The 42,870-nt window shown below is 71.6% G+C and carries 31 protein-coding genes and 2 rRNA genes (1 of these 33 only partly in view); 17 read left to right on the top strand and 16 right to left on the bottom strand.

All coding sequences use genetic code 11. The features are described 5' to 3' along the window. A protein-coding gene (locus tag ABEA82_RS04690) for an arabinofuranosyltransferase AftB family protein (protein ID WP_345660060.1) crosses the window boundary here: on the top strand, positions 1-321 show its 3' end. Its footprint begins 1,482 nt before the window's first position; only the last 321 of its 1,803 coding nucleotides appear in the window; its start codon lies beyond the left edge, outside the window; it ends in the stop codon at positions 319-321. A gap of 113 nt (positions 322-434) precedes the next feature. After that, a complete protein-coding gene (locus ABEA82_RS04695) occupies positions 435-1,994 on the top strand; it encodes a hypothetical protein (protein WP_345660061.1) in 1,560 nt (519 codons plus the stop codon). 18 nt (positions 1,995-2,012) lie between these two features. Here the strand turns inward: ABEA82_RS04695 and ABEA82_RS04700 are convergent, their stop codons facing one another. Further along, positions 2,013-2,426 (bottom strand): organic hydroperoxide resistance protein, encoded by a 414-nt coding sequence (locus ABEA82_RS04700; protein ID WP_345660062.1) that lies wholly within the window; start codon positions 2,424-2,426, stop codon positions 2,013-2,015. 122 nt (positions 2,427-2,548) lie between these two features. Here ABEA82_RS04700 and ABEA82_RS04705 point away from each other — a divergent pair, with 122 nt between their 5' ends. Next, entirely contained in the window at positions 2,549-3,037 is a 489-nt protein-coding gene (locus ABEA82_RS04705; RefSeq protein ID WP_345660063.1) for a MarR family winged helix-turn-helix transcriptional regulator, read from the top strand. Between the two features lie 69 nt (positions 3,038-3,106). Here the strand turns inward: ABEA82_RS04705 and ABEA82_RS04710 are convergent, their stop codons facing one another. Further along, the gene (locus ABEA82_RS04710; protein ID WP_425588478.1) at positions 3,107-4,702 is read right to left on the bottom strand and encodes a glycosyltransferase family 39 protein; all 1,596 of its coding nucleotides are present in this window, start codon (positions 4,700-4,702) and stop codon (positions 3,107-3,109) included. A 157-nt stretch (positions 4,703-4,859) separates the two neighbouring features. On the opposite strand from ABEA82_RS04710, the gene ABEA82_RS04715 reads away from it, so the two are divergent. Together ABEA82_RS04715 and galE are read left to right on the top strand one after the other, a co-directional pair. Beyond that, complete coding sequence (locus tag ABEA82_RS04715) at positions 4,860-6,527, top strand: glycosyltransferase family 2 protein (protein WP_345660066.1); 1,668 nt, start codon at positions 4,860-4,862, stop codon at positions 6,525-6,527. An 84-nt stretch (positions 6,528-6,611) separates the two neighbouring features. Beyond that, positions 6,612-7,592 carry a UDP-glucose 4-epimerase GalE gene (gene galE / locus ABEA82_RS04720; protein WP_345660067.1) on the top strand — a complete coding sequence of 327 codons (981 nt, stop codon included), beginning with the start codon at positions 6,612-6,614 and terminating at the stop codon, positions 7,590-7,592. A gap of 27 nt (positions 7,593-7,619) precedes the next feature. Here the strand turns inward: galE and ABEA82_RS04725 are convergent, their stop codons facing one another. Further along, entirely contained in the window at positions 7,620-8,246 is a 627-nt protein-coding gene (locus tag ABEA82_RS04725) for a TetR/AcrR family transcriptional regulator (RefSeq protein WP_345660068.1), read from the bottom strand. Between the two features lie 199 nt (positions 8,247-8,445). On the opposite strand from ABEA82_RS04725, the gene ABEA82_RS04730 reads away from it, so the two are divergent. The 4 genes from ABEA82_RS04730 to ABEA82_RS04745 all read left to right on the top strand — a co-directional run bounded on the left by ABEA82_RS04730 (position 8,446) and on the right by ABEA82_RS04745 (position 14,179). Beyond that, positions 8,446-9,360, top strand: a complete 915-nt coding sequence (locus ABEA82_RS04730) for an ABC transporter permease (protein WP_345660069.1) — start codon at positions 8,446-8,448, stop codon at positions 9,358-9,360. Then, positions 9,353-10,189 (top strand): ABC transporter ATP-binding protein, encoded by an 837-nt coding sequence (locus tag ABEA82_RS04735; protein ID WP_345660070.1) that lies wholly within the window; start codon positions 9,353-9,355, stop codon positions 10,187-10,189. The genes ABEA82_RS04730 and ABEA82_RS04735 overlap by 8 nt, the downstream gene beginning before the upstream one ends. 142 nt (positions 10,190-10,331) lie before the next feature. Beyond that, entirely contained in the window at positions 10,332-12,536 is a 2,205-nt protein-coding gene (locus ABEA82_RS04740; protein WP_345660071.1) for a CDP-glycerol glycerophosphotransferase family protein, read from the top strand. Beyond that, positions 12,533-14,179 (top strand): glycosyltransferase family 2 protein, encoded by a 1,647-nt coding sequence (locus ABEA82_RS04745; protein ID WP_345660072.1) that lies wholly within the window; start codon positions 12,533-12,535, stop codon positions 14,177-14,179. The genes ABEA82_RS04740 and ABEA82_RS04745 overlap by 4 nt, the downstream gene beginning before the upstream one ends. 142 nt (positions 14,180-14,321) lie before the next feature. Here ABEA82_RS04745 and ABEA82_RS04750 read toward each other — a convergent pair whose 3' ends face one another. The 3 genes from ABEA82_RS04750 to ABEA82_RS04760 form a co-directional block, all read right to left on the bottom strand. Continuing rightward, entirely contained in the window at positions 14,322-19,274 is a 4,953-nt protein-coding gene (locus ABEA82_RS04750) for an NAD-glutamate dehydrogenase (protein WP_345660073.1), read from the bottom strand. Between the two features lie 623 nt (positions 19,275-19,897). Next, positions 19,898-20,563: an HAD family hydrolase gene (locus ABEA82_RS04755; protein ID WP_345660074.1), complete on the bottom strand. Its 666-nt coding sequence runs from the start codon at positions 20,561-20,563 to the stop codon at positions 19,898-19,900. Positions 20,564-20,636: 73 nt separating this feature from the next. Further along, positions 20,637-21,152: a DUF6912 family protein gene (locus tag ABEA82_RS04760; RefSeq protein ID WP_345660075.1), complete on the bottom strand. Its 516-nt coding sequence runs from the start codon at positions 21,150-21,152 to the stop codon at positions 20,637-20,639. A 296-nt stretch (positions 21,153-21,448) separates the two neighbouring features. Here ABEA82_RS04760 and ABEA82_RS04765 point away from each other — a divergent pair, with 296 nt between their 5' ends. After that, the gene (locus ABEA82_RS04765; RefSeq protein WP_345660076.1) at positions 21,449-22,213 is read left to right on the top strand and encodes an Rv3235 family protein; all 765 of its coding nucleotides are present in this window, start codon (positions 21,449-21,451) and stop codon (positions 22,211-22,213) included. A 118-nt stretch (positions 22,214-22,331) separates the two neighbouring features. Here ABEA82_RS04765 and secA read toward each other — a convergent pair whose 3' ends face one another. After that, entirely contained in the window at positions 22,332-25,178 is a 2,847-nt protein-coding gene (gene secA / locus ABEA82_RS04770; protein ID WP_345660077.1) for a preprotein translocase subunit SecA, read from the bottom strand. A 280-nt stretch (positions 25,179-25,458) separates the two neighbouring features. Here secA and ABEA82_RS04775 point away from each other — a divergent pair, with 280 nt between their 5' ends. Both ABEA82_RS04775 and ABEA82_RS04780 read left to right on the top strand, forming a co-directional pair. Continuing rightward, positions 25,459-26,028 (top strand): GNAT family N-acetyltransferase, encoded by a 570-nt coding sequence (locus ABEA82_RS04775; protein ID WP_345660078.1) that lies wholly within the window; start codon positions 25,459-25,461, stop codon positions 26,026-26,028. Positions 26,029-26,291: 263 nt separating this feature from the next. Then, on the top strand, positions 26,292-27,476 hold the full coding sequence (locus ABEA82_RS04780) for a winged helix-turn-helix domain-containing protein (protein ID WP_345660079.1): 1,185 nt from the start codon (positions 26,292-26,294) through the stop codon (positions 27,474-27,476). Positions 27,477-27,532: 56 nt separating this feature from the next. Here the strand turns inward: ABEA82_RS04780 and ABEA82_RS04785 are convergent, their stop codons facing one another. The 7 genes from ABEA82_RS04785 to mtnA all read right to left on the bottom strand — a co-directional run bounded on the left by ABEA82_RS04785 (position 27,533) and on the right by mtnA (position 36,682). Further along, on the bottom strand, positions 27,533-28,279 hold the full coding sequence (locus tag ABEA82_RS04785) for a response regulator (protein ID WP_345660080.1): 747 nt from the start codon (positions 28,277-28,279) through the stop codon (positions 27,533-27,535). Between the two features lie 205 nt (positions 28,280-28,484). Continuing rightward, complete coding sequence (hpf, locus tag ABEA82_RS04790; protein ID WP_345660081.1) at positions 28,485-29,186, bottom strand: ribosome hibernation-promoting factor, HPF/YfiA family; 702 nt, start codon at positions 29,184-29,186, stop codon at positions 28,485-28,487. A 311-nt stretch (positions 29,187-29,497) separates the two neighbouring features. Further along, entirely contained in the window at positions 29,498-30,394 is an 897-nt protein-coding gene (locus ABEA82_RS04795; RefSeq protein ID WP_345660082.1) for a ComF family protein, read from the bottom strand. Positions 30,395-30,538: 144 nt separating this feature from the next. Next, positions 30,539-32,365 carry an LpqB family beta-propeller domain-containing protein gene (locus ABEA82_RS04800; protein ID WP_345660083.1) on the bottom strand — a complete coding sequence of 609 codons (1,827 nt, stop codon included), beginning with the start codon at positions 32,363-32,365 and terminating at the stop codon, positions 30,539-30,541. Further along, complete coding sequence (gene mtrB, locus ABEA82_RS04805; RefSeq protein ID WP_345660084.1) at positions 32,355-34,655, bottom strand: MtrAB system histidine kinase MtrB; 2,301 nt, start codon at positions 34,653-34,655, stop codon at positions 32,355-32,357. Before mtrB ends, ABEA82_RS04800 begins: the two co-directional genes overlap by 11 nt. A 1-nt stretch (position 34,656) precedes the next feature. Beyond that, positions 34,657-35,346 carry a two-component system response regulator MtrA gene (gene mtrA, locus ABEA82_RS04810; protein ID WP_003990656.1) on the bottom strand — a complete coding sequence of 230 codons (690 nt, stop codon included), beginning with the start codon at positions 35,344-35,346 and terminating at the stop codon, positions 34,657-34,659. A 187-nt stretch (positions 35,347-35,533) separates the two neighbouring features. Continuing rightward, positions 35,534-36,682, bottom strand: coding sequence for an S-methyl-5-thioribose-1-phosphate isomerase (mtnA, locus tag ABEA82_RS04815; RefSeq protein WP_345660085.1), 1,149 nt, complete (start codon positions 36,680-36,682; stop codon positions 35,534-35,536). Between the two features lie 140 nt (positions 36,683-36,822). On the opposite strand from mtnA, the gene ABEA82_RS04820 reads away from it, so the two are divergent. From ABEA82_RS04820 to ABEA82_RS04840, 5 genes are read left to right on the top strand one after another with little or no spacing between them, the layout of a single operon-like run. Further along, a complete protein-coding gene (locus tag ABEA82_RS04820; protein WP_345660086.1) occupies positions 36,823-38,196 on the top strand; it encodes a DUF7847 domain-containing protein in 1,374 nt (457 codons plus the stop codon). 37 nt (positions 38,197-38,233) lie between these two features. Continuing rightward, the gene (locus tag ABEA82_RS04825; protein WP_345660126.1) at positions 38,234-38,971 is read left to right on the top strand and encodes a DUF4129 domain-containing protein; all 738 of its coding nucleotides are present in this window, start codon (positions 38,234-38,236) and stop codon (positions 38,969-38,971) included. Then, positions 38,968-40,164: a DUF4350 domain-containing protein gene (locus tag ABEA82_RS04830; protein WP_345660087.1), complete on the top strand. Its 1,197-nt coding sequence runs from the start codon at positions 38,968-38,970 to the stop codon at positions 40,162-40,164. The genes ABEA82_RS04825 and ABEA82_RS04830 overlap by 4 nt, the downstream gene beginning before the upstream one ends. Continuing rightward, entirely contained in the window at positions 40,164-41,153 is a 990-nt protein-coding gene (locus ABEA82_RS04835; RefSeq protein ID WP_345660127.1) for an AAA family ATPase, read from the top strand. Before ABEA82_RS04830 ends, ABEA82_RS04835 begins: the two co-directional genes overlap by 1 nt. Next, positions 41,153-42,463 (top strand): DUF58 domain-containing protein, encoded by a 1,311-nt coding sequence (locus tag ABEA82_RS04840; RefSeq protein ID WP_345660088.1) that lies wholly within the window; start codon positions 41,153-41,155, stop codon positions 42,461-42,463. Before ABEA82_RS04835 ends, ABEA82_RS04840 begins: the two co-directional genes overlap by 1 nt. 99 nt (positions 42,464-42,562) lie before the next feature. Here the strand turns inward: ABEA82_RS04840 and rrf are convergent. Both rrf and ABEA82_RS04850 read right to left on the bottom strand, forming a co-directional pair. Further along, positions 42,563-42,679, bottom strand: a 5S ribosomal RNA gene (gene rrf, locus ABEA82_RS04845). 86 nt (positions 42,680-42,765) lie between these two features. Beyond that, a 23S ribosomal RNA gene (locus ABEA82_RS04850) occupies positions 42,766-42,870 on the bottom strand; the annotation flags it as partial.

Genomic DNA, 42,870 nt, shown 5'->3' on the forward strand with positions numbered 1-42,870 from the left:
AGCCCCGTCGGCGCGCATCTCGCGCTGGAGCGGTGGAGCTGGCCCGGGCACGAGAAGTTCCTGCGCAACCACTGGGTCTTCGCGGAGTGGGCGGTCGCGTCTCCGCCGCGGCAGGACCTGGTGCGGGCAGGGACGTCACGGGAGGCGGTCGAGGCGGCCCGGGCCGCGCTGGGCTGCGGTGAGCTGGCCGAGCTGACGGAGTCGGCACGTGCGCCGCTCACCGCCGGGCGGTTCTGGGACAACCTCACGGGGGCCTTCGAGCGGACCCGGTTCCGGTTCGCGCGCTGGCCGGCCGCGGCGGAGCGGGCGCTGTGCGACTGACGGCTGGCAGGTGGGCGTAACCGCCTCACCCGATGAAGTGACCCGGGGTCAGCTTCCGGCGGGGGCGGGAACATTCGGCGCATGCCCGAGTCCCTCCCCCTTCCCGCCGACCTGTGAGCGGCGGCCTCCTCGTCCGGCGGACCGTGCGCGGCGCGACGGCGCTGCGCGGCGGCCGTACCGGGCGGCCGACTCCGTACCAGTTCTTCGGCGCCCTGTTCTGGCTGGTGATGACGCTGGCGTACTGGCGGATCCCGCTGTGCTGCGACGCCGGACAGCACGCGGCGGTCGTCGAGCGTCTCAAGGCCGACCTGCTCCACCCGGCGCACTCCATGGCGGACCTGCCGGGCGCGGGCAGCCCGTACTACGGCCCGTACGCCGTCGTCCAGGGTCTGCTGGCGCGGCTGACGGGCCTGTCCGGCTGGGAGGTCGTCAAGCTCGCCGGGCCGGTGCACCTGCTGGTGCTGCTGACGGGGATCGGCCGCTTCGTCAGGACGCTGACCGCGCGCGCCTGGGCACCGGTCCTGGCCGTGCTGTTCATGACGCTGCTGTGGGGCACCGCGCGGATCCGGTGGAGCGGCTACCTCGGACTGCTGCCGATGACGACGAACCTGGGGTATCCGTCCGCGCTCGCGATCGGCCTCACGTTCTGGGCGTGGGCCTGGACGGGCACGCGGGCGCGTGCGGACGCTCCCGCCGTGCGGTTCGTCGGCCCGAGCGGGCTCGGCGGTTGGTGGGGGTACGCCGGGACCGGCGCCCTGTACGGCCTGATCCTGCTGACCCACCCCGTCACGGCGGCCTCGGCGCTCATCGGGGCGGTGGCGATCGTGGCGTCACGTCAGCGGGGGTGGCGCCGGCCGGTCGTGGCGCGCTGGACGCTCGCCGTGGCCGTCTGTGCGGCGGTCGGCGTGTGGTGGCCGTACTACGACGTGCTGTCGCTGGTGGGCGACACCGGCATGGACGCGATGCACCGGCAGCTGTACGAGGGGATGCTCGCCAACTCGTGGCTGGCGCTGCCCGGGCTGCCCGCCCTGTGGGCGCGGGTCCGCCGGTCGGTGCGCGACCCGCTGGTGCTGATGTTCCTGCTGGAGGGGCTGCTGGTGGCGTACGGCTGGGTGAGCGGGCACTACACGTACGCCAGGGCCCTGTGGGCGGTGCTGGTGCCGCCGCAGTTCGCGCTCGCGGTGGAGCTGGCGGCGCCCCGGCCGTGGCAGTGGGGCAGGAGGGTGCTGGGCGGGGCGGCGGTGGCCGGGGTGTGCCTCGGGTTCGTCACCGTGCACGCCGGGGCGGTGGTGCCGCGTGCGATCGACCCGGTGGGGTTCCCGCAGGCGACGCGCTGGCCGGCCTACGACTGGGCGGCGCGGCACATCGGGCCGGGCGAGGTGGTGATCACCGACGGGTACTTCGCCAGTCACTCCATCGCGGGGTACGGGCCCAACCTGGCCGCGCCCATCTGGCCCGACCCGGCCCTGGACGAGGGCGAGCGCAGACGCCGGGCGGCCGACGTCCGCGCCTATCTGGCCCCCGGCTCGACCCGCGCCGTGCGTGCCGCCGTCGTCCGCCGCTACCACGTGCGCTGGCTGCTGCTGACGCGCTGGCACCCGGTGCCCGAGGAGGCCGTGGTGGTGGCGTGGAGCAGGCGGACGGGGGAGGTGCTGGCGCGGGTCGGGGGGTGACCTCGTGACCCTTCGGGGTTACTCGATGACGAGGTCGACCTCGATGTTGCCGCGGGTGGCGTTGGAGTACGGGCAGACCTGGTGGGCCTGCTCGACCAGCTTGCGGCCGGTCGCCTCGTCCACGCTGTCGGGGAGCTCGACGCGCAGCGTGACGGCGAGGCCGAAGCCCTCGCCCTGCTTGCCTATCGAGACCTCGGCGGTCACGGCGGCGTCGCTGACGTCGACCTTGGCCTGGCGGCCGACGAGGCCGAGGGCGCTGCCGAAGCAGGCGGCGTAGCCGGCGGCGAAGAGCTGCTCGGGGTTGGTGCCCTGGCCGTTGCCGCCCAGTGCCTCGGGCATGCCCAGGGCGAGGTCCAGCACGCCGTCGGAGCTGACGGTCCGGCCCTCGCGGCCGTGGGTGGCGGTGGCGACAGCGGTGTAGAGCGCGTCCATGGAAAACCTTCCCTCTCACGTCAACGTTCGGCGGCCCGCTTCCGGGCCGCCTGACAGCCATGATTACAGCACACAATTAAGTTGTGCGCAATTGAATGGCGGACACGAGCTACTCTGGAGGCATGAACACGCCGGACGACGACTGGCTCCGCCTGGACCAGCAGATCTGTTTCTCCCTGCACGCGGCTTCCCGCGCCTTCAACGGTGTCTACCGGGTGATCCTCAAGGACCTCGGGCTCACCTACCCGCAGTACCTGGTGATGCTGGTGCTGTGGGAGCACGACGAGCTGCCCGTGAAGAAGCTCGGGGAACACCTGCGTCTCGACTCCGGCACGCTGTCGCCGCTGCTCAAGCGGCTGGAGGCGGCCGGTCTGGTGCGCCGGGAGCGCAGCGCCCGTGACGAGCGGTCGGTGGAGGTGCGGCTGACCGAGCAGGGCACCGCGCTGCGGCAGCGGGCCCTTCAGGTGCCGCGCCGGATCGCCGCCTCGACCGGCTTCGGCCCCGACGAGGTCCGCAGGCTGCGGGCCCACCTCGACGAGCTCACCACCGCGCTGGACGCGGCCGCGCTCGCGGAGCCGCCTAGCGGCTCGCCCGCGGGCGAGCGGTCGTAACGGTTCGGGCACCGGGCGGATCGCCTGCGGCAGGCCGTCGGGGGCGGCTTGCCCGACGGGGGGGGCTGGTCAGCGAACGGGGCGTCGGGCGGACAGCTCACCCACGGGGGGCTCGTCGGCGGGCGGCTCGCCGGCTGACAGCTCGTCCACGGCGGACTCGTCGGCGGGCGGCTCGTCGGCGGGCCGTCGCCGGACGTGGAGGCGGAGGACCACTCCGTCCCGCACGTGCTCCTCCCGGACGGTGAACTGCTCCCGCAGCACGGCGAGCTTCGTCCGCTCGACCGGGTCGGACGGAGACCAGCCCGGGGCCAGCGCGTACGCCTCGGCGACGACCCAGACCCGGTCCACCGGGGCGAGCCGGCGCCGCAGCTCCCCCGGGGTCGCCTCGCGGCCCCACAGCGTCCCCGACCCGGGCGCCGACTCCCGCAGCGCGATGTCCCTGACCTGCCGGAACCCCTTCGGGTAGGCCAGCGCGGCGAGCCTGCCGACGGACGGCACGAAGAGCACCGGGTCGCCCGGGCGCATCTGCCGGACGGCGAGCGCGGAGACGGCGGCGAGGTTGTCGGGGCGGTGGGCGGCGGAACGGTCCCGGCGGTGCACGGGGAGTTCGTGGACGAACGCGGCGACGAGGACGAGGACACCGGCGACGCCCAGCAGTGCGCGCACCTGCCGGTCGCCGACCCGGACCCGCAGCCCGCTCCACCGCAGGCGCCCCACGCGCCCCATGCGCCCCACGCGCCCCAGCGCACCGGCCACCCGCCCCGCCCCGGCGGCCACCAGCAGGGGCGCCCCCGCCAGCGCGTAGAGCACGTACCGGTCGTGGAACAACGGCCGGACCTGGGACACGGTCAGCAGGATCCCCGGCGGCACGAGCAGCAGCGGGAGGGCGACCGCAGCCGTCCTCCGCTCGCTGAGCCCTGCCCCGAGCAGCAGCAGGGCTCCCCAGAACACCACCCCGGCCCGGCCGGGCGAGAAGTGCCGCACCAACCGCCCGACCTCGTCCCAGCCGGGCGTCACCAGCCACGCGACCTGCCCGTCCTGCCCCTGCGACACCCACACCAGCGGCAGCACGAACAGCAGCACCGTCCCCGCCGCACGGCCCCATCCGGCCCACACCCTGCCCGGCACCCGCAGCAGCCCCAGCGTCACCGCGTGCGCGCAGAGCACCAGCACGGCCAGCTCGTGCAGCAGACAGGTCGGTGCGAGGACGGCCCCGTACGGCCACCAGGCCCGCGCGGTGGCCCCCTCCACAGCCCTCAGGAGCAGCAGCGTCGCCCCCGCCACGCCCGCCGCGACGAGCGCGTAGGACCGGCCTTCCTGGGCGTAGTGGCCGGTCATCGGTGTGATCGCGTAGAGGAGACCGGCCCCCAGGCCGACCCGCGGCCCGGCCAGCCGCACTCCGAGGGCCGCGACCAGGCCCGCGGTGACCGTGGCCGCGCACACCGACGGCAGGCGCAGGACGACCTCGCCCGGGTGGACGGCGAGGACGACGTGCATGAACAGGTAGTACAGGCCGTGCACCGCGTCCACGTCGTGCAGCAGCCGCCAGATCTGCGGAACCGTGCGCTGTGCGACCAGGAAGGTGACGCTCTCGTCGCCCCACATGCCGCCGCGGTCCACGCCCCACAGCCCGATCGCGAGCATCACCGCCATGGGAACCGCCATCGGAACCGCCACGGGCACCGTGCCCGTGCCGGACCGGCCGCTCCCCGTCGACTGTCCGATCGTCACGGCCCGATTCTGTGCCGTTTCGCTGATATAGGCGGCGTTTGATGGTGTGTTACCACTTTCATGTCATTCACCCGGCTTACGATCCGCCGTGATGAATGTCGCCGTCGATGTCGCTGTGGATGCCGTCGTGGATGCCTCCGTGGATGCCGTGTCGCGTGCCGAGAGGCCGGTCCCCCGGGTCGCCGTCGTGGTCATCGGGTACGACGACGCCGCGCATGTGACGGACGCCGTGCGCTCGGCGCTGGCCCAGGGCCCGGCCGTGCGCGAGGTCGTGGCCGTCGACGACTGCTCGACGGACGGCAGCGCCACCCTGCTCGAACGGCTCGCCGCGTCCGAGCCCCGTCTGAAGGTGATCCGCCGCCGGGTCAACAGCGGCGGCTGCGGCACCCCGCGCAACACCGGGCTCGACGCGGTGACGTCGCCGTACGTGATGTTCCTGGACAGCGACGACGTCCTGCCGCCCGGCGCGGTCGACGCGCTGCTGGAGGCGGCGACGGGCGCGCACGCGGAGGTGGTGAGCGGCCTGTGCGTGCGCCGGGAACTGCCGTCGGGGCGCGAAGTGCCCTGGCAGCCGCGCCTGTACGCGCTCCACGCCGTGGTCCCGCACCCCGCGCAGCGCCCGCGCCTGGTCCACGACACGCTCTGCGTCAACAAGCTCTACCGCACCGGCTTCCTGCGCGAGCACCGCATCCGCTTCCCCGAGGGCCGCTTCGCCTACGAGGACGTCGTCTTCACCGCACGTGTGCTGGCCGCGGCCCCGCGCATCGCCCTGGTCCCGGACCGGGTGTACGTCTGGCACGTGCGCAGGTCCGCCGAGCGGCTGTCGATCTCGCTGAACCGGGCCGGCGTCGAGAACTGGCGGGCCCGCACGCAGGCGTGCCGGCAGGCGTACGAGGTCCTGCTGGGCGCCGGGCAGAAGGAGCTCGCCCGGGTGGCGCGCGCCAAGTTCCTCGATCACGACCTGCGGATGTACCTGCGCGAACTGGGGTTGCGCGACGCCTCCTACCGGCGCGCGTGGTGGGAACTCACGCGGGCGCATCTCGCGGAGTACGACGCGGACGACTGGGCCCGCAACCCGGCCGCTCCGGGCCGCCTGGCCGGGCGGGTCGTCCTGGCCTCCCCGGAGCCGCGCGACCTTGCCCGGCTGCGGGAACTCGCGGCACGCCCGGCCCGGCTGACCCCGCCGTACGCCCGCGCCCCCGACGGCACGCCCGTCTGGTCGGAGGAACTCCCGCAGGTCTCCCTGGAACCCCTGCTGACCCGCCCGGTGGGCGCCCTGCCCCTCGCCGTCGACGCGGAATTACGACCACGCGCCCACGGCACCCGGCTGCTGCTGCGCCTGCACGAGCTGTACGGCCGGCTGGCGCAGGCGGGCCCGGAGGCGGTGGAGGTGGAGTGGCGGCACCGGGACACCCGGGGCCTGGTCGTGCGCACCACGGCGGAGCTGGCGGAGGCGGCCGCCGGGACCTGGTCGGCGGAGACGGCCGTCGGCCTCGCCGCCCCGGCCGGACTCGGTGCGGGCACCTGGGACCTGCGGCTTCGTGTCCGGTTCCGTGAGGGCGTGAGCCGCGAGGTCACGGCGCACGCCCTCGCGGGCGCCGGTCTGCTGCGCCGACGAGCCGTGCCCAGCGCACGGCACGGCGTGGTACTCGTACAGCCGTACCGCACCCACTCCGGTGCGCTGGCGCTGCGTGTGGCGCCCGGCGTACGCGGCGTGGTCACCGTCGCACACGGAAGGCTGCGCCGCCTGCTTCACTGAGTGCAGCACGACCACACCGAGAGCAGCACGACGACCGCGAGCGCGCGACACCGGCACGGGCCACATGACGAGGGGACAGCCGCAATGACCTGGTTGATCACCGGCGGCGCCGGCTACATCGGGGCGCATGTCGTACGGGCGATGACCGCGGCGGGTGAGCGGGCGGTGGTGTACGACGATCTGTCCACCGGCATCGAAGAGCGCGTGCCCGACGGTGTGCCGCTGGTGGTGGGCTCGACGCTGGACGCCGAGCGGCTCGCGCGTGTCCTGGCGGACCACTCGGTCACCGGCGTCGTGCACCTGGCGGCGAAGAAGCAGGTGGGAGAGTCGGTCGAGCGCCCGCTGCACTACTACCGGGAGAACGTGGAGGGCCTGCGGACCCTGCTGGACGTCGTGACGGCGGCGCGGGTGCCGTCCTTGGTCTTCTCCTCCTCGGCCGCGGTGTACGGCATGCCGGACGTGGAGCTGGTCACGGAGGAGACGCCGTGCCTGCCGATGTCCCCGTACGGCGAGACGAAGCTGGCCGGTGAGTGGCTGATGCGCGCGACGGGCCGGGCGACGGGGCTGTCCACGGCGTGCCTGCGCTACTTCAACGTGGCGGGCGCGGTGAGTCCCGAGCTCGCGGACACCGGCGTGTTCAACCTCGTCCCGATGGTCTTCGAGAAGCTCACCGAGGGCGCGCCGCCGCGCGTCTTCGGCGACGACTACCCGACCCCGGACGGCACCTGCGTACGCGACTACATCCATGTCGTGGACGTGGCCGAGGCGCATGTCGCTGCGGCCCGCGCCCTGCGTTCCTCCCCGGGCCGGCAGCTCACGCTCAACATCGGCCGGGGCGAGGGCGTCTCCGTGCGCGAGATGATCGACCGCATCAACGCGGTCACCGGCTGCCACCTGGCGCCCACGGTGGCACCCCGCCGCCCGGGCGACCCCGCGCGTGTCGTCGCCTCCGCCGACCGGGCCGCCACCGAGCTGGGCTGGAAGGCGCGGCACGACGTCCAGGACATGATCACGTCGGCGTGGGCGGGCTGGGTGCGACTGCATCCGGAGGCGGGCCGGAGCTGACGGAGGCTCCTTCAGCGCCTACAGCGCCTACAGCGCCTTCAACGCCTGGGCCGTGGCCCGGGCCAGCGATCCCAGGTACCCCTTGGGCAGCTTGGGGCTGCGGATGACCACCGAGCGCCAGTACAGGGGCCCGGAGATCAGGTCGAGGGCCAGGTCGCGGTCGATGTCCGGGCGGAGTTCGCCGCGCCCCGCCGCCGCCGTGACGATGCCGGTGGCGACGCCGTCCTGGCCCTCGCGCAGGGCCTTCTGGAGGGCGTCGGCGATCTCGGGGTTGCGGGCCGCCTCGGCCTGGAGGTCGGGGATGATCTGCGAGGCGACGGGGTGGCGCAGGGCGCGGGACGTCACCTCGTAGAGCAGCCGCAGGTCGCCCTCCAGGGAGCCGGTGTCCGGCGCGGGCAGCCCCTGCACGGCGAGCGCCGAGACGATGTCGAGGACCAGGTGGAGTTTCGAGCGCCAGCGGCGGTACACCGCCGTCTTCCCGACGCCCGCCCGGCGCGCGATCCCCTCGATGGACATCCGCGCGTAGCCGACGGCCGCGAGCTCCTCGAAGACGGCCGCCCGGATGGCTTCCGTCACGTCCTGTCGCAGTACGGCCGCCCCCGCGGGGGCCCGGCGGCGCGCGGGCTGCTGGGGCTCGTCGGGCTTCGTCGTCATTCCGACAGCATAGGGCGTCACGACGAAACGGTTGCGTTCCGACGTAGCTCCGTCGTACGCTCGCGTTACGACGATACGGTCCCGTCCCGACGTAAGAAACCGTGAAGAGTCCGGTAAACACCACCCCCCTTCCCGGCTCTCTTCACGCCCCATAGGTCCCATGGGCCCCACCCCCTCCCCCCGAGCGAAAGCAGCGGATGTGAGCCAGGTCCTCGACACACCGCCCCAGACACCACCCCCGGCCGCCGAGAACCTCGCGGCCCTGGCCGCCCGCCACGGCCTCTCCGTCAGCGGCGCCCGTCCCTCGCTGCCCGAGTACGTCCGGCAGCTGTGGGCCCGCCGCCACTTCATCACCGCGTTCGCCACCGCCAAGCTCACCGCCCAGTACAGCCAGGCGAAGCTCGGCCAGGTCTGGCAGGTGATGACGCCGCTGCTGAACGCGGCGGTCTACTACTTCATCTTCGGCGTCCTGCTCGGCACCAAGCACGGCGTACCGGACTACATCCCGTTCCTGGTCACGGGCGTGTTCATCTGGACGTTCACGCAGAGCTCGATCATGGCGGGCACCCGCGCCATCTCCGGCAACCTCGGCCTGGTCCGCGCCCTGCACTTCCCGCGCGCCGCGCTGCCCCTGTCGTTCTGCCTCCAGCAGCTCCAGCAACTGCTGTTCTCGATGGCCGCCCTGGTCGTCATCCTGCTCTGCTTCGGCGTGCCGGTCGGCGTGTCCTGGCTGCTGGCGCTGCCGGCGCTGGCCCTGCAGTTCACGTTCAACGCGGGCGTCTCCATGGTCATGGCCCGGATGGGCGCCAAGACGCCGGACATCGCCCAGCTGATGCCGTTCGTGCTGCGCACCTGGATGTACGTCTCGGGCGTCATGTGGAGCATCGACAAGCTGGCGGACAAGGACAGCCTGCCCCACGCGGTGACGCTCGCGCTGGCGGCCAACCCGGCCGCCGTCTACATCGACCTGATGCGCTTCGCCCTGATCGACAGCTTCCACGCGAGCCAGCTCCCCGCCCACGTCTGGGCGATCGCGGCCGGCTGGGCGCTGGTCGCCGGGATCGGCGGCTTCATCTACTTCTGGAAGGCTGAGGAGACCTACGGCCGTGGCTGACCACACCAACGACAGGATCCCCACCGTCGTCGCCGACGGCGTCGACATCGTCTACCGGGTCAACGGCACCGGCGCCGGACGCGGCTCCGCCACCGCCGCCCTCAACCGCATCCTGCGCCGCAAGCAGGCCGAGAAGGCGGCGGGCGTACGCCGGGTGCACGCCGTGCGGGACGTGTCCTTCGTCGCCTACAAGGGCGAGGCGATCGGCCTGATCGGCACCAACGGCTCCGGCAAGTCCACCCTGCTGAAGGCCGTCGCCGGGCTGCTCCCCGTGGAGAACGGCCGTATCTTCACCCACGGCCAGCCCTCCCTGCTCGGCGTCAACGCGGCCCTGATGAACGACCTGACCGGCGAACGCAACGTGCACCTCGGCGGCCTGGCCATGGGCATGTCCCGCGAGCAGGTCCGGGACCGCTACCAGGAGATCGTCGACTTCTCGGGCATCAACGAGAAGGGCGACTTCATCACGCTGCCGATGCGCACGTACTCCTCCGGCATGGCCGCCCGGCTGCGGTTCTCCATCGCCGCCGCCAAGGACCACGACGTGCTGCTGATCGACGAGGCCCTGGCCACCGGCGACCGCTCCTTCCAGAAGCGCTCCGAGGAGCGCATCCGCGAGCTGCGCAAGCACGCCGGAACGGTGTTCCTGGTCAGCCACAACAACAAGTCCATCCGCGACACCTGCGACCGGGTGCTGTGGCTGGAGCGCGGCGAGCTGCTCATGGACGGGCCGACGGAGGACGTCCTCAAGGAGTACGAGGCGTTCACGGGGGACAAGTCCGCGAAGCCGAAGCCGAAGGCGGCGCCCAAGGTCCCCGTTCCCTCGTGAGGCGCGTCCCGGTCGGCTGTTTTGTCGCATTGATGGCACCATGACCGAATACGGCGCACCCCGCACGGCGCGAGGTGCGTCCGGCACGGCGTGAGGGCGCCCGGCACGGCGTGAAGTGCGACGAGACGAAGGAGTCCCCGTGATGGCCGAGCTCAGCGTCATCGTCCACGGGCCCAACGTTCAGGACCATCTGACGGAAGTCCTCGACTCCCTCGCCGCCCACCCCTTTCCGGACGCCGAGCTGATCGTGGCCGCGGTCGGCGACTGGGCCCGCGAGACGGCCGAGCGGCACACCCCGGACATCCCCGGCCTGCACGTCCTGCCGCTCCCGGAGCACACGGGCGACGCCGCGGCCCGGGCCGCGGGTGCGGCGCGGGCGTCCGGCCGCTGGCTGCACTTCGTGCACGCCAAGGACGGTCTGCCCGCCGGCGCCCCGCGCACGGTCGCCGAGCGGCTGGCCGAGCTGCCCGCCGAGGTGGACGTCCTGCTCCTCGACCACGTCCGCAGCACCTGGCGCACCTCCGGTATGCCGTCCCCGGACGGTTCCCTGCTCGCCCGGACGGGCCGTGCCGACGTCCTCCTGGACAACTGCTCGCACCTGCTGCGACTCACCCCCATGCTCGGCACCCGTGTCCTGCGCGCCGACTTCTGGCGGGCGCACGAACAGCGGCTCACCACCGACGACGAGCCGTACGCCGCGCTGGCCGCCCTGCTGCTCGCCGACCGCGTCGCCTGTCTGCCGCACGTCGCCTACGAGGACCGCAGGCTGCGTCCGGCGAGCCTGCCCCCGCCCACGCCCGAACAGCGCTACGGCCTCGTGGAGCGCTACGAGTCGCTCCTCGACCTCACCCGGGACCGCCGCGCCGCCCACGCCGCGCTCTACGACGTGATGGTCCGTGACTGCCTGCGCACCTTCGCCCGCGGCGGCATGGAGGAGGCGGTCGCGCGGGAGTTCTTCCGACGGGCGTCCCTTGCCGCGCTGCGCCGCCGCCCCGAGGGCTACCGGCGCCCCGCCGGCCTCGAAGGCGTCCGCCGCTCCCTGCTCGAAGAGGACGCCTACGCCAAGTACCGGGCCTTCCAGACCGTCAACCGCACCCGCCGCTCCGCCCAGTCGGCCGTGCGGGCCCGAAAGCGGCAGGCCGGCACCAGGCTCCGCGACCACCAGTACCGCAGGGCGCTCGGCCGCCCGGTCGACCCCGACCTGGCGGTGTTCTCGGCGTACTGGAACCGCGGCGTCGCCTGCAACCCCGCCGCGATCGCCGCCGAGCTCGCCGAACTCGCCCCGCAGATCCACCCGGTGTGGGTGGTGACCCGGGAGAACGCGGCCCTCCTCCCGCCCGGCACCGACCACGTCGTCCCCGGCACCCGCCGCTACTGGGAGGTGCTGGCGACCGCCAGGTACCTCGTCAACAACGTCAACTTCCCCAACGCGGTCGTCAAACGCCCGGACGCGATCCACGTCCAGACCCACCACGGCACGCCCCTCAAGCGCATGGGCCTGGACCAGATGGCGTACCCGGCGGCCGCGCAGGGCCTGGACTTCCGCGCCCTGCTGGAACGCGTCGACAAGTGGGACTACAGCGTCTCCGCCAACAGCCACACCACCCGCATGTGGGAGCGCGCGTACCCCTCGCGCTACGTCAGCCTCGACCACGGCTACCCGCGCAACGACGTCTACTACCGGGCCGGCGCGCGGGACATCCGCACGATCCGCGACCGGCTCGGCATCGCGCCGGGCCGCCGTGCCGTCCTCTACGCGCCCACCCACCGCGACTACGAGGCCGGCTGGACCCCGCGCCTGGACCTGGCCGCGCTCGCCGACCGCCTCGGCGACGACACGGTCCTCCTCGTCCGCGGCCACTACTTCTACGGCGGCGCGGCCTCCCCGCTCACCCACCTGCGCCGCACGGGCCGGATCGTGGACGTCTCCTCCTACGACCCGGTGGAGGAGCTGTGCCTGGCGGCGGACTCCCTGGTCACGGACTACTCCTCGATCATGTTCGACTACGCCAACCTCGACCGCCCGATCGTGATCCACGCCGACGACTGGGAGACGTACCGCACCACCCGCGGCGTCTACTTCGACCTGATGGCCGAGGCCCCGGGCCCGGTGGCCCGCACCCAGCAGGAGCTGACGGAGATCCTCACCACCGAGGCCTGGCACGACGAGAGCGCGGCGAAGAACCGGGCCGTCTTCCGGCGCCGGTTCTGCGAGTACGACGACGGACGCGCCGCCGAACGCGTGGTGCGCCGGGTCTTTCTCGGCCAGGACGAACGGTCCCTGCCGCCGGTGCTGCCGATCGAGGACCGCACCCCCGCCCCGACCCCGCAGGAGGCGACCGCATGAGCACCCCCGACGTCACCGTGACGGTCATCGTCTACAACGACGCCGAACGCCTCGTCCGCGCGGTCGACTCGGTCCGCCGGCAGACCCACGCGAACCTGGAGATCGTCATCAGCGACGACCACTCCACGGACAGCACCCCGGAGGTCGCCCGGCGCCTGGCGGCCCGGGATCCCCGCGTGCGCCATCTCCGCCTGGAGCACAACAGCGGCGGATGCGGCGCTCCGCGCAACCGGGCGCTGGAGATAGCCAGGGCTCCCTATCTGATGTTCCTCGACAGCGACGACGAACTCCCCGGCAACGCCGTCGAACTGCTGCTCCGCGCGCACCGCGCACGTGACATCGACTTCGCGATGGGCGCGGTGCAGCGCATCCGGGTGGACAACGGCCGCCGCTCCACCTGGATGCCGCACCTGGTCGCCGAGCACCGCACCCTCGACGGCATCGAGGCCGACCCGCGGCTGTTCTTCGAGCACCTCTCCACCAGCAAGATGTACGCGCGGGCCTTCCTCGACCGGCACGACCTGCGCTTCCCCGAGGGCATCCACTACGAGGACCAGCTGTTCTCGGCACAGGCGTACTGCCTGGCCAAGAGCTTCACGATCATCCCGGAACCGGTCTACCGCTGGTACGTGGCGCCCTTCGCGGCGTCGGAGTCGGCGTCCCTGTCGAATCAGCGGCACAAGCTCGCCAACGTCCGCGACCGCATCCACGTCCAGCACCTCATCGACGCGTTCCTCGCCGAGAGCGGGCACGAGTCGCTGCGGGAGGACAAGGACCACAAGTTCCTCAAGCACGACTTCCGGATGTACGCCGGCGACCTGCCCTACCGGGACGAGGAGTGGCTGTCGTCGTTCGCGGACCTGGTCACGCCGTACCTCGACACCCTCGCACCCGGCGCGTTCACCCGTCTCCCGCGCGCCGAACGCGTCGTCGTCCAGCTGATCCGCGACCGCCGCCTGGCGGACGCGCGGCTGGCGGCGCGCGGCCTGGGGCACGGCGTGGCCCCCAGGCAGGTGACGACGGACGGGGACGGCCGCACCTACTGGGGCGCCGAGGTCCCCGAGTCGGACCGGTCCCGCCGCGAACTGGACCTCTCGGAGCTGGAGCTCGACACCTGCCCCTTCCCGGGCGCCCAGTTCCGCCACGAGATCACAGAGCTCACCCGGGGTCCGGGCGCCTGCGTCGACCTCACCGTCCGCACCTACGACCCGGCCCTGCGCCTCCCGGTGGGCCCCCACCGCGCGACCCTCCTCATCACCCCCGGCAGGCGCCGGCTCCAGGTGCCCTTCCGTCTCTCCCCCGTCCGCCCCGGCGTCTTCGAGGGCCACGTCCGCCTGGACCTGGCGGCGGCCCGCCTCCCCGTCCAGGGCTTCGCCGGAATCCGCCACCCGGTGCTCCGCCTGGAACACCAGGGCCTGTCCCACACGGGCCTGCTGCTGGCCCCCCTGACCTTCCCTACGTCGACGACCCACGTCCCCCACCACCGCCTGACCCTGGAACCCGAGGGCCACGGCCCCGGCCGCCTACAGATCCGCTGGCACCCGGTCGGACCGACGGCCAGAATCATCCGGCCCCTGGCCCACCACCTGGCGAACCCCAGGGTGAAGAACGCGGCACGGTTGCTGGCAAGCGCCCTGAAGTAACTACTGGCCGCTGCGGGCAGTCGTGCCGCTGGGCGGCACGGGTGGGCGCAGCGGCACCCCGCACCGCCGGGCTGCGCAACACCCGCCCCCAGCAGAAACGCCCCGGACCATCACCGGCCCGGGGCATCCCCACTCGTACCCGCTACGAATGCTGCCGCAGCAACGTCCGCATCGTCCGCATAGCCACCGACAGATTCGCCAGATCGAACGCCTCAGACCCCTGAATCTCCTCCAACGTGGTCCGAGCCCGCCCGAGAATCGCCGCGTTCTTCTGCTCCCACGCCTTGTACCGCTGCTCAGGAGTAGAACTCCCATTCCCCACCGCCAGCACATCAGCGGTCAGCGCCGCATGCGCCGCGTACAGATCCTCACGGATCGCCGCCCGGGCCATGGACTGCCACCGGTCGGCACGCGGCAGCTCGATGATGCGGTCCATCAGCTGGGTGATGCGCAGCCGGTCGGCGAGGTCGTAGTAGACGTCGGCGACGTCCAGCGGCTCCCGGCCCATGCGGTCGGCGATCGAGACGATGTCGAGCGTCGGGAAGGCGGAGGAGAACCCGGCCACGCGGGTGGCGAGTTCGTCCGGGACACCGGCTCCCGTCAGCTCGTCGTAGATCTTGCTGTACCACTCCAGGTCCGCACCCCGCAGCAGCTTCGGCAGCTGCGCCCAGACCTGCTCCACGCGCTCGGCGAAGAAGTCGACGGTGTCGGCCAGTTGCAGCGGCTGCGGCCGGTTGTTGAGCAGCCAGCGCGTGCCCCGCTCCACCAGGCGCCGCGCGTGCAGCCGGATGCGGGTCTGGACCTCGGCCTCGACCTTGTTGTCGAGCGCCTCCACCCCGTCCCACACCGGGGACTGGCGGAAGATCGCCCGGGCCGCGGTCTGCGCCCGCACGATCTCCTCCAGCGACGCCCCGGTCTCCTCGCGCAACCGGTGCAGATACGTCGTACCGCCCGTGTTCACCGTGTCGTTGACCAGCACCGTCGTGGTGATCTCACGGCGCAGCGGGTGGCTGACCAGGTGCTCGGGGAACTGCTCGCGCAGCTCGGTCGGGAAGTACGCGTGCAGCAGGGTGCTCAGGTACGGATCGTCGGGCAGCGAGGTGTGCAGCAGCTCCTCGGCGACCGTGATCTTCGTGTACGCCAGCAGCACGGCCGTCTCCGGGCCCGTCAGACCCTGGCCCTGCGCGAGCCGTTCGCGGATCTGCCGGTCGGTGGGCAGGAACTCCAGCGCCCGGTCGAGGTGGCCCTCCCTGACCAGGTGCTTCATGAAGCGCTGCTGGGCGTGGAGCATGGCGCTGGACTGGGCGAGGGCGTTGGCGATCGCCGTGTTCTGCGCGTAGTTGTTGCGCAGCACCAGACGGCCGACCTCGTCGGTCATGTCGGCGAGCAGCTTGTTGCGCTGCTTGAGGGTCATGTCGCCGTCCGCGACCAGGCCGTTGAGCAGGATCTTGATGTTCACCTCGTGGTCGGAGGTGTCCACGCCCGCGCTGTTGTCGATGGCGTCGGTGTTGATCCGGCCGCCCTGGAGCGCGAACTCGATCCGGCCGAGCTGGGTCAGGCCCAGGTTGCCGCCCTCGCCGACGACCTTGACGCGCAGGTCCCGGCCGTCGACGCGGATGGCGTCGTTGGCCTTGTCGCCGACGTCCGCGTTCGACTCGGTCGAGGCCTTGACGTACGTGCCGATGCCGCCGTTCCACAGCAGGTCCACCGGGGCCTGGAGGATCGCCTTCATCAGGTCGGCCGGGGTCAGCTTGGTGACCTTGGCCTCGATGCCGAGGGCCTCGCGGATGTGCGCGTTGACCGGGATCGCCTTGGCCGTGCGCGGGAAGATGCCGCCGCCGGGCGACAGCAGCTCCTTGTCGTAGTCCTCCCAGCTGGAGCGGGGCAGCTCGAACAGGCGGCGGCGCTCGGCGTAGGAGGTGGCGGCGTCCGGGTTCGGGTCGATGAAGATGTGCCGGTGGTCGAAGGCGGCGACCAGGCGGATGTGCTCGGAGAGCAGCATGCCGTTGCCGAACACGTCACCGGACATGTCGCCGATGCCGACGACCGTGAAGTCCTCGGTCTGGGTGTCCACGCCCATGTCGCGGAAGTGCCGCTTGACGGACTCCCAGGCGCCGCGGGCGGTGATGCCCATGCCCTTGTGGTCGTAGCCGGCCGAGCCGCCGGAGGCGAAGGCGTCGCCGAGCCAGAAGTTGTACTTCTCGGCGACTCCGTTGGCGATGTCGGAGAAGGTCGCGGTGCCCTTGTCGGCGGCGACGACCAGGTAGGTGTCGTCCCCGTCGTGCCGGACGACGTCCGCCGGGGGCACGACCTCGCCGGCCACCATGTTGTCGGTGATGTCGAGCAGCGCCGAGATGAACGTCTTGTACGAGGCCACGCCCTCGGCCAGCCACGCGTCGCGGTCGACGCTCGGGTCGGGCAGCTGCTTGGCGACGAAGCCGCCCTTGGCGCCGACCGGCACGATGACGGTGTTCTTCACCATCTGCGCCTTGACCAGGCCGAGGATCTCGGTGCGGAAGTCCTCACGCCGGTCGGACCAGCGCAGACCACCGCGCGCGACCTTGCCGAAGCGCAGGTGCACGCCCTCGACGCGCGGCGAGTACACCCAGATCTCGTACGCGGGGCGCGGTGCGGGCAGGTCCGGGATGGCCTGCGGGTCGAACTTCATGGAGACGTACGCGTGCGGCTTGCCGCCCGCGGCCTCCTGGAAGAAGTTCGTCCGCAGCGTCGCCTTGATGACCGTGAGGAAGGACCTGAGGATCCGGTCCTCGTCCAGGCTCGCGACCTGGTCGAGGGCCGCGTCGACCTCTTCGAGGAGGGCGTCCACGATCTCGTGCCCCGCGCGCTGCCGGTCCGGCGACATCCGCGCCTCGAACAGGGAGACGAGCAGCCGGGTGGTGTGGACGTTGTTGCGGAGGGTGTCCTCCATGTAGTCCTGGCTGAACGTCGACGCCGCCTGGCGCAGGTACTTCGCGTACGCCCGCAGCACCATCGCCTGGCGCCAGGAGAGACCCGCGCTCAGCACCAGGGCGTTGAAGCCGTCGTTCTCCGCCTCGCCCGTCCAGGTGGCCGCGAAGGCGTCCTGAAACCGCTCGCGGGCATCGTCGCCGAAGTAGTCCGCGCCGCCGTTCGCGCGGGGCATGCGCAGCCCGAAGTCGTAGATCCACGCCACACTGCGGTCCGAGCAGCGCAGCTCGTACGGCCGCTCGTCGACGACCTCGACTCCGAGCCGGTTGAGGACCGGCAGCACCGCCGACAGGGAGATCGCGTCGCCTGTGCGGTAGATCTTGAAGCGGCGCTCCTCGGGGGCGGCGCCCACCGGCTCATACAGGCTGAGCGCGAAGTCCTCACCCTCCTCGGCGTTCAGCTGTTCGAGGTGGACGAGGTCGGCGACCGCGGCACGCGGGTTGTGGTCGGCCTTGTAGCCCTCCGGGAAGGCGTGCGCGTACCGGCGCATCAGTTCCGCCGCGTGCTCCTCGCCGAGCTCGGCGTTGAGCGCCTCGGCGAAGGCGTCCTCCCAGGAGCGGGCGGCCTCCACCAGCCGGGCCTCGATGCGCTCCTTGTCGGCGTCGGACAGCTCCGGCAGCTCGGTGCCCTGCGGGACCCGGACCACGAAGTGCAGCCGGGACAGGATCGACTCGGTGTTCCAGGCCGTGAAGTCGACGCTGATGCCGCCGAGCTCCTCCTTCAGGATCTCGATGATCCGCAGGCGGACGGCCGTGGTGTAGCGGTCGCGGGGGAGGTAGACGAGGGCGGAGTAGTAGCGCCCGTACTCGTCCTGGCGCAGGTAGAGCCTCAGGCGCCTGCGTTCCTGGAGGTAGAGCACGGAGGTGACGATGGACCGCAGCTCGTCGACCGGGGTCTGGAAGAGCTCGTCGCGCGGGTACGTCTCCAGGATCTGGAGCAGATCGCGCCCGTCGTGGCTGTTGGGCGAGAACCCGGCCTTCTCCAGGACCTCCTCGACCTTGCGCCGGATGACCGGCACCCGGCGCACGGACTCGGTGTAGGCGGCGGAGGAGAACAGTCCGAGGAAACGCCGCTCACCGACGACATTGCCGTCGGCGTCGAACTTCTTCACCCCGATGTAGTCCAGGTACGACGGCCGGTGCACGGTCGACCGGCTGTTCGCCTTGGTCAGCACGAGCAGCTTGTGCTCGCGCGCCTTGGCCCGGGCGTCGGCGGGCAGCCGCTCGAAGGACGGGCTGACCGGGTGGCTCTCCTCGTCGGCGTGGTGCGGGTCCGCGCGCAGTATGCCGAGGCCGGTGCCGGGCACGGCGGCCAGCGAGTCGTCCTCGCGCAGCTGGTACTCGCGGTAGCCGAGGAAGGTGAAGTGGTCGTCGGCCAGCCAGCGCAGCAGCTCGCGGGCCTCCTCGACCTGGGGTCCGGGCAGGTCACCGGGGATGGGCTCGTCCGGCAGCCCCTCCGCCAGCCGGATCGCCGACTCCCGCATCTTGGTCCAGTCCTCGACGGCCTCACGGGCGTCGGAGAGCACGCGCAGCAGGTCGGCGGTGATCTGCTTCAGATCGGCCCGGTCGGTCTCGCGGTCGATCTCGACGTGGATCCAGGACTCGACGTGCGCGTCGTGCGGGAGGTCGCCGTTCGCCGGGGTCGACAGGACCTCGATGAGCTTGCCGGTGACATCGCGCCGCACGACGAACTGCGGATGGATGACGACGTGGATCCCGCGCCCCTGCCGGGTCAGCTCGTTCGTCACGGAGTCGACGAGGAAGGGCATGTCGTCGGTGACGACCTCGACGACGGAGTGGCTGCAGGTCCACCCGTTCTCTTCCACCGTGGGAGTGTGCACCCGCACGTTGGCCGTGCCCTGCGGGCGGTTCTCGGCCAGCCGGTAGTGCGAGACGGCGGCTCCGAAGACGTCGACCGGGTCGCGGTCGGTGAGGTCCTCCGGGGCCGTGTGCAGGTAGTAACGCTGGAGGAACGAGAGCAGGGTCTCGCGATCCGGGGCTTCCTGGGCGTCTGGGGTCTCCTCGCCCGTCGACCCGGTCGGTAGGTGCCCCCCGACCGGGCTGTTCTCAGCTACCCGGGCGGCCCTCTCGAGCAACTCGGCCTTGGCTTCGTCCAGCTTGGTCTGCATTGTCCTCTGGCTCCTGTCGCGCGCCGTTGCGTGACGTAGAAAGAAGTACGGCCTCTGCGCTTACGACGTCACGCCGTGACACGGGGTATCCGGTCTGTTCCGACGCTATGCCGCAAGGTGAGATGAGCGGGGGTGTCTGAGCCAATTTTGAGCTGACCCACGGGTGTGAGGCTGCTCTCTGCGACGCCTCGAACCGGGTGGTGCTCGGCGTCCCGGGAGTCCTCGATGCCCCGTCCCGCCCGCGAAGACCAGCGACCGCCGCCCGGACACGGATGTGGTCCGTGCTCTCCGGGCGCAGGGCAGGGACGACGACGTCCCCGCGAACTATCGCGCTGATCACGCCACTAAGGCTATCGCTCCTTACAGGGCCCCCGTCATGAGCCGTATGTGTACAAAACCAGGCCCAGAAGTTTGACGTTCTGCACAGTGCGACGCGCCTAGCTGCGGGCAGTCGTGCCGCTGGGGCGATGGGGGTCCCCCCTGCTCGAGCGAAGCCGAGAGCTTGGGGGAGGGTGGGCGATGGGGGTACCCCCTGCTCGAGCGAAGCCGAGAGCTTGGGGGAGGCACCCCGCATCGCCGGGTTGCGCAACGCCCCGCCACCAGCACCGACACCCAGCACCTGGCTACGCAGCGATCCGCTCCGCCTCCGCAACAGCCTCCTCCAACGTGTCCACGACCGGCACCCCCACCGCCTCCAGACTCGCCCGCCCGTGCGACCCCCCGGTGTACAGCACAGCCCGGGCCCCCACATGCAACGCGGCCACCGCATCATCCGCCGCGTCCCCGATCACCACGGTCCGCCCCGGCTCCACCCCCGTCAGCGACGCCAGATGCCGCACCATGTGCTCGGCCTTACTTCCCCCCGACGGCCCGGTCCGCCCGTCCACCCGTACGAAGTGCGGCTCGATCCCGAACCCGCGCACCAACGGCACGAGCTCCTCATGCACGTACATGCTCAGGATCGACTGGCTGTGTCCCGCCGTCCGCCACCCCGACAGCAGCTCCACCGCCCCCGCCGTGAGCCCACAGGTCCCCCGGTGCTCCGCGTAGTACCGGTGGAAGATGTCGTCCATGGCCTCCCACTCGGCTTCCGTCGGCAGCCGCCCCATCAGCCGCTCGTAGAACTTCGGCACCGGCACGCAGTACAGCTCCCGGTACTTCTCCAGCGTCAGCGGCTCCAGCCCCAGCTCGGCGAACGCCGCGTTCGTCGCCCCGATGATCGCGTCATTGTCATGGAACAGCGTCCCGTTCCAGTCCCAGACAATGTGCGCAGCCGTCTTCGTCCCCATGCCAGAAAACGTACCCGCCCCCACTGACAATCAAGAGAACGGCGCCTCAACGCGCCCCCCGGCAGGAGGTGGCTCAGCCCTCGCGCCCCACCAGGTTCGGGATCTCCTGCGTGGCGAACCACAGCAGCTCGTGGTCCTCGGCCCCGTCCACGACGAACTGCGCGTCGTCGTCCCCGCCGTCCGCCGCCGGCAGCGCCTCGGCCGCCGCCCTCACGTCGGCTTCCGCGTCGTCCGCGTCGACGTGCACCGACGCCGCCTTGGCCAGCGCGACGGCACCGGAGACCCGCACCTCCCCCAGCGCCGCGGGATCGAGCCCCCGGTCGGGGTCCGCGCTCGCGTCCCGGTCGGGCACATCGACCGCGACCACGACCCGGCGCCGCGGCGCCTCCGGCTCGGCCGCCAGCAGCCGCAGCGAGGCCAGCGCGGCCCGGTTCAGCGCCGCGTACTCCAGCTCCTCGATGTCGTCGGACAGGTACCACTCGCGCAGCGCGGGCGTCACCGCGTACGCGACGAACGGCCCGGCTCCCAGCTCACCCGTCTTGTACGCCTCGGCGAGACCGGGGAGGGTCAGGGGGACGTAGACGCGCATGGCTGGCCGCTTTCGTGGTCGGAAGGATCCTGAAGGGCCTTCAGGATACGTGCGGGGCGTCCCCTTTCGAGTTCCGGCCCGTGACGCCGGACGCGTCCACACCGGTCCCGGGATTCACCCGGTGCTCCCGCCCGGTGATGGGCTTCTGCACCCCGGAACCACCCGGATAGGTGAACATCTCGGCGCCCGCCGCCCTCGGGTCCTCTTCCTTGCTCCTCCCCCCGTCGACCCCGTACAAGATCACCAACCCGAAGTTACTCCCCGGTACCAACCGGGCCCACGAACGGGGACCCCCCATGAACAAGGTCATGACCAGAGCACACCGCCTTCAGACCACCGCGCCCGCCCGCCCAGAGACCACCACACCACGCATCCCCGACGACACCACCCCACAAGATGCCCCCGACGCCCCCGCTCCCCGCACACCGGGCGGCACCGCCCCTCCTCGCACCCCCAGCGGAGGCGCCCCGCGCACCTCTGCGGGCGGCGGCCGCCCCCCGGCCTCCCCACGCGCCAGGACCCTCCGTACCCGCCCCGCGGACACCCGCCCGCCGACGCCCTCGGGCATCCGCCCAACTCCACGCACCCGCACAAGCCCGTCGGCGCCCGCCCGCACAAAGCCCTCGCCCCATGCCCGCACCGCCCCCTCGACGCCCTCCGGCACGCCCTCACGGACCCCCGGCGTCCCGCCCCAGTCCCCCCGACGCCCGGTGGCCCTCCACCCCCTCCCCACCGACCTCTTCGCCGACCTCCTCGTCGCCGTCCTGAGCGGCCACCGCCCCGTCCACTCAATGCTTCGCCACACCCGGGGCCGTGCCTACGACGAACTCGCCTGGCTGGCCGAGCGCGGCCCCCTGCGCACCCGCGGCGCGCGCCCCGTCGTCCGTGACATCGGCTGGTTCGAACCTCGCCCGGGCGCCATCGAGGCCTTCGCCCGTATCGGGGCCGGCGACCGGCTGCGCGCCATGGCCTTCCGTCTGGAGCTCGGCCAGGATCTCCGCTGGCGCTGCACGGCCGTGGAACTCGGCGGCCCCCGCCCGCCCCGCGCAGAGGCGGACTGAACGGCGCCCGCCCCGCGCAGAGGCGGACTGAACGGATTGAGGCGGGCCCTGGCAGGCCGAAGGGCCGGGCACCCGAGGTGCCCGGCCCTTCGAAGCCGCTACCGTGCCGCGACCACCGTCACTTCTTGCGGCGGCCCCGGCCCCGCGCCTGCTTCCGGCGCTCAGCGCGCGTGAGGCCATCGGCCTCGGAACGCACCGGCTCGCCGTCCTCGTTGAAGTCACCCTCGATGGTGCCGCCCTCACCGTCGACGGTCGGCGCGGAGAAGTGGAGGTTGCGCCGCTGCGGGACGTCGAGGCCCTTGGCGCGGATCTCCGGGCGGGCACCGGCCTGCGCCGGCACCGCGTCGTGCTTCTCCAGGTCGGCCACCGGCTTGGTGTCCTCGACCGGGACCTCCTCGACCTGCTGCTCGACCTGGACCTCCAGGTTGAACAGGTAGCCGACGGACTCCTCCTTGATGCCCTCCATCATCGCGGTGAACATGTCGAAGCCCTCGCGCTGGTACTCGACCAGCGGGTCCTTCTGCGCCATCGCGCGCAGGCCGATGCCCTCCTGGAGGTAGTCCATCTCGTAGAGGTGCTCGCGCCACTTGCGGTCGAGGACCGACAGCACGACCCGGCGCTCCAGCTCACGCATGATCTCGGAGCCGAGCTGCGCCTCGCGCGCCTCGTACTGCTCGTGGATGTCGTCCTTGATGGAGTCGCCGATGAACTCGGCGGTCAGCCCGGCCCGGTCGCCGGCCGCCTCCTCCAGCTCCTCGATCGAGACATTGCACGGGTAGAGCTGCTTGAACGCGCCCCACAGCCGGTCGAGGTCCCAGTCCTCGGGGAAGCCCTCGGCGGTCTCGGCCTGGACGTAGGCGTCGATCGTGTCGTCCATGAAGTGCTGCACCTGCTCGTGCAGGTCCTCGCCCTCCAGGACGCGGCGCCGCTCGCCGTAGATGACCTCACGCTGGCGGTTGAGGACCTCGTCGTACTTCAGGACGTTCTTACGGGTCTCGAAGTTCTGCTGCTCGACCTGCGACTGGGCGGAGGCGATCGCGCGCGTGACCATCTTGTTCTCGATCGGCACGTCGTCCGGGACGTTCGCCATCGACATCACGCGCTCGACCATCTGCGCCTTGAACAGCCGCATCAGGTCGTCGCCGAGGGAGAGGTAGAAGCGGGACTCGCCGGGGTCGCCCTGACGGCCGGAACGGCCGCGCAGCTGGTTGTCGATCCGCCGCGACTCGTGCCGCTCGGTGCCCAGCACGTAGAGCCCGCCGAGCTTCTCGACCTCGTCCTTCTCGGCCTGGACGGCCTTCTCGGCCCGCTTGAGCGCCTCGGGCAGGGCGTGCGCCCACTCCTCGATGTGCTCCTCGGGGTCGAGGCCGCGCTGGCGCAGCTCCGCCTCGGCGAGGTCCTCGGGGTTGCCGCCGAGCTTGATGTCCGTACCACGGCCGGCCATGTTCGTGGCCACGGTGACGGCGCCCTTGCGGCCGGCCTGGGCGACGATCGTCGCCTCACGGTCGTGCTGCTTGGCGTTGAGCACCTCGTGCTGGATACCGCGCTTGCTGAGCTGCTGCGAGAGGTACTCGGACTTCTCGACGGAGGTGGTGCCGACGAGGATCGGCTGCCCCTTGCGGTGCTTCTCCTCGATGTCGTCGACGACCGCCTCGAACTTGGCGACCTCGGTCCGGTAGATCAGGTCCGACTGGTCCTTGCGGACCATCGGCCGGTTGGTCGGGATCGGCACCACGCCGAGCTTGTAGATCTGGTGGAACTCGGCGGCCTCGGTCATGGCCGTACCGGTCATGCCGGCCAGGCCGGGCTGTTCCTTGCCGTTGTGGTCGTGGCGCTTGTACAGGCGGAAGAAGTTCTGGAGCGTGATCGTGGCGAGCGTCTGGTTCTCGTCCTTGATCGGCACCCCTTCCTTCGCCTCGATCGCCTGGTGCATGCCCTCGTTGTAGCGACGGCCGGCGAGGATACGTCCGGTGTGCTCGTCGACGATCATGATCTCGTCGTCGATGATGACGTAGTCCTTGTCCTTCTTGAAGAGCTCCTTGGCCTTGATGGCGTTGTTCAGGTAGCCCACCAGAGGGGTGTTCACCGACTCGTACAGGTTGTCGATGCCCAGCCAGTCCTCGACCTTGCTGACGCCGGACTCGTGGATGGCGACCGTGCGCTTCTTCTCGTCGACGTCGTAGTCGCCGGTCTCCTCGAGGCCCTTGAGGGGGTTGCCGGGCTCGCCGCGCTTGAGGCGCGTCACCAGCTTGGCGAAGTCGCCGTACCACTTGGTGGCCTGGTCGGCCGGGCCGGAGATGATCAGCGGCGTACGGGCCTCGTCGATGAGGATGGAGTCGACCTCGTCGACGATGGCGTAGTTGTGGCCGCGCTGGACGAGCTCGTCCTGGGACCACGCCATGTTGTCGCGCAGGTAGTCGAAGCCGAACTCGTTGTTCGTGCCGTACGTGATGTCGCAGGCGTACTGCTCACGGCGCTGAGCCGGCGTCATGTTGGCGAGGATGCAGCCGACCTCCAGCCCCAGGAACCGGTGGACGCGGCCCATCATCTCGGAGTCGCGCTCGGCCAGGTAGTCGTTGACCGTGATGATGTGGACGCCCTTGCCGGACAGGGCGTTCAGATACGCCGGCAGGGTACCGACGAGGGTCTTGCCCTCACCGGTCTTCATCTCCGCGACGTAACCCATGTGCAGGGCGGCACCGCCCATCATCTGCACGTCGTAGTGCCGCTGGCCGAGGACGCGCTTGGCTGCCTCACGGACGGTGGCGAACGCCTCGGGCAGCAGGTCGTCCAGGGTCTCGCCGTCGGCGTAGCGCTGCTTGTACTCATCGGTGAGGGCGCGCAGCTCGGCGTCGGAGAGGTCGACGAAGTCCTCTTCGATGGAGTTGACCTGGTCCGCGATGCGGTGCAGCTTGCGCAGGATCTTGCCTTCGCCTGCACGCATGATCTTCGAGAGGACGGACACGGGGGTTGGTCTCCTTGCCGGTCGGGCCTGGGACGGTCGGTTACCACTTGACTTACTGAGCAACGGCCATCGTATGCGAGGACCCCACCGCGCCGGGAGGGCCTGCCGTGACGGCGACCGTCCGCTGCTTCATTTCTCTTTCACTCTGCTTCAAAGGGGACAACGTCCGGGCCCCTCGGATAGTGCCGCATCACCGAATGGATTTACGCGAAGCGTGACCATCTCCTCACCCACGGCAAACAGATGGCGGGTCAGCGGGGCCCCCGAGCACAATCGGCCGATGGACCCCGTAACACTGACCACGGACCGCCTCCTGCTGCGCACGGTCGGCCCCCAGGACACCGACGCGGTCTACGACGCCTGCCAGGACCCCGACATCCAGCGCTGGACCACGATCCCCTCGCCGTACCTCCGTGAGCACGCCGAGGCCTTCACGGAACAGATGACCCCTGACGGCTGGACCGACGGGTCCATGTTCACCTTCGGCGTCTTCCTCCACTCCGGGGAACTCGCCGGCATGCTCGGCATCACCATGCGCGCCCTGGGCATGGGCGAGATCGGCTTCTGGGCCACGAAGCGGCACCGCTCCCACGGCTACATCACGGAAGCCGCCCTCGCCGCCTGCCGCTGGGCCTTCACCCACGCCGCGATCGACCGCATCGAATGGCGCGCCGAGGTGGGAAACCGGGCTTCCCGCGCGGTAGCGGAACGAGCGGGCTTCACCATCGAGGGCACCCTCCGCTCGGCGACGAACAACAAAGGAGTCCGCCGCGACGCCTGGGTGGGTTCACTCCTCCCCTCAGACCTGGCCCTCCCCTCAACGGCCCCATACCTCCCGGCCCCGACCTAGAACTACGGGCAGTCGTGCCGCTGGGGCGACACGGGCGGACGCAGCGCCATCCCGCACCGTCCCCGCTGCGGGCAGTCGTGCCGCTGGGGAGATGGGGGTCCCCCCTGCTCGAGCGAAGCCGAGAGCTTGGGGGAGGGTGGGCGCAGCCGCACCCCGCACCGCCGGGCTGCGCAGCACCCCGCCCCCAGCGACAACGCCCAGCACGAATCAGCAATCCCCCAGCTCACACCCCGTTGTCAGACCCACCCCCTATCGTGCCGCCCATGACCACCCCGCCCCCCACCGCAGACCTCTCCGCCGACGAGGCCCGCAAGATCGCGCTCCGCGCCCAGGGCTTCCTGGGCGCCCCACCCCGCCGCGCCGGCGTCCGCGGCATCCTCCGCCACCTGGGCGCGATACAGCTCGACACGATCTCGGTCCTGGCCCGCTCCCACGAGCTCGTCCCGTACGCCCGCCTGGGCGCGGTAGGCCGCAAGACGGTCGAGAACGCCTACTGGAAGGACACCCACGCCTTCGAGTACTGGTCGCACGCCGCCTGCATCCTCCCCGTCGAGGAGTGGCCCCACTTCGCGTTCCGCCGCCGCGCCTACCGTAACCGCCCGCACTGGAACCACGAGCTCCCCGACGGCACCTACGACCAGGTCATCAAACAACTCCGCGCCGAAGGCCCCCTGACCGCCACGGAGTTGGGTGGCGCGAAGAAGACCAGCGACTGGTGGGACTGGTCCGGCTCGAAGGTCGCCGTGGAACGCGCCCTGATGTACGGCGAGGTGGTCTGCGTGGAGCGCCGCGGCTGGAAGCGCGTCTACGACCTCGCGGAACGCGCGATCCCGGACGCGCTGCTGCACGAGGAGCTGGACGACACCGAGTGCCTGCGCCGCCTCGTCCGCCTCGCGGGCCGGTCCCTCGGTGTCGGCACCCGCGCGGACATCGCCGACTACCACCGCCTCAAGGGCGAGCAGGTCGACGCGGTGATCGCCGACTCCGGGCTCGTCCCGGTCACGGTCGAGGGCTGGGGCAAGCCCGCCTGGGCCGACCCCGCGGCCCTGGAGACACCCCCGCGCGGCCGCCACCGGACCACGCTCCTGTCGCCCTTCGACTCCCTGATCTGGGAGCGGGCGCGCACGGAGCGGATCTTCGGCTTCACACACCGCCTGGAGGCCTACGTCCCCAAACAGAAGCGGATCCACGGCTACTTCGCGATGCCGGTCCTGGCCGGTGGCCGGCTCGTCGGCCGCGTGGACCCGGCGCGCGAGGGCCGCACGCTGGTGGCCAAGCAGGTCACGCTCGACGGCCCGAAGGCGGTCCCGGCCGTAGCCCAGGCCCTGGCCGAGGCGGCGACCTGGGTGGACTGCACGGACGTCCGGGTGGAACGAGTCGACACACAGGCCGACGCACCGGACCTGCGCGAGCCCCTCACGCTGGAACTCGCCCGCATCCTCGGCTGAGCCCTACCGGCTCACCGGCTCACCGGCTCACGTCACCGGATCACCGAATCACCCGATCACCGGATCTCGAGAATCTTCTCCCGCATCGCGTACACCACCGCTTCCATCCTGGAGTGCAGCTGGAGCTTCTCCAGGATGTTGCGCACGTGGTTCTTCACGGTGTTCTCGGAGATGAACAACTCCTTGGCGATGTCACGGTTGTTCATACCCGTCGCGACGAGTTTGAGGACTTCGAGTTCGCGATCCGTCAGCCGCGGCGCGGGCACCAGCCGGCGCTCGTCCGTGCGCTGGATCATCGACTTGAACTCGGTGAGCAGCTTCGACGCCATGGACGGGCTGATCTGCGACTGCCCGTCTGCGACCGCGCGAATGGCGGTGGCCACCTCGTCCGTGGAGATCTCCTTGAGGAGATAGCCGGTCGCGCCCGCCTTGATGGCGTCGTAGAGGTCGGCTTCCTCGTCGCTGATCGTCAGCATGATGATCTTGGCGCTGGGGGCGACCTCCTTGATGGAGGTGCAGGCCTCGATGCCGCCGCGCTTGGGCATCCGCACGTCCATCAGGACGATGTCGGGCAGCAGGTCAGCGGCCTTCTCGACGGCCTCGGCGCCGTCCCCTGCCTCGCCGACGACCTGGATGTCCTCCTCGGCGGCGAGCACGATCTCCAGACCACGGCGGAACAGGGCATGGTCGTCCACGACAAGGACTCTGATCGGTTCCTTGCGTGGAGAGTCCGTGTCCGGGCCCATGCCGACGACGCCGTCGTGGGCATCCCCGTCACGCATCGGTCCGAAGCTGTCCGCCATCGTTCCTCCCCCTGAAGGCTGTGGCCTGTGGTCCTGAGCCATCGCCAACCCAGAGCAACGACCCACCGGTTGGGTCGTTGCCACCATGATTTCATGCCCGGACGGCACCGGGGTGACAGAGCGGGGCGCGTAGTGGTCGCACAGGGGTGCCCCTGGGGGCGCACACGCGCTCCAGGGGCACCTTCTCCGCTGTCACCCGGCACGGTCAGCCGCCGAGCGCACCGCCCGCCTCGGGAGCGTGCGTCTGGGTGACCATCGTGTCCGTCCTGAGGTGGATCACGCCGTAGTCGTAGGCGTGCCGTCGGTAGACGACACTCGGTTCCTTGGTCTCGGAGTCGACGAACAGATAGAAGTCGTGCCCGACCAGCTCCATCTCATAGAGAGCCTGGTCGAGGGTCATGGGTGCTGCGACGTGGGTCTTCTCACGGACGACGATGGGGCCGTCACCCTGTACTTCCAGAGAGCCGATCTTCTTGGTGGGGACGGCTGCTTCGGGCTCCTCCTCCGGGGGAGCCGCCGCCAGGCCGTTCCCGTTGAGCGTCGCCACGCCCGGGACGTGGTCGGCGACCTCAGCGGCCGAGATCCGGCGCGAGCCACGGCGCGAGAACCGCTTGTCGTGTTGCCTGCGCAGCCGGGCTTCCAGCTTTTCCGCCGCCAGGTCGAGCGCCGCGTACGGATCGCTCGCCGCTGCCTCCGCCCGGATCACCGGACCGCGGGAGCGGAGCGTGATCTCCACTCGGTCACAGCGGTCGGCCTGTCGAGGGTTCGGCTCCTTGGACACCTCGACGTCGAGGCTCATCACCTTGCCGTCGAGCTTCTGGATCTTCTCCAGCTTCAGCTTCTCGGCCACGTGCTTCCGGAACCGCTCGGGCACCTCGGTCTTGCGGCCCTTGACGACGATGTCCACGCAGAACTCCGTTCCCGGATCGCTCCGCTTCGGTGCGGAGCGTCTCCCTTTTGCACCAGGTTCCGGTGAGTCCCGGAACCTCGGACTCGGTGACTCCCACCTCCTCCCCCATGGGCGAGATCTCCACTCCACCGTCGCGAGTGATGAAGAAAAACCCGCAGTACGGCAGTCGGATTTGAGAGGCGTGGCCTGCGGCTTTCCCTCTCAACCGAACATATCTCGCCCGGACGGATGTCGTCACCCTCTACTGCGGCGTACCTCCGTTCAGGTGAATAGGCCCTCTCGTAACCTGCAACGACGCAAGATCTCGGTCAGTTCCGGTTTATTTCAAAAGAGTCCGGTGGTGCCGCGACCACAGCCGCGCACACCACGTCGACGTCTGCGCCGGCGCCACCCGGGCCCGTCATCACCTGCCGACCGGGTCGCCGGCCCGTCCTCTCTCGCGTCGGTCCGACGTTCTGTTCTTCTCTGCTTTCCCACGTCTCTCCCCCGTACACGACCCCAGTTCCCGCAGCGTTCGAAACCGGCCCCGTCTCCGCCCGCACGGCTCGCACGGCCCTCGCCGCCTCCGCCAGGGACGCCCCCGTGGTCATCACGTCGTCGACGAGGACGACCGGCCCCTCGGCGAGCAGCCCGGCACCACCGGGCGCCACCGCCAGCGCGCCCGCGAGATTGTCCAGCCGCTGTTGGGAGTTGAGTTCCGCCTGGTCGGCCACGGTCCGCCGCTGCCGCAGCACACCGAGCACCCGGGCCGGAATCCCGCCCCGCCGCAGCTCGCCCGCGGCCGCGAGCGCGATCCGCCGCACGGGATCATGCCCCCGGGCCCGCACGGCACGCCGCCCGGACGGCACGGGCACGAGCAGCACAGGAGCCCCGCCGCCCCTGATCCAGGCACCTTCGCCCCCGGCCCGGGCCCTCTCCAGCCCCGACCGCACCGCTCCCGCCAGAGCCACCCCGAGCGGACCGGCGAGTGCCAGTGCGCCCCGTTCCTTGTGGGCCAGCAGCGTCGCCCGCACCTCGTCCGCGTACCGAGCCGCCGCGTGCACCACGGGCAGCCCGGGCGGCTCCGGCACCGGCCGCACCGAGCGTGCCGCGGCTCCGCTCAGCGCCGCGCGGCACTTCGCGCAGAGCACCGTACGAGGCCTCCCGCAGCCCCCGCACTCAGCCGGCAGCACCAGGTCGGTGAGGTCCTGCCACCACCCCTGCATGGCCACCACTCTGCCAACAGCGACCGCACCCGGCCACCCCTGTGGACAACGGCCTGTGGACAACTCCCGGCGATCGTTCCCGGCGGACACTCCCAGCGGCCGCTCCCACGAGCGTGCGGCGGCACCGCCCCGGGGCGCGACACCTCACCCCGGATAGATCGGCGCCGTCCCCTCCGTCACCTTCTGCCACTGCGCGCCCGAGGGCAGCCGGACGATCCCGTCCACCGAGTACGCCACCAGCGGCAGCTGGTCGTCCTCGGCGGCGGTGACGTCCTTCACGCCGGTCAGGGCCGCGGGCGCCGGAACGTCCGGCGTGGAACCGTCCACCTGGACGTACCGCATCTGCTCCACACCACCGTGCTCGCGCCCGACCACCACGAGCCGGCTGTCCCCGGCCCACGACATCGCGGTGACCTCCTCCAACTCAGGCGTCGCGGAGCGCAGTTCCACCACCCTGACGGCCTGCTTGCCCGGCTTCCCCTCCCGCTCGATCAGCCCGATGAGCAGGGTCTTCTTGCCGCCCTTCTCCACGACGAGCGCGATCCGCACCCCGTCGGCGGCCACCCGCACGGCCTGGATCCGCCCGTCCAGATGCGGTGTGCGCACCTCCAGCGGATCGCCCTTGCCCTCCTCGAACAGGAGCAGCCGGGAATGGTCCGGATCACGGTCGGCGACCCACAGGCCGTCGTGCGCGTCCCAGCTCGGCGTCGTCAGCCGGTCCTGCTCCGTGCGGCCCTGGCTGCGCAGCAGCGGCTCCCCCAGCGAACCGCCCGAGACCAGTGACCCCACGTACAGCGACCGGCCGTCGAGGCCGACACCGGCCGCGGCGTGCTCGTCACGCGACACCGCCACCGACCGCAGCGCCGTGTCGCCCTCACCGAGCGCCCCCGGCGCCTGGTCCGGCTCGGGGTCGGCGCTGCCCGCGGGGATCCGTACCAGCCGGTCCTTGGCGTCGACGAAGTACAGGTAGTCCGGGCGGCGCACCGAGCTGCGGAAGGCCGCGGCATCGGCCGCCTCCTGCGTGAGCGAGCACAGCTCCGCCCCGTCGGCCCGCAGCTCGACCTCGTCCACCGCGGGGCTGAGGTTCTGCAGCGTGAACAGCAACTGGGCCGCCATCTCCTGACACCGGTTGGTGCCGATGCCCGCGGCCTTGTCGTTGAGGGGGACCGTCAGTTTGTTGCGGTCGTCGGGCGTGAGCGCGCCGGCGCCCTTCGCCAGCGCCGTCCCGGTCGGGAAGCTCGACCTGACCACCGGCCCGAGCCACCGCGTCGGCCCGGTCAGCAGGGAGCGCACCGTCTGCGTCATGGGCTCCACCCGCCGGCGCACGTAGACGGGGTCGGCGACCGCGGTGGGCTGCGAGTCCCCGGCCTCCACCGCGTTCGAGGCGAAGTAGTACTTGTTGACGGACATGTAGTTGCGCTGGAAGTCCGACTCGCCCATCACGACGCCCTGCGGCAGCGCGTCGATCCGCCACTGCTCGGTCTTCGCGTCCTGCGTCAGGTGCACGGTCCTGCCGTACGCCCCGGTCGCCGGCGCGTACGCCTGCTGCGCGTCGACGGTCGCCATCTTGGCGCCGGTCAGCCGGTACGTGATCTCACCGGTGTCCTCCAGGCCGCCCGGGCCCTCGGCCTTGGCACCCGGCCCGTCCGTCAGCACCGTCGTGGACACCTCAGGCCGCCAGGTCTTCGCGGCCTCAGCGGTCAGGTACTGGCGCGCCGTCCTGTAGTGCGGATCGTCGCTGGTGAGCGCCTCCAGGAAGCCCTGCACGATCTCCGACGGCGGCGCGTCCTCACCCGGCGGCACGGCGAACACCCGCACCTGGGTGTCCTGGCGCGGGGTGGACTCCACGCCGCGCAGATCCCCGCTGTCCGGCATCGAGGCACACCCCGCCAGCAGCAGGACACCACCGGCGGCGTACGCCATGACGCGCGCGGGCGTACGCCGACCACGCCCCTCGCGGTCAGCGCCCACGAGATGCCTCCCCTTGCCTGTCCGCGTCCCCCGGCTCGGCTTCCCGGCCCGAACCCGCGGTTCCGTTGTCCCTGTCCGCACCCCGCGGCCCACCCGCACCCCGATCCCGAGCGGATCCGGCCCGACCGCCCACCACACCGTTACCGGCGGAGCTCCCCGCACCGTCCGTCCCGTCCGTCCCACCGTTACCGGCGGAGCTTCCGGGACCGCTCATCGCAGTGTCGCCGGCCGGGCCCGCAGCATCATCCACGCCCTCCTCGGGTGCCGACCGTTCCGCCGCCCCCGGTTCGTCCCCCGCGCGTCGCGCACCCGTGCCCGAAGCGGGCCGGGGCACCACGCGCGCGCCGTTGCCGGGCAGCGCCGTCGGATCGGCCGTGGGCGGCACGGTGGCCGCCCGCGGCGGTATCGGGTCCCGGGCGGGCCCCGAGGGCACCGGCCCGCTCGCCGACTGCGCCGGCACGGTCGCCCGCTTCTCGGCGTCCCCTCCGCCACACGGCAGACCGGCGTCGTCGAGCCCCCGGTTCCGCCGCGAGTCCTTGGGCTCCAGCGGTATCGGGGAGCCCCGCAGCGGCTCGTCCGCGGTCCTGGGCAACGTCAGCCGGAACTGCGATCCGCCGCCCGCCTCACCCCACGCCTGGAGCCAGCCGCCGTGCAGCCGCGCGTCCTCCAGGGCGATGGACAGCCCCAGACCCGTACCACCCGTGGTACGCGCGCGTGCCGGGTCGGCCCGCCAGAAACGGCTGAACACGCGGGTCGCCTCACCCGGCTTGAGCCCGACTCCGTAGTCCCGCACCGCCACCGCGACCGCACCGCCGGCCGCGGCCAGCTTCACGACGACGTCCCTGCCCTCACCGTGCTCGACGGCGTTGACGACGAGGTTGCGCAGCACACGCTCCACGCGCCGGGCGTCGGCCTCGGCGACGACGGGCTGCTGATCGCCGAGCACCCGGATCCGGGTGCCCTTGCGCTCCGCGAGCGGCTCGGCCCCGCTGACCACGCGCCGCACGACCTCCCTGAGGTCTATCGGCTCCGCCTCCAGTGCCGCCGCACCCGCGTCGAACCGGCTGATCTCCAGCAGATCCGCCAGCAGCGACTCGAACCGGTCCAGCTGGTCGGTGAGCAGCTCCGCCGACCGCGCGGTCACCGGGTCGAAGTCCTCACGCGCCTCATGGATGACGTCCGCGGCCATGCGTACGGTCGTCAGCGGCGTGCGCAGCTCGTGCGACACGTCCGACACGAAGCGGCGCTGCATCCGCGACAGGTCCTCCAGCTGGCTGATCTTGAGCTGAAGGTTCTGGGCCATCTTGTTGAAGGCCTCACCGAGCCGCGCGATGTCGTCCTCGCCGGTGACCTTCATACGTTCCTGCAACCGCCCGGCGGACAGCCGCTCCGCGATCCCCGCCGCCATCCGCACCGGCGTGACGACCTGGCGCACCACGAGCCAGGCGATGGCCCCGAGCAGGACGACGACGAACAGCCCGGCCGTCGCGAGAGTCCCCTTGACCAGGCTCAGCGACTTCTCCTCCTGGGTCAGCGGGAAGAGGTAGTAGAGCTGGTACGGATCCCCGTTGGGATCGTTGACCTGCTTGCCGATGACCAGGCCCGGCTGGGAATCCTTGCTGGCGTTGTTGTAGGTGATGCGCGTGTAGATCTGGGCGGCAGTCGTACTGCTGCCGATCCGCTCGCGCAGCGCCACGGGAACGCTCGTACTCCAGTTCACCTCGCCGGAGGCACGCTGGCCACGGCCGCCGGGGCCGTCCGCGTCGGAGGCCGGGAGCGTCACCACGTCGAAGGCGCCCTGGCCACCACTGGACAGCGACGAGACGAGGTCACTCATCCACTCGGTCACGTTCTGCGCGGGACGCCCGTCCGCCGTGGCGACGTCGTCACCGGTACCGCTCGCCGCCTCGTCGGCCCGCTGCTTGGCCACCGCGAACCCGCCGGTGGCCTGACTCTGGGACGCCTTCACCTTGGCGTCCAGCAGCCCGTTGCGCACCTGCCCGATGACGACGAACCCCAGCAGCAGGACCACGCCCAGCGACATCAGCAGGGTGGTGGCCACGACCTTGAGCTGGATGTTGCGCCGCCACAGCCGCATGACGGGCAGCAACGGCCGACGCACCCACCGCATGAACAGCCGGATGACCGGGCTGCCCTGGACCCCGCCCTGGAGCAGCAGCCCGCTCTCCAGGAACCGTCCCCAGCGGGAGCCGGTCCTCCTCCGCCCGACAGGCCGCCCCGGGCGGGCCCCGGACCGGCCGGGCGCCGAAGCGGCACTGTCGCCGGACATGTCAGCTCGGCCCTGCCTTGTACCCGACGCCACGGACGGTCACCACGATCTCCGGCTTCTCCGGGTCCTTCTCGACCTTGGAGCGCAGCCGCTGCACATGCACGTTGACCAGACGCGTGTCCGCCGCGTGCCGGTAGCCCCAGACCTGCTCCAGCAGCACCTCGCGCGTGAACACCTGCCACGGCTTGCGCGCGAGCGCGACCAGCAGGTCGAACTCCAGCGGCGTCAGCGCGATCGACTGCCCGTCCCGCTTCACCGAGTGCCCGGCCACGTCGATGACCAGGTCACCGATGGCGAGCTGCTCCGGAGCGGGCTCCTCCGACCTCCGCAGCCGTGCCCGGATCCGGGCCACCAGCTCCTTCGGCTTGAACGGCTTCACGATGTAGTCGTCGGCACCGGACTCCAGGCCCACGACGACGTCGACGGTGTCGCTCTTCGCCGTGAGCATCACGATCGGCACCCCGGACTCCGCCCTGATCAGACGGCACACCTCGATGCCGTCCCGGCCGGGCAGCATCAGGTCGAGCAGCACCAGATCGGGCTTGGACTCGCGGAAGGCGGCCAGCGCCTTGTCGCCGTCGGCCACGAAAGACGGCTCGAAACCCTCACCACGCAGCACAATGCCGAGCATCTCGGCCAGTGCGGTGTCGTCGTCGACGACAAGGACTCGTCCCTTCATAAACGACATCATCCCATTCTCATAACAGTGGCGAAGGCAGTGGTGAGGTAGGTCACCGCCAGTGACCATAGTCGCAGCAAGCGCGACTGTCTGCCCTCGTCCCCCCACTGTTGATCTCGACGACGCACGGCGGCAGGGCGCCGACGGGGCGGGGCGCCGGAACCGGGCAGCCCCCTTCCAGCCACGGCAGCCCCACCGCTCAGCTCGCCACCGCCCGGGGCGAGCGGGCACACACCTCCGCGAGCGCCCCGGCCGTCACCGGCGACACCACACCCTCCTCCGTGACGATCGCCGTCACCAGATCCGGCGGAGTCACGTCGAACGCAGGGTTGTACGCCGTGGTCCCCAGCGGCGCCACCTGAATCCCACCACCCGCTTCCGCCCCGGCCACCGGCACCTGCGGCGCCACCAGCTCGGTCACCTCGTGCCCGGCACGCTGCTCGACCTCGATGGACGCCCCGTCCGGCGTCTCCAGATCCACCGTCGTCACCGGCGCCACCACGATGAACGGCACATGGTGATACCGCGCGAGCACCGCCAGCGGATAACTCCCGACCTTGTTCGCCACCGAACCGTCCGCCGTGATGCGGTCCGCCCCGATCAGCACCGCGTCCACCTCACCCGCGGCGAACAGCGACCCGGCCGCGTTGTCCGTGAGCAGCGTGTACGCCATCCCGCTGCGCGCCGCCTCGTACGCCGTCAGACGCGCACCCTGCAGCAACGGACGCGTCTCGTCCACCCACAGACGCCGCAGGCGGCCCGTCCGGTGCGCCGCGAGCGCCACCGCGAACGCCGTCCCCTCCCCGCCCGACACCAGCGAACCGGTGTTGCAGTGGGTGAGCAGCCGATGGCCACCCCCGGGCACCAGCTCCTCCAGCAGCGCCAGCCCGTGCTCGGCCATCCGCGCACTGGCCTCCGCGTCCTCCCGGTGCAGCTGCCGCGCCGCCGCCAGCGCCGCCGCGGCCGCCTGCCGGACGTCACCGCCCTTGGCCAGCGCGGCCTCGTGCGCCTCCTGCGCCCGGCGCACACCGACGGCCAGGTTCACCGCGGTCGGCCGGGCGCTCGCCAGCGCGGCCGCGGCCTCGCCCACGTCGAAGCCCCGCGCGGCGGCGAGCGCGACACCGTACGCCCCGGCGATACCGAGCAGCGGCGCCCCGCGCACGGCGAGCGAGCGGATCGCCTCCACGAGCGCGGGCGCGTCCGTACAGACCAGTTCGACCTCCTGAGCAGGCAGCCTCGTCTGGTCGAGCAGGACCAGAACCGGACCTTCCGGCGGCTCTTCCCAACGGATCGCCGGAAACCCGGTCGGCCGTTTGTCATCGCCGCTGTACGCGTACTGATCAGCCATGCCGTCAGTCTGCCCCCTAACGAGCGGACAATTGAAGGTGCGCAGCCCATACCGCCGCCGGTCACTCGAAGACCACCCCATGGCACGATGGCTGCCAACCTGCCGCCGCGTCCGCGGACGGGCACCGTGAAGGAGCGACGATGAACGACACTCCGGGCTGGGCCTCGCCCGGATCCGCCCCGTCCGACGGACACGAGCCTGACGCGTCCGGCCCTGCCGAGCCCACCGACCGCCCCGGCCCCGCGCCCTCCGCCGACCAGCCGAGCCAGCCGGGCGAGGCCCCGCAGGGCCCCGGCCCGCAGTGGTCCAAGGACCAGCCGCCAGCCGCCCAGTGGTCCGCCCCCAGCGGCCCGGCCGGCCCCGGCCAGGCACCCCCGCCCCCGCCGCCCGGACCAGGCTGGGGCACCCAACCCCCCGGCGGCCCCGCCGGCCACGGCGGATACGGAAGCCCCGGAGGCTACGGCGGCCCCGCGGGCCCCGGGGCCTACGGCGGCTGGGGAAGCGGCTGGGGCGGCCCCCCGCCCGCGGCCAAACCCGGCGTGATCCCGCTCCGCCCTCTCGGCGTGGGCGAGATCCTCGACGGCGCCGTCTCCACCATGCGCACCTACTGGCGCACGGTCCTGGGCATCTCCCTGACCGTCGCGGTCCTCACCGAGGTCATCGTCGTGCTGTTCCAGGGCCTCGTCCTGGACAACTCCAGCAGCGAGGCGCTCAACGACCCGAACGCCGGCCTCGACGAGCTGAGCCGCGCCATGGGCGACGCCATGCTCAACTCCACCGTCGTCTTCGTCATCTCCCTGGTCGGCACGGTCATCGCGACCGCCCTGCTCACCACCGTCACCAGCCGCGCCGTGCTCGGCAAGTCGGTGACGATCGGCGAGGCCTGGCGGGACGCCCGCCCTCAGGTCGCCAAACTGTTCGGCCTCATCTGCCTGTTGCTGCTCATCACCGCCGGCATCGTCACCGTGGGCACCCTGCCCGGCCTCTTCCTCTCCCTCTCCGGGAGCACCGGCCCGGGCGTCGCCCTCACCGTGCTGGGCATCATCGGCGCCGGCATCGTCGCCCTCTGGCTGATGATCCGCTTCTCCCTCGCCTCGCCCGCCCTGATGCTGGAGAAGCAGGGCATCAAGAAGGCCATGAGCCGCTCCGCGAAGCTGGTCAACGGCACCTGGTGGCGGATCTTCGGCATCCAGCTGCTCGCCACGATCATCGCGAACGTCGTCGCCTCGATCATCGTCATCCCCTTCACCTTCCTCGCCGCGGCCCTCGGCGGCGACGGCATCACCGGCTGGCTCAACAGCGGCGGCTCCAGCCTCGGCTGGACGTTCCTCATCGTCAGCGGCATCGGCTCGGTGATCGGCTCCATGATCACGTTCCCGATCACGGCCGGCGTCACCGTCCTCCTCTACATCGACCAGCGCATCCGCCGCGAGGCCCTCGACCTCGAACTGGCCCGCGCCGCCGGCGTCCAGAGCCACGGCTCCACCGCCCCCGGCGCGACCCCGGGGAGCTGATGGGGTGAGCTGGGCGGGGGAACCTCTCACAGCGGTGCTGACACGCACCTCCATACGGACGCTGCTGAGCGCCGGCGACATCTCCGCGCTGTCGTCGGCAGGCTCCACCGACGAGCCACCGCTCACCACCCCGCGCGACCCAGCGCGCGAAGCGGCCCGGCGCGAGCTGTCCAAGCGGATGTACCACGAGAACGACCCCAGCCTCATCCAACGCGCCCTCGACGCCTTCTGGGACTGGCTCGGCAAACTCCTCAACGCCGCCTCGACCGCGACACCCGGCGGCACACTCGGCCTGGTCGTCATCATTCTGGCCGTCGTCGCGCTCGTGGCCGCGCTGTGGTGGCGCCTGGGCACCCCGCGCCGCCAACCCACCTCTTCCGCCACCCTGTTCGACGACCGCCCCCGCAGCGCCGCCGACCACCGCGCGGCCGCCGAGGCACACGCCGCCCAGGGCCACTGGAACCAGGCCGTCCAGGAACGCATGCGGGCCCTCGTCCGCGCCCTCGAGGAACGCGCCCTCCTCGACGTCCGCCCCGGCCGCACCGCCGACGAGGCCGCCGCCGAAGCCGGCCGGGCCCTGCCCGCCCACACCGACCGACTGCGCGCCGCCGCCCACGACTTCGACGACGTGACGTACGGCGGCCGCTCGGCGACCGAGCAGTCGTACCACCGCATCGCCGAACTCGACCGCGACCTGGAACGCACCAAACCCCAGCTCGCGACCAGCAGCGCCCACAGCACGGCCCCCGACACCCACCAGGGAGCCGCCGAATGACCACCGAGGCCACCCTCCCGTCCACCTCGGCCTCGCCCACCGCCCGCCAACTGTGGACCCGCACGCGCGGCATCGCACTCGCCCTCGTGGTGCTCCTCGCCGGAGCCATCGCGATCGCCGTGATCCGCTCCGACGCCCGGCACGGCGAACTCGACCCGCGCTCCGCCGACCCGGGCGGCAGCCGCGCCGTCGCCGAACTCCTCGCCGACCGGGGCGTGGACACCCGCGTGGTCACCACGCTGCACGAGGCAACCGCGGCGACCGGCCCGGACACGACCCTCCTCGTCGCCGTACCCGACCTGCTGACCCGCAGTCAGCAGTCGCGCCTGCACAGCGCGTTCGCCGACAGCGGCGGCCGAACCGTCCTGGTCGCCTCCGGCAGCGCCTCCGTCGAACAGCTCGCCCCCGGCGTCACCGCCGACCCCGCCACCAGCCTCGACTCCACGCTCTCCCCCGACTGCGACCTGCCCGCCGCCCGGCGCGCCGGAAGCGCGGACACCGGCGGCGTCCGCTACAGCACCACCCACCTCGACGCCGACGCGTGCTACCCCAGCGAGCGCCTGGCCACCCTGCTGCGCGTCCCGGACCCGACCGGGGACGGCGACACCGTCCTCCTCGGCGCGCCCGACATCCTCCTCAACGACCGCCTCGACGAGCAGGGCAACGCCTCGCTCGCCCTCCAACTCCTCGGCTCCCGCCCCCATCTGGTCTGGTACCTCCCCTCGCTCTCCGACGCCTCGGCCACCGGCACCGACGACGAGCGCAGCTTCTTCGACCTGCTCCCCTCGGGCTGGCTCTGGGGCACCCTGCAACTCTTCATCGCCGCAGCCCTGGCCGCCCTCTGGCGCGCACGCCGGCTCGGCCCCCTCGTGCCCGAAAAACTCCCCGTCGCGATCCGCGCCTCCGAAACCGCCGAAGGCCGCGCCCGCCTCTACCGCAAGGCCGACGCCCGCGACCGCGCGGCAAGCGCTCTTCGCTCCACCACCCGCACCCGCCTCGCCCCCCTCGTAGGCGTCCCCGTCACCCAGGCGCACACGCCCGAGGCCCTGCTCCCCGCCCTGTCCGCCCACCTCCACGGCGACGGCCAGGACCTGCACGCCCTCCTCTTCGGACCACCGCCCAGCGACGACGCAGCACTCATCGCACTCGCCGACCGACTCGACGCCCTCGAAAGAGAGGTACGCCGTCCATGATGGACCCGACCACTGACAACGCCGGGCAGACCGGGGACCCGGGCACCGCCCGAGACGCCCTGGAGGCCCTGCGCGCCGAGATCGCCAAGGCCGTGGTCGGCCAGGACCCCGCCGTCACCGGCCTCGTCGTCGCCCTGCTCTGCCGCGGCCACGTCCTCCTCGAAGGCGTCCCCGGCGTCGCCAAGACCCTCCTGGTCCGCGCCCTCGCCTCCGCCCTCGAACTCGAGACCAAGCGCGTCCAGTTCACCCCCGACCTGATGCCCAGCGACGTCACCGGCTCCCTGGTCTACGACACCCGGTCCGCCGAGTTCTCCTTCCAGCCCGGCCCGGTCTTCACCAACCTCCTCCTCGCCGACGAGATCAACCGCACGCCCCCCAAGACCCAGTCGTCCCTCCTGGAAGCCATGGAGGAACGCCAGGTCACCGTCGACGGCACCCCCCGCCCCCTCCCCGACCCGTTCCTGGTGGCGGCCACGCAGAACCCGGTGGAGTACGAGGGCACCTATCCCCTCCCCGAAGCCCAGCTGGACCGCTTCCTCCTCAAACTCACGATCCCCCTCCCCTCCCGCCAGGACGAGATCGACGTCCTCACCCGCCACGCCGGGGGCTTCGACCCACGCGACCTCCACGCCGCCGGCGTACGCCCCGTGGCGGGCCCGGCCGACCTGGCGGCAGCCCGCGCCGCCGTCGCCAAGACGACCATCTCCCCCGAGATCACCGCCTACGTCGTCGACATCTGCCGCGCCACCCGCGAGTCGCCGTCCCTCACTCTCGGCGTCTCCCCCCGAGGCGCCACGGCCCTCCTGGCCACCGCCCGTGCCTGGGCCTGGCTGACGGGCCGCGACTACGTCATCCCCGACGACGTGAAGGCCCTCGCCCTCCCCACCCTCCGCCACCGCGTCCAGCTCCGCCCGGAGGCAGAAATGGAAGGCGTGACAGCCGACTCCGTCATCAACGCGATCCTTGCCCACGTCCCCGTCCCCCGCTGATGGCACTCACCGGACGCGCCGCCCTCCTCGCGGCCCTGGGCTCCCTCCCCGTCGGCATCTGGGAGCCCAGCTGGACGGGCATCCTGGCGGTCAACGCCCCCCTGGCCGTGGCCTGCGCCTGCGACTTCGCGCTGGCCGCCCCCGTACGCCGCCTGGGCCTGACCCGCTCCGGCGACACCTCCGTACGTCTGGGCGACACGGCGGACGTGACCCTCACGGTCACCAACCCGTCCCGCCGCCCCCTCCGCGCCCACCTCCGCGACGCCTGGCCCCCCAGCAGCTGGCTGCCCGGCACGGAACCCACGGCTTCCCGCCACCACCTCACGGTCCCCGCGGGCGAACGCCGACGTCTGACGACCCGCCTGCGCCCCACCCGCCGTGGCGACCGCCAGGCCGACCGGGTCACCATCCGCTCGTACGGCCCCCTCGGCCTCTTCTCCCGCCAGGGCACCCACAAAGCCCCCTGGACGGTACGCGTCCTGCCCCCGTTCACCAGCCGCAAGCACCTGCCTTCCAAACTGGCCCGCCTGCGCGAACTGGACGGCCGCACCAGCGTGCTCACCCGCGGCGAGGGCACCGAATTCGACAGCCTGCGCGAGTACGTCCCCGGCGACGACACCCGCTCCATCGACTGGCGCGCCACAGCCCGCCAGTCCGCTGTCGCCGTACGCACCTGGCGCCCGGAACGCGACCGCCACATCCTCCTGGTCCTCGACACCGGCCGTACCTCGGCAGGCCGCGTGGGCGACGCGCCCCGCCTCGACGCCTCCATGGACGCGGCCCTGCTCCTCGCAGCCCTCGCCTCGCGCGCCGGCGACCGCGTGGACCTCCTCGCCTACGACCGCAAGACCCGCGCCCTCGTCCAGGGCCGTACCGCAGGTGACCTGCTCCCATCCCTGGTCAACGCGCTGGCCACGCTCGAACCCGAGCTCGTCGAGACGGACGCCCGAGGTCTCACGGCCACCGCACTGCGCACTTCCCCGCGCCGCTCCCTGATCGTTCTCCTCAGCACGCTGGACGCCGCCCCGATCGAAGAGGGCCTGCTCCCGGTCCTGTCCCAGCTCACCCAACGCCACACGGTCCTGCTGGCATCGGTGGCGGACCCGCACATCACGGAAATGGCCACGGCACGCGGAGACGTCGACGCCGTCTACGAGGCAGCCGCGGCCGCCCAGGCTCAGTCCGAACGCCATCGCACGGCAGAACAACTCCGCCGCCACGGCGTCACGGTCGTGGACGCCACCCCCGACGACCTGGCGCCGGCACTGGCGGACGCGTACTTGGCATTGAAGGCAGCCGGTCGTCTCTGACGAAACAACGAAACAACGAAACGAAACAAGATCCCCGGAAGGGGACCCTGAACGCAGAAAACCCCCGCACCGTAAGGTGCGGGGGTTTTCCCAAAAATTGTTCGGCGGCGTCCTACTCTCCCACAGGGTCCCCCCTGCAGTACCATCGGCGCTGTAAGGCTTAGCTTCCGGGTTCGGAATGTAACCGGGCGTTTCCCCTACGCTATAACCACCGAAACACTATGAAACTGTCAGCCGCACCACGCTGTGGCAACGTGGGGCTGTTCGTGGTTTCAGAACCAACACAGTGGACGCGAGCAACTGAGGACAAGCCCTCGGCCTATTAGTACCGGTCACCTCCACACGTTACCGTGCTTCCAGATCCGGCCTATCAACCCAGTCGTCTACTGGGAGCCTTACCCCATCAA

It is taken from the genome of Streptomyces venetus, assembly GCF_039540295.1.
In the GTDB taxonomy this organism is placed as follows: Bacteria; Actinomycetota; Actinomycetes; order Streptomycetales; family Streptomycetaceae; genus Streptomyces; species Streptomyces venetus.

Bases quoted from the DNA above. Each gene is read 5' to 3' on its own strand.
- ABEA82_RS04700 (WP_345660062.1), bottom strand. From the start codon at position 2,426: ATGGACGCGCTCTACACCGCTGTCGCCACCGCCACCCACGGCCGCGAG.
- ABEA82_RS04705 (WP_345660063.1), top strand. From the start codon at position 2,549: ATGAACACGCCGGACGACGACTGGCTCCGCCTGGACCAGCAGATCTGT.
- ABEA82_RS04710 (WP_425588478.1), bottom strand. From the start codon at position 4,702: ATGGCGGTTCCCATGGCGGTGATGCTCGCGATCGGGCTGTGGGGCGTG.
- ABEA82_RS04715 (WP_345660066.1), top strand. From the start codon at position 4,860: ATGAATGTCGCCGTCGATGTCGCTGTGGATGCCGTCGTGGATGCCTCC.
- galE (WP_345660067.1), top strand. From the start codon at position 6,612: ATGACCTGGTTGATCACCGGCGGCGCCGGCTACATCGGGGCGCATGTC.
- ABEA82_RS04725 (WP_345660068.1), bottom strand. From the start codon at position 8,246: ATGACGACGAAGCCCGACGAGCCCCAGCAGCCCGCGCGCCGCCGGGCC.
- ABEA82_RS04740 (WP_345660071.1), top strand. From the start codon at position 10,332: ATGGCCGAGCTCAGCGTCATCGTCCACGGGCCCAACGTTCAGGACCAT.
- ABEA82_RS04745 (WP_345660072.1), top strand. From the start codon at position 12,533: ATGAGCACCCCCGACGTCACCGTGACGGTCATCGTCTACAACGACGCC.
- ABEA82_RS04750 (WP_345660073.1), bottom strand. From the start codon at position 19,274: ATGCAGACCAAGCTGGACGAAGCCAAGGCCGAGTTGCTCGAGAGGGCC.
- ABEA82_RS04755 (WP_345660074.1), bottom strand. From the start codon at position 20,563: ATGGGGACGAAGACGGCTGCGCACATTGTCTGGGACTGGAACGGGACG.
- ABEA82_RS04760 (WP_345660075.1), bottom strand. From the start codon at position 21,152: ATGCGCGTCTACGTCCCCCTGACCCTCCCCGGTCTCGCCGAGGCGTAC.
- ABEA82_RS04765 (WP_345660076.1), top strand. From the start codon at position 21,449: ATGAACAAGGTCATGACCAGAGCACACCGCCTTCAGACCACCGCGCCC.
- ABEA82_RS04775 (WP_345660078.1), top strand. From the start codon at position 25,459: ATGGACCCCGTAACACTGACCACGGACCGCCTCCTGCTGCGCACGGTC.
- ABEA82_RS04780 (WP_345660079.1), top strand. From the start codon at position 26,292: ATGACCACCCCGCCCCCCACCGCAGACCTCTCCGCCGACGAGGCCCGC.
- ABEA82_RS04785 (WP_345660080.1), bottom strand. From the start codon at position 28,279: ATGGCGGACAGCTTCGGACCGATGCGTGACGGGGATGCCCACGACGGC.
- ABEA82_RS04795 (WP_345660082.1), bottom strand. From the start codon at position 30,394: ATGCAGGGGTGGTGGCAGGACCTCACCGACCTGGTGCTGCCGGCTGAG.
- mtrB (WP_345660084.1), bottom strand. From the start codon at position 34,655: ATGTCCGGCGACAGTGCCGCTTCGGCGCCCGGCCGGTCCGGGGCCCGC.
- mtrA (WP_003990656.1), bottom strand. From the start codon at position 35,346: ATGATGTCGTTTATGAAGGGACGAGTCCTTGTCGTCGACGACGACACC.
- mtnA (WP_345660085.1), bottom strand. From the start codon at position 36,682: ATGGCTGATCAGTACGCGTACAGCGGCGATGACAAACGGCCGACCGGG.
- ABEA82_RS04820 (WP_345660086.1), top strand. From the start codon at position 36,823: ATGAACGACACTCCGGGCTGGGCCTCGCCCGGATCCGCCCCGTCCGAC.
- ABEA82_RS04830 (WP_345660087.1), top strand. From the start codon at position 38,968: ATGACCACCGAGGCCACCCTCCCGTCCACCTCGGCCTCGCCCACCGCC.
- ABEA82_RS04835 (WP_345660127.1), top strand. From the start codon at position 40,164: ATGGACCCGACCACTGACAACGCCGGGCAGACCGGGGACCCGGGCACC.
- ABEA82_RS04840 (WP_345660088.1), top strand. From the start codon at position 41,153: ATGGCACTCACCGGACGCGCCGCCCTCCTCGCGGCCCTGGGCTCCCTC.